Here is a 52,072-nt window from a genome sequence, read left to right on the forward strand (position 1 = left end):
CTGTGCGAGTCGGCTTGAGTCGCCGCGGGCTCGGCCGGGCGGGTGGAGCGAGCCCTCGACATCGCCGCGCAGCGCCACACCCTGGAGCAGCGTCACGATTGCGGCGGCGCAATCGACGTCCACGGTGGCGAAGGCCGACAGCCGATCGCGCACTGCACAGGTTGCGGTCGCATCTGGACGGAGGGTGGACGCATCGCCGCATGAACGGGAAAAGCCGCAGGAGCGCAACAGCGAGGGGCAAACATCAGAAAGGCTCGAAAATGCGAGGACTAAGGTCCCAATAGGGCAGCAAATACGAGGACCAAAGCCCTCAATTGCGCCGACCTCAGTTGAACACCCTTCCCGTGATCATTTGCGCATGCCAAGGTCATCTCACCCTGGCGCCAGCCCCCTCCCTCCATCGGCTGCGCCGGGGCCCAATGCACCATCCACGAAGGGTTTTCATGAACCACCGTCAGCGCATAGCCAGCGGCATCGTCACCACCCTCAGCGCGGCCGCCCTCACCCTCGGAACCACCTCCGTCGCCTTGGCCAGCGACGCCCCCTCTAAGACCGAAAGCACCGCGGCCGCAGTCGAGAAGGCCACCGGCACCGGCGACATCGCCCCGACCCCGGCGTCAGGCACCAGAATCCCCCAGCGCTCCACCGGGGACGCGAAGACTGTCACCGCAACGGGTGACGCCGTATCCATCGCACTTCCCAGCAGCAACAACGTCATCGGCACCAGGGCCGGCAAGAACACCACCGTCTACCCCGGGGCGGCCAAGGGCACCGACCTCGCGATCCAGCCCACCGCCGACGGCGGCATCCGCGCCCTGGCCGTCCTCAAGAACGCCACCGCCCCGCGCGAACAGCGCTACGACATCGGCCTGCCCGACGGTGCCCACTTGGTCAAGCTCAACACCGGCGCCGTCGCCGCAGTCGCCAAGAACGGCAAATTCCTCGGCGGTTTCACTGCACCCTGGGCCAAGGACGCTACCGGCAAGTCCATACCCACCAGCTTCCGCATCGACGGCAACACCCTCATCCAGTCGGTACAGACCACGGACTCCACAGCCTTTCCCGTCGTCGCCGACCCCAAGTGGGTGAACGACGCCGCCAAGGGCACCGCCATGGGACTTGTCAGCGGGTGCGTGGGGGGCGCCGTAGCCGGAGGAGGAGCTGGATGCATCCCCGGGGCTGTCGCAGGAGGTCTGGGTGGAGCCGTCGCCGGAGTCGTCGGCGGTCTGTTCGACTGACAGGCGATGCTGTCGCCCTTCCCGCGCCGACGACATGACTCGTGAGGAGCACTGCGATGACAGATGATTTGAAGAACCGTCACACCCGAGCCGAACGGACCGCCTCGCTTGCGGTGTTGGCCGGCATGGGGGTGTTCCTCGGCCTTACTGTGAGCGACCAGTCCTGGGCAGCTTGCATGTTGTGGGCACTGGTCGGGGGGATCGCCGTAGTGCCCGTAGTCCTGGGCGCCCAACGAGTCACCCGATACGTGAGCGGACGGCGAACACCCTGACACCTTCGAGCCGGTCCACTCCTGACAACCGCCAAGGCCGACGCCAGGAGTGGACCGGCGCAAGGCCACGGCCTGCCCGTCTGACACGGCCGCGGGCATGTCGAGTCAACTGGACTCAGCACACCTTCGGTGTGCTGAGTCGCTGACCTGCACTTATGTGCAGTTCCTCGTGAACGTGTAGGTCAGAGCCTTGCGATCCTCATGCAGGCTGCTCGATGTGTGGGGACGGGGGGTCAGGAAGGCTTGACCGTCGAGACCGGGGTGGCGGTCACCTTGTTGTCGCACTCGGCCCACCACCCGTCGTTCAGGGCGACCTGGTGCTTCCCGGAGTGCGGCAGCCCGATGACCATCGTCGGATACGCCGCCGGGGTCTTGCCCGACACGCAGTAGCCGTCGCCCTCCCCCTGGACCTGGACGAAGGTCAGCTTCACCCACGCCTTGCCGTGCGGCCGGACCGTCACGGTGGCCGCCCTGTCGGCGGGGGTGACCTTGAGCGGGGTGTTGCGGGCGAGAGAGCCGCCCGCGACCGTCGGATGGCCCTTCAGGACGCACGTCTTCTGGGAGACGTTGGTGAACTGCACAACCGCCGCCCCGGTCCCGGTCCCGACGGGCGGGTGGGCGGCCTGCCAGGCGCTGACCTGGAGGGCGGAGGCCGGGCAGGCGGGCGGCGGGGTGGAGGTGGTGGTGCTCGCCGCCATGGCGGTGCCGGGCAGGATTCCGGTCACGGCCGCCGCGGCGGCCGTGACCGCCGTCGTTGCCAGAGCCGCCCTGCGAATGCCGTTGCTGTGACGCATGCTGTCGTCCCCCTGAGTCGTCTCGTCCGCGGGTTTCGGTCGTCGGTTGTTGTCCCGCGGTACGTGTGGTCGTGGTGCGTGAGTGCAGATGGGGCGGGAGAGCGGCAGGGTTCCGTGCGGCGACTACTTGTGACGGAACGGTGACGACAGGCTGCACCCGTGCAGATGGCCGTCAGGGCAGACAGAAGCACCTCCAGCGCGCCACGGGTTCTACCACGCCCCGGCGCGCACTGAAGGTGCGCGGAGTCGCTGACCTGCGGCGATCAAACTCTGGTAACTCAAACGCGCGTTCGTCAAAGTCCGATGGCAAACGGTCAAGATCCAGTGGCACGGGACAGCCGTCCTGTGCCATCGAAGGTTGAGCGATGCTGCGTTGGACCTTGGCGCCCTATTTGGCTTCGTTCGGCTGCTCGGCGGAGCGGGAGCGTCGATGGGCTGCGACTCGTTCGCGGGTCGCGCATCGGCGGGAGCAGTAGCGACGCTCCGGACCGCTGCCCTGGGTGATGAAGGCGATCTGGCAGGTGGGGGATGCGCAGATCCTGCCGGGCGGACGTTGACGGTCCCAGACGAGAACGGTCAGGGCCATGCAGGACGAGGCGACGAGCCACTCGTCCCAGGGTGCGTTGTCCTCGCGGTCGAGGTGGGGGTGCCAGGGAGTGCTGCCGTTGTGTGAGGTCAGGCGGAGCGGTCCGGTGTGGTCCGTCAAGAGCTGGTTGAGGGCGGCTGCGGCGTCATCGGCGTGCTCGGCGGCGAAGACCAGCCGGAGCAGGGAGGCAGCTGCCTGCATCTCTGCGACATCGCGGGTGGTGAGGTCGATGGGGTCGGTCTCGCCGTATGCGCGGAGCACGTCGGCGACATCAGCTGGGTCGGGGCAGCCGTCAGCCAGGGCGTTGATCAGGGCGGCGGTGCGCCGGGCTGTGGTGAGCACGGAGTGCCGGGTGGACCAATCGTCGCTGTGGGATGACACCTGCGGAATGTAACGCATCTTGCGGATGATTGAGTTACCTTCGTAACGTCCTGCTGATGGGAAAGCGTTACTCGCTCCGCTTCTATCTCGTCGGAGCGGTGGCAGCCCGTGCCGGGGACGAGATGTCAGGACCGGCGCTGATGCTGGCAGCATTTGCCTTGACCGGATCGACCGTCGCCGCGTCGTCGCTGCTCGCGGGCATCACGATCTCTGCCGCGGTAGGGGGGCCGATTTTTGGGGCGCTCCTCGACAGAGCAGATCGGCCGGGACGCCTGCTGGCTGGGGCCCTCGTCCTTTATGCGGTGGGGCTGGGGACGGTTCTTGGGGGACTAGGGCGGTGGCCGTTCGCTGTCACGATCTTGATCGCAGCGGTGACAGGGCTGCTGGGCCCGGCCCTGTCGGGGGGATGGACGGCCCAACTTCCGCGTGTGGTGCTGGGTGACCACCTGCCCCGGGCGAATGCGCTCGATGCCATGACGTTCAATATGGCGAGTCTGGCCGGTCCGGCTCTCGCTGGCGGCGTGGCAGAGGCGCTGGGCGCCCCGATGGCCGTGGTGGTCTCTGTGGTGCTCATCGCCTTGGCGCTGCCCGCCGCGTGGATGCTGCCTGCCCGTCCCGGCCGAGTGCTGGGAGTGCAGGCAACTTCGGTGACCAGCGACCTTGTTGCCGGAGTACGGGTCATCCTCGGAAGACCGTCCTTGGCCCGAGCCACTCTCACCTCGACCGTCTCCTGCATCGCCCAGGGAATGCTGATGGCGTGCATCCCGCTCCTCGGCGAACGTGTTCTGGGCGGGGCCAGCCGCGGTGCGGTGCTGCTCTCCTGCGTGGCGATCGCAGCTTTGGTGGCCAACGCCGTACTCGCTGGGTTCCCGCGTTCAGTTGCCCCCGACACGATCATTTGGGCCAGTGCCCTTGTCCAGGCTGCCGCGCTGGCGTTGGCCGAGTGGGGTCAACCCGTCGTACTCATCGTGGCCGTACTCATCGTGGGGATAGGGGAAGGACCCCAACTGGCCGCCTTGTTCGCAGTCCGCCACCGGGAGGCCCCAGATCACCTGCGAGCCCAGATCTTCACCACCGGCGCCAGCCTGAAGATCACCGGATTCGCCCTGGGGGCAGCAGTTGCCGGACCAGTCGCGACTTGGTCTCTTCCAGGCACCTTGGCACTCGCAGCGAGCGTGGCGGCCCTCGCAGCACTGGTCTTCTTCGTGATCCCCTCGGCAACCGCCAACTCGTCCGAGGCCAGCACGATGTCGACTTGAGCGGTCTTCGCGAAATCCTCTACGTCAACCGCACCGGCATCGCCTGGCGCTACCTGCCCCACGACTTCCCCGCGCACACCACTGTCTTCTCCCACTTCAGCGCCTGGACCACCGACGGCACCATCGAGCAACTCGGCATCCGCCTGCATCACCTGGTCCAAGAACAGGAAGGACGCACTGCCGAGCCGACCGCATGTGCCATCGACGCCCAGAGCGTCAAAACCGCCCCCAGCGTCCCCACCAGCACCGAGGGAATCGACGCCGGGAAGAAGATCGTCGGCCGCAAGCGCAGCATCGTCGTCGACACCCTCGGCCAGTTGCTGCTGGTCATGGTCACCGGCGCCAGCGTCTCCGACAACGAGGCCGGCAAACAGCTCCTCACCCAACTCGCCGCCAACCACCCCACCGTCACCAAGGCATGGGTCGACACCGGCTACAAGAACCAGGCCGATGCGTGCGCAACTGCGCACGTGTCGTCTAACGTTGTGGTGTCCGGGCCGCCGACCCAGGGGACGCCGTCATGCGTTCAGTGCTCCACAACCGCACCTACCGCCGCCTGTTCACCGCTCAGGCCCTGGCCCTGACCGGCACGGGCCTGGCGACCGTGGCCCTCAGCCTGCTGGCGTACGACCTCGCGGGCGCGGACGCCTCCGCGGTTCTCGGCACCGCACTCGCGATCAAGATGGTGGCCTATGTGGGCCTCACCCCGCTGATCGGCGCCTTCACCGAACGCCTGCCGCGCCGCGCCCTGTTGGTGGCGATGGACCTCACCCGGGCGGGGATCGCGCTCGCCCTGCCGTTCGTGAACCACGTGGGGCAGGTCTACGTCCTGATCTTCCTGCTGCAGGCCGCCTCGGCCGCCTTCACGCCCACCTTCCAGGCGACCATTCCCGAAATCCTGCCCGCCGAGCGCGACTACCTCCGCGCCCTCACTCTCTCGCGACTCGCCTACGAAGTGGAGAGCCTGCTCAGCCCGGCGCTCGCCGCCGTACTGCTCGCGCTGATCACCTACAACTGGCTCTTCGCCGGTACCGCCCTCGGCTTCCTCGCCTCCGCGACGCTGGTCATGTCGGTCGTCCTGCCGACACCGCGCCCCGTGGAGCGCGTCGGCGGAGGCTACGCCAAAGCGACGTTCGGCATCCGCCTGTGCTGGGCCACGCCCCGGTTGCGTGCCCTGCTCGCGCTCGACCTCGCCGCGGCTGCCGCCGGCTCCCTGGTCATCGTCAACACCGTCGTACTCGTCCGCGACCACCTGCACCGCGGCGCGGGCGACGTATCACTGGCGCTGGGTGCGTTCGGGGCCGGTTCCGTGGCGACCGCCCTCGTCCTGCCACGGGCTCTGGAGCGGTTCGGGGACCGCGCGGTGATGCTGCCCGCCGGGTTCGGGCTCGGCGCCGTCCTCGCCGTATACGCCGCGGGACTCGCGTACGGAACGTATGGAAAGTACGCAATGGACGGGAGCCGCGGGACCCACGGTATCTACGGGGTCGGGCCCTGGGGCGGACTGCTGCTCGCCTGGGCCCTCCTCGGCATCGGCACCTCCATGGTGCTGACCCCCGCGGGCAGGCTGATCCGCCGCTCGGCCGCACCCGCCGACCTGCCCGCCGCGTTCGCCGCGAGGTTCGCCCTCACCCATGGCTGCTGGCTGTTCACCTATCCGCTCGCGGGCTGGCTGGGCTCCACCGCCAGCACGAGCACGGCCGCCGCGACGCTCGCCGGGGTCGCGCTCACCGCCGCGACCACGGCGCTCGTGCTGTGGCCCGCCCACGACCCGGCCCGCCTCATCCACTTCCACAGCACCCTGCCCGCGGGCGACCCCCACCTCGCCGACGCCCACGCCGGGCCGCACGGCTGGCAGCACGCGCACGACTACGTCATCGACGCCCGGCACCCGCGCTGGCCCGCCCCGGGTCATGCGGCGGGCGCACGCTAGGGCCCGTCGGCGCGCCCCACTTCAGCCACTTCCTCGCCGCTCGCCAGACGTGCCCGTACCGTCACCCGCGCGTCCTTGGGCGCCCGGACCGCCAGGAGACGGCCGCGCTTCTCCGCGTCGACCGTGCCGGTCACGGAGATCCGGGTGACCTCGCGGCTGCCCGCGGCGAGGAGGAACCGGTGCCCCGAGCGGGCCGTCCAGCGGGTACTGGCCACGACATGCTGGCCGAACCGGCTGCAGGCGGCCGTCGAACGGGCCCGCCCGACGACCTTCGCCGGCGCCGTCGCTGACCCTGCGGACGTACGGAACTGGAGCAGCACGCTGCCGGTGCCCCGCCAGGTCGCGGCGCGGGTGCAGGACCACACGGCCCGGCCGCCGTCCTCGGGCAGTTCCTGCTCGGCGAAGTCCCACTGATTGACCGCCCGCACCCCGCTCCCGCGCAGATCGGAGAGACGACACGCGCCGTGGGCCCAGCTCAGCAGCGCCGCGCCGCTGGTGGCCTCGCGCGGCTGGCGGGCCGGGGCGCCGGTGCCCGGCGGCGGCGTGTAGCTGAGGTGCGCCGGGGAGAGACCGCCCAGGTCGGTGACGAGGAAGGCATGCTTCTCCACGATCCTTTTCGACGAGCGCAGTTGGAGCACCGGCAGGGCGATGCAGGAGCCCGCGGCCGACGGTACGTCGACCGCCTCCAGGAGGCCGTCGCCGGAGACGGTGAGGGGGTGGCCGGGCGCGTCGGGGCGCAGCAGGTCGCGGGTCCGGGCCTCCGCGATCCATGGGGCGGTGAGGTAGCGGACCTCGCCGTTCCCACGGCTGACGGCGAGCGCCGCCGCGGTGGTCACGTCGGAGTCGTCGGCGCGCGAGAAGTCCAGGGACGCGGGCGTCGACGCGGTGAGCGGCTCGGTGTAGCGGACGACGCGGCGGCCGTCGTGGAACAGTACGACCGCGTTCCGGCCCACGACATCGGCGTACAGCAACTGTGTGGTCCTGGGCGGTGGTTCGGTGGTGGTGGCCGCGGCTGCGCCGACGCGGGTGCCGCGCGGCGGATCGGTCCAGGTGGCGAGCGCACGGGTGAGCAGGGCGCGGTCGTCCACGCGGGAGCCGCGCGCGGGCCACGCGGTGAAGTCCACCCGTGAGGTGTCGGCCCAGGTGCCGGAGGAGGTGCGGAGCAGTGCGTCGGCGCTGATCGCGGGGCGCCCGGCGGGGCGCCGGGACGGCTCGTTGCCGGGGGCGGAGCCGAGCGACGCCAGTGCCGCGCAGCTGATGGCGGCGATTCCCGTGGCGCACCAGAGAAGACGGAACCGGCGTCGGCGGCGCAGCAGATCGGTGGGACGGGTCTGGACGGAACAGGCGTCGAACTCCTGCGAGCGCAGCAGAGCCCCTGCCGCGTCGCCCGCCCGCTCCTCCAAACGGCAGGCGGCATCCAGCGCTTCCTGCGGCTCGGACACACCGGCGCTGAAGAGCAGGTGCACGACCTCGGTGCGGGGCAGTCCGTCGAGTCTGCACAGGACGAACGCCGCGCGGGCGGGCGCGGAAACCTCCGACAGGAGCTGCGCGAGCGCGATCTCCTCGGCGCCGCCGGCGCGGGGAAACAGACGCAGCCCCCAGACGAGGGGCAACGTGAGGCGCAGCGCCCCGGGCGGCGGCAGCCGGTTCGGCCACCCGCGCGGCCGACGCTCATGTGCGAGCGCCGCGCCCACCACTCGCGCCGTCACCCACGCCGCCCCGGTCCTGCCGGGCCCCCGCGCCCCGGCCCTCGCGCCGCCCGCCCTCGGCAGCGGAATCCCCGCCGACGCGTGCCGCGCCCGGAAGCCGGGCAGCGCGCGCTGCACTAGAGCATGGGCGATCAGGACGCGCCGGTGCCGACTGAGGGCACTGGGCAGGGTGAGGTAGGCGAGGCGTACGAGCCGGGTGTACTGGTCGACGATGACGGCCTCGGCATGTTCGAGAACCACCGGCTCGGCCCTCTTCACCCGGCGCGGCCGTTGCGATGTGCTCATCGGTCAAAGCGCCTTCCGAAGGCTGACGACGTTCCGTCCTGACCTCCGTCAAACGAGTGAATCCTGCGATGGTCACAGCCGGGGAACGGCGGGCGCCGTCACAGAGGCGTGACGGCGGGGCGAGCCTTCGCGCAGTGCCCCCTGTTGCCGTTCGGTGACACGTAAGACAGAGCTGTGACGTGGGCGAGGGCAACGAGTCCGTAAGGTCGCGGGTCGTATGAGGCGTGGGAATCAAGGGCGGCGTCGTCCGCTCGAACGAGCAAGTCGGCCAAATGAGTTGGGGGAGACAATGAAGACGAACACGCGTGTGAACAACGGACTGCTGGCGATGGGTGCCGCGCTGGCTGTGGTGGGTGTCGCGGTCGGTACGGTGCCCGCCGCGGCGGCCGGTACGCCCCAGTTCCTGGCCCCGGCCGAACTGCCGCCGCACGCCTCGTCGCAGTGGACCGCCGGTCCGGTGACGGCCGGGCAGCCCGACCCGCTGCCGATGTGCGTCGGCGAGGCCCTGCCGTCGATCTCGGTGCACCGCGCCTACCGCACCGACCTCGACACCAGCGCGCTGCAGGTGACCGTCGTCGAGCGCGACACGCAGCGGGCCAAGGACTTCGCCGCCCTGCTCCGCAAGGACCTCGACGGCTGCGCGAAGACGGTCATGAAGCAGAACCCCGACATCACCGCGGAGCAGAAGTACTACGGCAAGGTGAACGTCGAGGAGGGCGCCCACGTCTACGGCGTCCACACCAGCGCGACCTGGGGCGCATCCGACATCAACATGTTCTCGGTGGGCCGCGACGGCAGGACGGTGACGCTCGTGCAGTGGGGGCAGATGGGCGGCTTCGCCGACGCCCAGGTCGCCGACTTCAAGACCACCACCGCCACGGCCGTCAACAAGCTCTACTGACACCCGGCCCCGGCCGGATCCGCCGTGTGCGACGGCGCCGGTACCGACCTCGGCATTCCCGTGCAGGAATGGGACAATCGGCCGACGCGGCCGCACCCGTGCGCCCTCACCGGCGCGCCGGTGCCGTCGCGCGAGGATTTGGCCGGGGTGAGGCCGGGGGCGGGAGTCGTCCCCGGCGCCCGGTGGTGGGGAGGAACCGACGGTGCTGGAGTGGCGGTACATCGCCAAGGGGGCAAGGGCCGTCCCTGAGCCCATGGCCACACCGTTCGTCTGGACGACGGCCTGCTCGGGCTCCCTCGTGCTGGTCATCACGTTCGATCTGCTCGGCGCGCTCGACCGCACCGGCCTCGCCCTCGCGGCACTGTCCGTACTCGCCGCACTCCTCAGTACGCTCGGCCGCTTCGTCGCGGCGCCGGGAACTGCCCTCCTGTGCTGGGCGCTGCTGAACGTCTTCGCCACCCACCCCACCGGGGAGCTCTCCTGGGCCGGCCACCGGGACCCGGGTTGGGTGGCGTGCTTGCTGGCCGCCGCCCTCATCGGCACCGCGACAGCCCGGGTGCGGTACGCCCGGGCCGCGTACCGCCGCCTCACCCCGTTCGACGGGACGCGCTGACGCCCCGTCGGGCTCGCTTGCTCGCACGAGCCTCACCTCGTCGCGCCTCCGCCGACGCGGACCGGCCCACTCAGACCACCTTTGCATGACCATGCGCGATGATGCATACTCTTCCTATGTCTAAGGTCCTCACCTCCCTTCCCGCCGGCGAGCGCGTCGGCATCGCCTTCTCGGGCGGTCTCGACACCTCCGTCGCGGTCGCGTGGATGCGCGACAAGGGCGCCGTCCCGTGCACCTACACCGCCGACATCGGGCAGTACGACGAGCCCGATATCGCCTCGGTGCCCGGCCGCGCCAAGACCTACGGCGCCGAGATCGCGCGCCTGGTCGACTGCCGTGCGGCGCTCGTGGAGGAGGGCCTGGCCGCGCTCACCTGCGGCGCGTTCCACATCCGCTCGGGCGGTCGCGCGTACTTCAACACCACGCCGCTCGGCCGCGCCGTCACGGGCACGCTGCTCGTGCGGGCGATGCTGGAGGACGACGTCCAGATCTGGGGCGACGGCTCGACGTTCAAGGGCAACGACATCGAGCGGTTCTACCGGTACGGCCTGCTGGCCAACCCGAAGCTGCGGATCTACAAGCCCTGGCTGGACGCCGACTTCGTGACCGAGCTCGGCGGCCGCAAGGAGATGTCGGAGTGGCTGCTCGCCCACGAGCTGCCCTACCGGGACAGCACGGAGAAGGCCTACTCCACCGACGCCAACATCTGGGGCGCCACCCACGAGGCTAAGACCCTGGAGCACCTCGACACGGGTGTGGAGACGGTCGAGCCCATCATGGGCGTCCGCTTCTGGGACCCGTCGGTCGAGATCCCCACCGAAGACGTCACGATCGGCTTCGACCAGGGGCGCCCCGTGACGATCAACGGCAAGGAGTTCTCCTCCGCCGTCGACCTGGTGATGGAGGCCAACGCCATCGGCGGCCGCCACGGCATGGGCATGTCGGACCAGATCGAGAACCGGATCATCGAGGCCAAGAGCCGCGGCATCTACGAGGCGCCCGGCATGGCCCTGCTGCACGCCGCGTACGAGCGCCTGGTGAACGCGATCCACAACGAGGACACCCTCGCCCAGTACCACAACGAGGGACGCCGCCTCGGCCGGCTGATGTACGAGGGACGCTGGCTGGACCCGCAGGCCCTGATGGTCCGCGAATCGCTGCAGCGCTGGGTCGGCGCCGCCGTCACCGGCGAGGTCACCCTGCGGCTGCGGCGCGGCGAGGACTACTCGATCCTCGACACGACCGGGCCCGCGTTCAGCTACCACCCGGACAAGCTGTCCATGGAGCGCACCGAGGACTCGGCCTTCGGCCCGGTCGACCGGATCGGCCAGCTCACCATGCGCAACCTCGACATCGCCGACTCGCGCGCCAAGCTGGAGCAGTACGCGGGCCTCGGCCTGATCGGCACGTCCGACACCTCCATCGGCGCCGCCCAGGCGGCCGCGACCGGCCTGATCGGCACGATGCCGGAGGGCGGCGCGCAGGCCATCGCCTCCCGCGGCGAGGTGTCCGAGGACGACGAGATGCTGGACCGCGCCGCGATGGAGTTCGGCACGGACTGACCCGTCCTCGCCGGGGACGATCCCGACGCCGCGCCTCGGCGAGAGGCCGGTTCGACGCCTACGGCGCCGAACCGGCCTCTTCCGTATCTCTCCGCCACCGGCGGACCGGATCGCCGTGCGGCGCCTGCCTCGAACGGGTGAACCTGAGACCGGAGGGGTTTTACGCGACTGTAGAAGTATGGCTAGGGTGCCGCAGACGTACTGCGACGCCGCGCCACCCGCATCTCGCGCAGAAGGCGGCCTCGCAGGCCCAAGTTGACTGCGGGAGGCACCTTGCAGGAGCCGACACGGCCGACAGGCCGCCAGACGATGCCGCTCCCTCCTCGGCGGCCGACCACGGGACCGGCTCCGCCCCGGAACGCGGGCCCTGGCCGAAGCCCCGCGCACACCGCCGAAGGCACGGGCGCTCCCAGCGCGGCAGCGGCCCCGTCCGCGCCACCGGCCAAGCGCCGCGACGCGTTCTTCGACAACGCCAAGTACCTGGCGATCGTCCTCGTCGCCATGGGGCACGCGTGGGAACCGCTGCGCGGGGACAGCAGAGCCGCCGCCGCGCTCTACCTCACCGTCTACACCTTCCACATGCCGGCGTTCATCGTCATCTCCGGCTACTTCTCCCGCGGTTTCGACGCGAGCCCGAACCGAATCAGACGCCTGATCACCGGGATCGCCGTCCCCTACGTGATCTTCGAAGTCGCGTACACGTTCTTCAAGAGGTGGGCGGGCGGCGACCCGGACCACCCCATCAGCCTGCTCGATCCCTGGTACCTGACCTGGTTCCTGGCCGCACTCTTCATCTGGCGGCTCACGACCCCGGTCTGGAAGGCCGTGCGGTGGCCGCTGCCGATCGCGCTCGCCATCGCCGCCCTCGCCTCCGTCTCCCCGGACATCGGCGACGACCTCGACCTGCAGCGCGTACTGCAGTTCCTGCCCTTCTTCGTCCTCGGCCTCACCCTGAAGCCCGAGCACTTCCAGCTGGTACGCCGCCGTGAGGCGCGGATCCTGGCGCTCCCGGTCTTCGCCGCCGCGCTGGTCTTCGCCTACTGGGCGGCGCCCCGGATGAGCGCGGCATGGTTCTACCGTCGCGACAGCGCCCAGGAGCTGGCCGGTCCCGGCTGGTCGGGCGGTGTCATGACGCTCGCGATGTTCGGCTGCTCCCTGGCCCTGGTCGCCTGCTTCTTCGCGTGGGTGCCGGGGCGCAAGCTGTGGGTCACGGTGCTGGGCGCCGGCACGCTCTACGGCTACCTCCTGCACGGCTTCCTGGCCAAGGGCTCCCGCTTCTGGGGCTGGTACGGGGCCGACTGGCTCCACCGGCCGCTCGGTGAGGTCACCGTGACGCTCGTGGCCGGGGCAGTGATCACGCTGTTGTGCACACCGCCGGTGCAGCGGATGTTCCGGTTCGCGATGGAACCGAAGCTGGAGTGGGCGTTCCGGCAGGACGCCGCCACGCTCGCCAAGGGCCGCGGACACGGCGGAAGAGCCGCGTGAGCCGCCCGGCCCGGCCGCCCGCCGTTCACTTCGAGCACGTCGTCGAGACGCTGCCCGCGGGCCGCCAGGCGCTCACGATCCTCGACCCCGCCGACCGGCCGGTGGGCTGCCTGGAGTACCAGGTCTGCCACCCCTGCCGGACCGGATACATCGGCAACGTCGCCGTCGCCACGCACTGGCAGGGCCTGGGCCTCGGGCGCCACGCGCTGCACACGGCCCTGGCCGCGTGCACGGGCTACGCCTGGTCCACGTCACGCCAGTCCGCCGAGGGCAAGCGATTCTTCGCCGCCATAGAGGACGAGCTGGAGACCGCCTTCCCGCCCAGCGGGGTGCGTTGCCCGCACATGGAGGCCTGAAGGGAGTCCCGACACGGGTGGGGCGGACCCCTCACAAGGAGTCCGCCCCACCCGGCGACACGCGCTTCGACCGACCGGCCGAACCGGTGCTCCGTCGATTAGCGCTTACCGATGTCCTTGACCTTCTCCTTGGCCTGGCGGGCATCGCCCTGCATGCGCTCCGCACGGCCCTTGGCAGTGAGGCGTTCGTTGCCGACGGCACGTCCCGCGGCTTCCTTGGCGGCGCCGGTGGCCTGCTCGGTCTTGCCCTTGGCCTTCTCGTTGGCGGTCATGATCCGCTCACGCTCCCTTGGCGTCGACATCAACTGCTGTTGATTCGCCTGGCCGCTCAGCGGGATCGCAAACATCGTTCCGGAGATCGCATGGAGATCGCGTCACCAGACATGACCGGAGCGGAACGGGGCACTCCAGCGGGCGCAGGCGGCCGGTCACATGCCCTGCACAATGTGAAAGAAACACGACTTATGCGTGTTTGTGGGGAGCCATTGGGAGCACATGATCGCCAGGAGGTCGATAACGATGGTTCCCCTGATTCTGGTTCTTCTTCTGGCTCTGATCCTCTTCGGCGCGGGCTTCGCACTGAAGGCGCTCTGGTGGATCGCGGTCATCCTGCTCGTGGTGTGGCTGCTGGGCTTCGTGATCCGTCCGACGGCGAGCGGCGGCCGCAAGGGACGCTGGTACCGGTGGTGACACCCGCCGTTGGCTGAAGACGGCGCACGGCGGCGCACCCACCGACCCTCGTTCGCCGGCATCCGTTTAGTGATGTCCGTGTCGGACAGTCGGGGGGTGTCGCCGGAAAGGACGCACGGTGCGGCCCCGCACCGACCGACCGCAAGCGACTTGAGTACGGAGGTACCACCATGACCGAGAACATCTGGAACTACCCGGCCAATGCTGGTCACACTCCTGACGCCGACCTGACGGGCTACAAGGTCGAGGCCACGGACGGCCACATCGGCAAGGTGGACAAGCACTCGCAGGACGTGGACTCGCAGTACATCGTCGTGGACACCGGTGTGTGGATCTTCGGCAAGGAGGTCCTGCTGCCCGCGGGCACCATCATCGGGATCGACGCCGAGGCGAAGACGATCCGGGTGGCGCGCACCAAGGACGAGATCAAGAACGCCCCGGAGTTCGACAAGAACAAGCACCTCGGTGACGCGAACTACCACGACCAGATCGGCTCGTACTACCACTCGCACGGGCCGAACACCCCCGGCTCCCCGGGCACGCCCGGCGCGGGCCCGAGGCACCCCGGTCCTGCCACCTTCTGAGCGGGAACGGGTCGACGCCGCCCTCCGATGAGGAGAGGCGGAAGACAGATCGCAGAAGAGACCGGGGCCGGACCGCGAGCAAGCGGTCCGGCCCCGGCGCGTTCGGCCCCGGCCCTGAGGCGAGCGGAACCGTCACCCGAATGACCTGCCCCAAAGGTGACGCATACGCCTGCCGCATAACGGGACAGACGCCCGAATTGCTCTTCCCCGCTGAGCCCCAGGCCTCGGCCCTCGGCCCGACCGGCGACTGGCGGCAGGGTGCGTCGGCCGTCGTGGTGATCAGCGTGGACGTCGACGGGGAATCCGCCGTCCTGCCGCACGGCGCTCACTACCGCCGACACCTGTCCACCATGTCCCACCAGGCATATGGCCCGCGCGTGGGTGTGCCGAGAATCCTCGACCTGCTGGACCGCTACGCCCTTCCCGCCACGTTCTTCGTACCCGGGGCCACGGCACTCTCCTGGCCGCGAGTGGTGGAAGACGTGGCGGGGCGCGGGCACGAGATCGCCGTGCACGGCCACACCCACCGTTCCCCGGCCGGGCTTTCGCGGACCGCACAGCGACAGGCTGGAACAGTTCATCGAGTTCGCCCTCGCCCTGCCGGACGTGCGCTTCGCACGGGCCGACCAGCTCGCCGAGTCACTCCTGACGCCGCCCTCCGCGCCCGCCCCGCCCGAAGACCTCATCGCGCCGGAGTCACCGCGATGAACCCGGCGACGACAGGCCTGGCCGGAGTCAGCCCCATCGACGGCACGCGCGACCAGTGGCTGTACCGGGAGTTCCTGCGCGCGGACTGGCCCCTGGCCTCCTACGCCAACAGCTGGAGCTACGTCACCCAGGCATGCCGCGGCCAAGGATGCGGCCACAAGTACCTGGGCGCCGCCACGCTCATCGGGATCGGCCGGCACGGCCCCGGCTACGTCCTCGTCCGCCCGACCGGCGAGCAGGTCCCCTCCACGGTCGCCGCCCTCGCCCACCGCCTGGCAAGCCATTCCGCCGCCCCGGTCCACCTCAAACACGTCCGCCCCGACGACGCGGCCGTCCTCGTCGCCGACGCGGGCTTCCGGCCGATGGCGGACCACCCCTGGTCATCCGCGGTCCCACAGGACGATTCCACCTACCCCGACGTCGTCGTACGCACCACCGATCTGGTCGGGGACGCGCTCCTGCACCCCTCCAAGAGCAAGCTCCGCAGTCGCCTGAACCGCTTCCACAACACGGGCGCGGCACACCCGCCGGACCTGACCGTCCGCCTGTACCGCCGCCCCGAGGACGCACATGACTGGGCGAAAGCGGCTCGTTCCGTCGTCACCGCCTGGTCGGCCCAGCACCGCAAACCCGCGGCGGCGTACGCGAACATGATCGCCCTCGTCGGCTTCCCGCCGCGTTGAGGACACAGGCTCTCAGACGCCGTCCACCATCGCGGGACCCCAAGGCGCCGGCCCCGAGCCCTCCGCCCACGCGGTGAGCGACTCGCCGTCCACGCAGCGGATGCCGCACGAGTCCGCGTACTCCCGGGCGGGCTCGGTGAACTGACTGGTGGTCACCACGGCGGCCAGCTGCGCTCCGTGTACGGTCCAGCAGGTGCCGCCGAAGCGCTGGAGGTCCTGAGAGCCGACCTTGTTCGTCGGGCCGTACTGCTTGCACTGCACGACGACCCGTCGGCCGTCGGGCGCGATGGCCAGCACGTCGGCGCCGAGATCGCCCGCGCCACCGACGACCTCGATCTCACGGCAGCCGTCCCGTTCGCACAGCGCGGCGACGGCGGCCTCGAAGCCGTCGGGGTCGAGGGCCGTGAAGTCGGGGACGGGCGGGGGGAGTACGGCGGTGCGTCCGTCCTGCGCCTCGACGGCAGCGGCGGGGACGGTGGGGTCCAGGAGAGCGGATGCCTCGGTTCCGGCGGGCGTCAGGGGCGCGGGAGAGCCCTCGGCCCGCGCCGCCTCGGCCAGTTCGCGGTCGGCCTGGGCCATCCCTTCGCGGGCGGCGCGGCGCAGTTCCCGTGCCCTCGGCATCGCGCGCAGCAGGACGTACAGCACCGGAACGGCCAGCAACCCCAGGAGAGCGGCGGCGAGCGGATGCGCCCCCGCCCAGTGGGCGAAACGCACGAAGAGCAGGATGGCGGCGCAGAGCACGGCGCCGATGAGAGCCAGGATCACGACCGGCCCGGACAGGGCCCCCGTCACCCCGGCCCGGCCCGAACCGCCTTTGCTGTCCCGTATCAGCACGGGGCCTCCTCCGTGTCGTCATGAACCTGTTCGAGCGACAAGTGCCCCGAACGGCGCAATCCATGATCGACAAGGTGGCGCCCGCGCCCCGTCAGCGGCAACTCATAACAGCCTCACCGGCCCTTGAGAGGGAGAAGAGGGGGGACCGGCGCCGCGCAGTCCGTCCGGCCAGGCGGTGGCGTCGGGTCCCCCGATTCCGCACCGGCCGTGGTCAGCACCCGGACGTTCAGCGCGCACTCGACCTGCTTCACGGTGTGGAACACCACCAGGTCCTCGGGCCCGTGCTCCTGGCGGGGGCCGCCGCCGATCAACATGCCGATGAGCATCGCGCCGTACACCTTGTGCCCGTCGATCTCGGTGTCGACCGGCACGAACACCGGGGAGCCGGAGTCGCCCTCGTGCACGATGTCCACCCCTTCCTTCCCCGCGAGGACCAGTCCCCTCGTGCACCGGTGCGGTCCCTCCTCGCACGATTCACCATTGGTGAGCGAGTACACCTCGACATCGCAGACCAGCTTGGTGACCTTCCCGGTGAGGCACACCTTCTGGCCGACGACAGGCGCGTCCGAGGATCCGAGCACCCGGCGGGCGACCGGTGTGCCGGGCGGGCCGCCGTCCGTCCAGAGGGTCGGGGCGTACACCTGGGGCTTGATGCGCGTACCGCTGAGCAGCGCCGCGTCGACTTCGTTGTCGTAGAAGGCCCGCACGAACGTGCCGAACCGGAATTCTCCCGAGGTGGCGTCCACGCCGATCCGGCCGTTGGTGCAGTGGCCCGCGGAGGTCATGGCGCGCTTTCCGTCCTCCACCCTGCGTACGGCGAACCCCGACGAGCAGGCGAACGTATCCCCGCTCAGGGTCACTTGGTACTCGGCGCCGCCGCGGTGCGGCTGCGGGTCGTTGAATCTGCTCGCCGGCGCGGCGGACGCCGGGGAGCACCACGACAGGGCCAACAGGACCGCCATCAGGCAGTAGGTGAACGGACGTCCAGACATCCTGGCTCCTAGAGCTCGAAGTCGATCCGGCCGAGCAGGCCGACGATCAGGCCGAAGTAGTCGGCGTGCACCAGACGGCGGGCCGCAGGCACCGCGGTGCCGTTCACGGTGACGGTGTCCGTGGCCGTGTCCTTGTCGGTGCGGTAGAGCTCGTACTCCTGCACGAGGAGCCGGTAGGAGGTGAGAAGCTGGCCTGCCGGGGCGGCGATGCCACCGGCCCAGGCGAAGGAGCCACCGTCGGCCGTGCAGGTCAGCTCCACCGGCTGGCCCACCTCCTTCCAGTCCATCTCGTCCTCCTGCAGGCTCGCCCGGCTCTGCACGCTCACGACGACCCGGCGGCTGGCCGCCGCGGCGACCGCGCCCGCGCCGCTGAGCTCACCGAGTTCGTTGTAGGTCGCGGGTCCCGAAAGACGGACGGTCAGCTTGTTGCCCTCACGACGGCCGACGACCGTACGCGGCGGGACGAGCTGTGCGAACTCCGCCCGCTCCACCTTCGACAGGTGCAGCGGATCGACCGAGTACGGCTGGTAGCGGGCCAGGGCGAGCCGCACGTACGGGAAGTACGCCGTGCCGGTGGCCGACGCGTTCGCGAAGTCCACGTCGATGTCGACGAACCACAGCCGTCGCTCGGAGTGGTACGTCGGAGCGAAGGCGACCGCGTCGACCGCGACCGGCGCCGTGTCGGGCGACTCCGCGAGGCGCAGGCCCGTGAGGCTCCGCGCCGCGTTCGGGAAGTGCGCGGCGGAAGGGCTTGGCAGGACCGTGGTGTCGGACCAGACGGGGTCCACGCCCCAGCGGGTGAAGAAGGTGTCGGCGGAGGCGTCCGGGACGCTCGTGCCGCCCGGGTCGAGGAGCACGGCGAGCATCTCGTCGTCCCCCGAGGAGAACCAGGGACGCTTCAGGTAGACGCGGAGTCCTGCGGGCCGGCGCCGCCGGGTGACGGTGTCGTTCTCGCTGTCGACCGAGCGCTGCCAGCGGAACGTCGGCACGACGTACGCCACCGCCGGCGGCTCGGGCCTGCGCGAACTGGGAACGGCCAGGGGAGCGGCGGCCGGACCGACGCGGGTGACGTTGACCCGCTCCTCGGTGAGGCTCGGGTGGAAGTACTCGCGGAACCGGGTGACGGCGGTCGGGGTGTAGCGGACGTCGCGATGCCTGGTGTCGCCGAACTCGTGCGTGCGGCCGACGGCCTCCTCGTCCGCGGTGTAGGCCAGGGTGATGTCCTCGAGGTGCGTGTGCCCCTCGATGCGCTGGGGCGCGGGCCGGGTGACGTCGTCCAGCCACTCGCTCCAGTGCGCGTCCAACTCGACGTGACCGCTGCTCGCGGCATGACTGCTCAGCGTTCCCGTCAGCTGTGCCGCGGTCTGCTCGGCCGTGCGGAAGGAGACGAGGCCGGCGAGCTCGGGGCGGTGGACGGGCTTCTCCACCGCGTGGACCAGCGTCAGTTCGGTCCACGGGGTGAGCATCCAGTTCTCGCCGTCGGCGCTCGCCCGTGTGACGAAGTCCTTGTCCTGCGCGGAAAGACCGGCCCAGAACGGCGAAGCGGTCAGCAGGCTCCACTGCCGCAGCAGCGGCAGCTTGCGCGCGTCGACGTAGCAGCTCAGCCGGACCGTGGCGATCTCACCCTTGGTGAGGAACACCTCGAGCACCCGCTCAAGGAGTCCATCGTGCCAGTGCGGTTCCCCGTCGCCCTCCCTGACGCGCAGCTTGAACGGCTTGGCCTGCGGCCACGGGCCCGGGAACGGGATCTTGCGGTTCTCCGTGTCACCGGGCAGACCGCGCAGCATGACGCCCTCGGCCATGACGTCCGGGAGGTAGGGCAGGATCAGCTGGTCGGCGCTGTGCACCACGAACTCGCCCTGCTTCAACTCGCCCCCGCGCCGGGGGAGGGGAAGCGTGGTGACCGGCAGCGGATCGTGCACGTCGTGCTTGGCGATGTGGATGTCGCCCGACCGCAGCAGGTCGTGCTCGCGGTACGGCCACTCCGGGTCCCGCACCTTGGTGTCCAGGAAGGACCCGCACTCCCGGGACGCGACGGTGACGTACTCCTCGCGGAGCCGACCGGGCTTGTCCGCGCCGAACACGGCGTCGAACACACCGTGTTCCTCGGCCATCTGCAGGGCGGTCTTCGGCGGTGCCACGTGCCGCTCCGAGACCGGCTTGTACCGCCGGTCCAGATCGTCCACCTCCGAATGCGCCTCGTGGTCGGGGACGTTCGAGTGCCGCGCGGCGTACTCGTCGGTGGAGATCTCCCTGCCGTCGTCGGTGACCGTGCTGCGGATGACCAGGCGCTCGGTGGACTCGCCCTCGTTGAAGGGCAGGAGCGGCAGCACCACGGGTTGCGGGACCGGCTCCCAGCGGCCGTAGGTGAGGGCGTCGGAGTGGACGGCGTCCGGTGTGGTCGCCGTGTGGTCGAGGCCGTTGCCGGCCAGGTCGACGACCCTGGCACGCATGCGGTACGTGTGGCCGAAGCGCAGGGCGGGCAGCGAGCCGGGCTCAGCGGCGAACGTGGTGGACAGCGGCACGTCCGGCGACACCGACGGATCGGGCGCCTCCAACTGGTCCTCCAGACCGATGGTCCGGCCGGGGCGCGGAGCGGCGAGGCTCCAGCCGTGCCAGCCGAACACGGCCTGATGCCCGTAGAGCTGGCGGTCGTCGGCCGCGTCGACGGTGACCGTACTGGCCCGTACGAGACCCTCGTCCGGGCGGACCTGGATCTCGACGGGCTGTTGCCCGGGGCGGCGAACGGTGTAGCGGCCCCGGCGCCGCAGCAGCGAGCGCCACTGCGCGACCCGGCCGCTGGCCGCGTCGACGAGTCCGATGTCCACGCGGTACCCGCGCACCAGGTCCATCGCCGTCAGGACGGCCGCTTCGGCGGCGACCCGGCGTCCGACGTCGGCGCCGATGAGTTCGGCCAGGTGCCGGTCGCGGTCGGTGTGCAAGAGGGTGAGCCCGGCGCCGCGGGCCGCCGGTGTGCCGGTGCCCGAGACCAGTTGGGCCACGGATTGCGGCCCCGACGGCAGGTCGCCGCGCTGCATACCGGCGATCGAGCGGGCGTAGTCCAGGTGCTTGAGGGCCGCGCCGTCCACGTCGAGTTCGGTGAGGTGCCAGGTCTCGGGGTCGCCGAGGTTCAGCATGCGCTCGCTGATCACGGCACCGGCCTCGACGGCCGCCTGGAACACGCTGCCCGGGGTGAAACGGATCTTCGTCCAGGGGCGCGCGCCCGGAGCGTTCAGCGTGCCCGCGTCGGCGACGCGGTCGTCGAAGCGCACGCGGACCTTCGCTCCGTCGGCGACCCCGGCCGGCATCGCGAAACCCAGGTCGAGCACGAGGCCGAACCGGCGTTGGAGCTCCGGATAGTCGCCGAGCAGCCCGCACGCCTCGTGGAAGTCGATCCGGTGCGTCGGCTCCTCGGCGAGCGAGGCCGGTTGTTTGCCCCGGTCGTAGAAGCGGGCGGCTTCGGCGAGTGGCAGGACCCGCTTGTTGTCGCCGGTGTACACGTCGCTGGTGCGGTCCATGTATCGGGGCTCGTGGCCGTCGTCGGCGGCGCGGGCCCCGTGCGGGTCGAAGGCGTCCTCCACAAGCGTGTACCCGTGCTTGAGGTCCCGGCCGAGATCCAGCACCCGGTCCGAGATCATGTCGGTCATCCGGAACAGCGCGGGCAGTTCCCAGCCGCGGTGATCCGTCGGCGGCTCCTCGCACAGCAACCGCTCCTCACGCGCCCATTCGGTGCGCAGCCTGCTCTGCGTGGTGTACACCGCGACCGCCTCGTACACCCCGGTGACCTCGTCGTGCACCAGTTTCCCGGGATACGAACGCAGCGTGCGGCGTTCCTCGGCGGCGAGCGCCAGGGGACTCTGCGGCGGCCGGACGTAGGTGTCGTCGTGGAACAGGGTCCGCCACAGAACGGGATCGGCGGCGGGGTAGCGGCCGGTCGGCCGCAGTTCCTTGACGATGGCGCCCGCCGGGCCGTCGAACTCCAGCCAGAGCGCGGGCAGCAGGGCGGCGAGCCGCTCCGGCCACTTCGCGAAGTACGCGGACTGCCCGAGCGTACTGATCCCGGTCAGGGTGGGGCTGACGAGCACGGACACGCGCACGGTGCCGGCGTCGGCGACGCCGTCGGGGAGAACGGTCCATCGGATGCTGTCCATGTCAGCGCACCTCCGCGAACGCCGTGCAGTAGTCGAAGACCGGGTCGACGCGGAGACCGGTCACCGGGTCGTCGTACGGGGACATGAGATCCACGAACGTGGGCGGGCCGAGGGCAGGTTCGGCCGCGCCGGACGCGAGCGCGGCGGTGCGGGCGCCGCTGCCCGCGAACTTCCGCTCGCAGCTGATCGTCACCGACGTCTCGAAGAAGCCGATCTCGATGCTGATCGTCAGGGTGGCCCGGCCGATCGCGTAGCCGTCCTTGTAGCCGAGCTCCATGTAGAGCTCGATGGATGCGGAGACGATGCCGAGGACGTCGACCTCGCCGCGCGCCCGGAGATAGCCGACGAGGGTCACGCTGTTCTGGGCCAGGTCGAGCCGGAAGTAGATCCCGGCCATCACCGAAAGGCTGCCGCTGGCCACCCCGAAGTTCATGGACACGGCGGCCCCGAACTCGATGGCGGCGTCCAGTACGGCGATCTCCTGGGGATTCAGGACGATCCCGAAGTAGCCGCCGCCGCCCAGCATCGACACCGTGAGGCGGAAGGGCGCCTCACGGCGGCAGAACGCGAAACCGGCCTGGAGCGGGGTGTCCCCGATGAAGGGGACCGACAGAACGGCGTTGAGCGAGAGGTTCTCCAGGCTGAAGACGCCGATGGCCGCGCTCGGCAACTGCATGGAGTAGTTGGCGTGGATCCCGGATGCGTCGACCGTGATCGCCGGTGGATCACTGAACCCGTCGAGCGGGATGATGTTGCGCAGGGTCTGTACGAAGTCCAGGTTGCCGACGAAGTCGACGCCGCCGAACTTGACCTCGACATCGGGTTTCTGGCCGGCGCGCATGCTGAACCGGATCTGGTCGAAGTGCAGCACGATCGCGTCGAAGCCGGGGACCATGCGCAGGTCGAACTTGCCCAGGGTGCATGTGACGTCGGCGGCCTGTGGCACGTCCGGGCGCAGCGAGCCGCGCAGGTCGGTGACGAGCGTCAGCTTGCCCGTCGGCCAGAACACGGCGTCCTCCGCCCTGGTCGGCGTCGGCTCGTTGGGAGTCCAGGCCTTGATGTCGGGCTGCCACTGCAGACGCGAGTTCACGACGTCCGGCAGCTTGGCACCGGCAGCGGCGAGTTCGACCGCCTTCTTCAGCGCGAGGGCCTGGCCGACCGCGCTGTCCCAGGTGGCGGCCTGCTCGGCGATCCGGGTGAGCAGCTGTCGCACACCGGTGACCACGCCCGCGGGCAGGCCGACACGCAGCGCGGTGAGAGCGTCGGTGAACCCGTAGAAGGCGTTCTCCACCTCCTCGATGGTGGTGGGGTCCGGCGAGTCCGCCAGCTGGCTGATGATGTACTCCACCAGGGTCTGTGCGAAGGCCGCCGCGGCGTCGGTCACGCGGATGATCAGATCCACGGTCTCCGGGAACTGTTCCTCGACGGACGTCAGCAGATCACGCAGTCCGAGGAGGTCGCCGAGGAAGCCGGTGACCGCGTCGACCGTCGCCGTGAAGAAGTTCGGCGCCTTGAGGTTGTCGAGGCCGATCTCGCTCAGGATGTCGGTGAGCGGGAACATCCCGAACAGCTTGGCGCCGGCCAGTTCGCCGAAGTAGTCCAGGGGGTTGAACCTGCCCTGCGCGAGCTTGGCCCACTTGTCCAGCGGGTCGGCGCCCGCCTGCCCGTCCGCCGCCGCGGACGGCGGGCCCGTGCGGGTGGCCGCGACCGGTCCGGTGAGACGGGAGAGCCCGGCGACCGGGAAGTTGGGCTGGGCGAGCGCGCCGGACGTCTGGCCTTCGTCGCGGAACGTGAGACCGACGGGCTCGGCCAGTTCGACGAACACCTGGCCCTTGTTCGCCTCGGAGAAGGCGTTGCGTACGTACGGCTCGGGATAGAACACCGACTGCGTTCCGTCGGCTCCGAAACCGCCGCCGAACTGGGAGAGCGCCGGGACCACCGCTCGCGCCCAGCGGACCGTCGGCACGAACCGGGGGTGGTCGGTGGGGTCGAGCGCGAGGATGGCATCGGTGGTCGCGGCGCCCCAGACCAACTGCCCGGTGGACAGCGTCGTGTCACCGGGCTTGCGGCTCGGCGCGTAGGCGAGGGACTGGCCGCGCACATCCGCGACGACCCGCCGGACGCCCGGATCACCGGCGTCGGGCGGTTGCGGAGACGGATCGGGGCACAGGCTCCGGTAGTGGTCGATGATGGTCCGCACATCGGCCTTGTTCTCGTGCACCAGCTTGCCGACGAAGGCCATCGGGGTGCGGAAGTCCAGCAGGCGGCCGGCGAGGTCGACCATGCTCACCTGGAACTGGAAGGGATCCTCGGCGGCGGACACCGGGAAGAAGGCGAGCTTCTCGTTGGGCTCGCCGCCGGCGGAGGACAGACCGGGGATCGTCTGCGGCTCCCGCAGATCGGGCGTGACCAGGGTGAGCAGCCGGACGCTGGTGAACGGGAACAGCCGGTGCAGCCGCTTCTGGTCGTCGTTCTCCTCGGGCCCTCCGTAGCCGCGCACCGGTTCGCGGACCATGATGAAGAACCGCTGGTTGAGGTAGGCGGCACGGTCCGGACGCGTGTGGTCGAACTTCCGCTCGGTGACCTTGACGAGGTCCGCAAGATGCCCGAACGGCCACAGCCTGCCCCGATACATGACGCGTACGTAGTGATCCCGGCCCAGCGCGGCGCGGTGCCGCCACTGGGTGACGTCGAAGCCTTCCGGGGGCCTCTCCCACTGGCCGAAGGAGTCGAGCCAGCCGCCCATGGTGGACAGTACGAGGTGCTCGACGCTGAGCGGGGTGGGTTTGAAGTCGCCCGCCAGGTTGTGGTTGGAGCTCAGATGCACCACCGACGAACGGTCCTTGCGGTCCATCGCCATGGTGAACTCGTTGCCCCCGGCGGGCAGTGCTCGCGGCACGGCCGGATCGAAGCCGGGATCCCGGGTCCACACCGCGCGGGCGTGGCCGGCCGGCATCCTGGTGTGCCAGAGCTCGACCCGGTCGCCCGGGTCGGGGAGTTCGACGGCGTGCGTCCATGTCGCCGTGGGCGGCGGTGACAGCAACAGGCGGTACGGCAGTTCGATGCCGGTGCGCGGGTCGGCGGCATCCGCCAAGGGGTTCTCCGGGCCGGGGCCCGCGGCGGCCGTCGGTGCGGGCACGGCGAAGAGTTCGTCGGCGGCGAGGCCGTCCGGACCGTGCCGCGCGGCCAGTTCCGCCGCTGTCCGGGCCAGTCGCAGCGCCTGGAACACGTCGAGGGACCGGTCGGTCACGGCGTGCGCGGAGCGGGCCGCCGGTGCGGGCTCCCTGGCGGCGTCCACGACTCGCAGCGGAAGTGTCCGCATGGCGGTGAGCAGGCCTGCTTCGGTGTACTCGACGACGGTCCCGGCGGCGACGGTGAACACCAGAAGGCTGCGGCCGGCGATGCGTGAGGCGACGGGTGGCGGCTTGTGCGGTTCGCTGCCGGAGGGGGCCGCTTCCGGCAGGCCGGGGCTCAGTTCGAAGAAGGCCTGTTCGGCGACGTGCTGAGGGCCGAACGCGACCACCAGGTAGGCCGGTTGGTCAGGGTCCTTGCGGACCAACTGGCGTGGGCCGAGGAGTGGGCGCTCCAGACGCAGCCCGAGGAAGGTGAAACGCAGGTCCAACAAGTCGGTCGCCCGCAGTAGCCGGTACGGCTGAGGCGATGGGGAGGCGGCCATCTGACTCTCCCGTCAAGGGAATCCTTTGGAGCACGGATCCATCCCTCGATCGGCAGGGACGCGGCTCAGGCCCGAGAAGCGGCCGAAGTGCGCCTGCACGAGGTGGATGGGCTGTCCTGTATCGCGTGGCGCCGGTCTCAGAAGCGCCATCTCGGAAATGCCGACCTCGTGGGTGCCCGGCCCCGGAGAGGCCTGGCGTTGCACCGGCCTCAGCGGAACGAGGCGTCGGAGGTGTCGCGGAGGGAGACGGCCGGGCGGTTCGTGCGGTGGGTGCCGGAGGCACCAGGTATCGGCAGGGCCCCAAGTATCAGCAGATCCCTACTGCTTGTGGCGACCGCGTTTCCCACGCCTCTGCCCCCTGCCCGCTGTCCGCACAACGGCTCTCACCTAGGCTCCCGGACCCACGCGACACCCGTACGGAAGCATCCCCCTATCACTCGAACGAGTGAATGTGGTCGTGGGGCCGTCAAGGCGAGGGCGCGGCAGCGCGGAATAGTCGCTGTGGGGCGCGAGTTGGGGAAGATGACCGAACCACTCCGCCAACGGAAGAGATCCGCAATGCCTCTCAGTGTCGACGAGCGCGAGCAGTTTCTGGCCGAACCGCACATCGGGGCCCTGGCCGTGGACGCGGGCGAGGGCCGGGCCCCGCTCACGCTGCCGATCTGGTACCAGTACGTCCCGGGCGGCGAGCTGTGGGTGATGACCGGACGCGATTCCAAGAAGGGAAAGCTCATCGCCGCCGCGGGACGCTTCTCGCTGATGGTCGACCGTCTGGAGCCGACCATCCGCTACGTCTCCGTGGAGGGCCCCGTCGTCCGTACCGAGGAGGGGACCGTCGAGCACCTGAGGGAGATGTCGGCGCGCTACCTTCCGGCCGAGAAGGTCGAGTCGTACGTGGAATTCGCCTCCAAGGAGCACGGCGAGCAGGTCGCCTACTACCTGCGGCCCGAACGCTGGTACTCGTCGGACCTCGGCTCCGTTTGAGGCACCCCAGGGCCGGTCTTCGAACGGTCGGCCGCGGTCAGGGTGTCACGGCTTGCGGGCGAGGCCGCCGTGTTCGCCGATGGGCTCAGGAGTGGGGGAGGCGGGGCCCGGGCGCCAGAAGGGCACCGAGACGACTCCGGGGTCAAGGAGTTCCAGGCCGTCGAAGAACGCAGTGATCTGGTCGACGGGGCGCAGGAAGTACGGGACCGCGCCGGAGGCGTTGTAGGCGTCCTGGGCCTCCTCGTAGGCGGCGTCGACCCCACGCGACCCGTCGTTGACGGAGAGGTAGCTGCCGGACGGCAACCCCTCCATCAGCCGGGTGACGATGGCGCGTGCCTGGTCGTAGTCGGCGATGTGGCCCAGGATGTTGCTGAGGATGAGCGCGGTGGGCCGGCTGAGGTCCAGCGTCTTGGCGGCGGCAGCCAGGATGCGGTCGGGGTCGGACAGGTCGGCGTCGACGTAGGCGGTCGCCCCCTCCGGGGTGGAGGTGAGCAGGGCGCGGGCGTGGGTGAGGACCATCGGGTCGTGGTCGACGTAGACGATCCTGGCCTGCGGGGCGAGCCGCTGGGCGACCTCGTGGGTGTTGTCCACGGTCGGCAGGCCCGTCCCGATGTCCAGGAACTGCCGGATGCCCGCCTCGGTGACCAGATGGGTGATGTTGCGCTGGAGGAAGGCGCGACTGCTGCGGGCGACGGTGACGATGCCGGGGAACACGGCGCTGTACGCGTCACCGGCGGCCTCGTCGACGGGGTAGTTGTCCTTCCCGCCCAGCCAGTAGTTCCAGATCCGGGCCGAGTGGGGCACCGACGTGTCGATCTTGTGGCGCGCCGCTGAACCGGGCGTCGCGGCAGGGTCGGTCATGGGTACCGTCCGTCTTTCAACCGTGGCGTGAACTGTTCCGTGGACAACCTACGTCGCAACCGGCGCGGGACGCACACCAGTTCGCGCTTTCGAGGCGTACAGGTCGCTCCGGGACGTCGAGAGGCCCCCACCCGGCGTGCGGGTGGGGGCGATGCTTCCCTGACATGGTGCTACTTCTACCCCTGCACCTCTACCTGTACGTCTGACTTCGGCCCGCACTTTCTCTGCCTCGCCCCTGCTTCGCTCCCGGCTCAGCGGATGTTGACGTCGATGCACGCGTAGAAGGCATTGGAGGTGTCGCCGATGTTCCACACCGCGAGGACCTTGTGCCTGCCGGTGGCGCTGCCGAGATTGACCTGGTGGGTGACGGTCGCGGGCGGCTGCTGGTTTCCGCCGTCGATGGTGGCGACCTTCGTGCCGTCGACGAAGTACTCGTAGTTCGCGGTGCGGTGGCGTGCGGTGAACGTCCAGGTGAAGGTCTGCGTCCTGCTGACGTCGCTGACGCGCCAGCCCTTGCTGTCGTTGTCCAGGTCCGCGAACCTGGCGTTGCCGCCACTGCAACTGCGCAGCCCCTTCGGGCCCTCGACGCTCTGTGGCTCCCACTTGATCTCGCCGCACGACACCGTGCCCGAGGCGCATTGCGCCTGACGGCTCGGCGGTGCGTTGACGTATCCGTGCGCGCTGGCCGACCCGGTCGGCAGGGTGAGGGCGAGTATCGGTGCCAGACCTGCGCCGATCGCGGCGGCGACCTTCCGCTTCTTGTCCATGCGTACTCCTTCACTGCATTGCTTCATGGGGGTGTGCAGCGTGAAGTGCTCTTGTGTGGGCGAGGGGTGGGGATGAACGTGGGGCCAGATGTTCATGACTGTCGATTAGTCCGGACCATAGACTTTGGCGGGGCGCGGTCAAGGTCGGTTTCACGCCATGTGGTCCGGTGGGCCGGGGGCCTCAACGGGTCGTGTAGGCGCCCCCGTTGACATGCAGCACCTGCCCAGTGATGTGTCGTGCGCCGGGGGAGGCGAGGAACGCGATCGTTTCCGCGATGTCCGCGGGCGTCCCGGCGCGGCCCGTCGCGGTCGCGGCCACGAGCTGCTCGCGCCTCTCGTCCGGGAGGCGGCCCCGGAAGAACTCGGTGTCCGCGATGTAGCCGGGTGCGACGACGTTGCAGGTGATGTCGCGCGGCCCGAGCGTACGTGCCAGATCGAGGTTCCAGGTGGAGAGCCCGGCCTTCGAGGCGCCGTACGCCCCGTAGGAACCGGACCCTCGGTTCGCGGCGATCGACCCGATATGGACGACCGCTCCGCCGGCCGCGAGCCGACTGTCCACGGCCCTGGTGGTCAGCGCGGCGCTGACGAGGTTCGCGTCGAGGTTGGCGCGGAAGGCCTGCGCGTATGCGACCAGGTCGGCTTCCTCGCCGAGTTCGAGATCCTGTGCCGAAGCGTCGTCGAAGTCGGTGTTTCCGCCGGCGTTGTTGACGAGGACGTCGATCTGGCGCGGCAGCTCCGCGAGAAGGGAGGTGAGCGCCTCGGGCCGGGTGTGATCGCACACCAGGCCCCGTACGCCGGTCTCCGCGGCGAGGCGGTCGAGCGGTTCGGACCGGCGGCCGGTGACGAACACGGTGTCGCCGCGCTCGGCGAAGTGCCGGGCGGCCGCGCGGCCGATGCCTGTGCCGCCGCCGGTGATCAGGACGGTGCGTGCCATAAGCTGAACTCCGCATTCTCATTGAGGCCTAAATTTAGAGCTAAACGTACCACTGGTGCGAGCGCGAGGGGAGAGAGATCGTGGAAGCAGGAGCGGACGCCGGAGCGGGAGTTGGAGCGGAGATAGAGGCGGAGGCGGAGGTAAGGGCAGAGGTGGAGTCGGAAGGTGCCGCCACGTACACCGCACGGGACATCGCCGCCGCTTGGGAGCGCGAGCGCCCCGGCACCCCGGCCACGTCGATCGGCATCGTCACGCCGATCTGGCAGCTGGCCAAACTCTTCGGCGACGACCGGCGCCGGGTCCTCGCCCGCGCGGGTGTGGACACCGCGACCCTCGACCTGCTCAGCGTGCTGCGCCGCAGTGGTACGCCCTACACCTTGACCACCCGCGAACTGGGCCGCCGCTCCATGGTCACGGCGGGCGCCGTCTCCCAGCGCGTGGCCCGCGCCGAACGCGAGGGCCTGGTCGTCCGCCGTCCCGGAGAGGGCCGCCCCCGTACGGTCGAGGTGACCCTCACCGAAGCCGGCCACGCACTTGTGGAGGCGACGGTGGATCAAGTGCTCGGCAGGGAGGCCGACTTGATCAGCGGCCTCACCTCCGAGCAACAGGAGCAATTGACCGCGCTGCTCGGCGTACTCCTGTCAGACGTCCAGCGAAGCCTCGGCGACGAGCGGATCACGCAGGTGGGCCTTGAGTGACGGGGCCTGGGGCCTGGGGCCCGCGGCTCGCGGCTCCTGTGCACGGTGCTGAGCTGCGCTATTGCTGGGGAAACGATCGTTTCTCCTGGTCAGCTGGGCGCGTTGGACGTTCTGCTGAGAGGAGCGGGCGACCATGGTCCGTACAGCGCATTGCGTGCAGCAGGTGTCGGCGGTTTGGGTGACCAGGTCAAGAGGAGTGAAGCGAATGGCATCCATACTCGACGGCTGCACGCCCTGGCCCGAGGCGCTCGTCGACCGCTACTGGGCGGCCGGACACTGGCGTGGCCAAACGCTGGACAACCTGCTGCGCGGCTGGGCCCTGCAGCACGGCCCGCGCACCGCCCTCGTCCACGGCAGCACCCGCATCACGTACGCGGCCCTGAACCGGCGCGTGGACCGCATGGCCGCCGGCTTCCGACTGCGCGGGATCCGCCCCGGACAACGCGTCGTCGTCCAGCTGCCGAACGTCCCCGAGTTCGTCATGACCGTGTTCGCGCTGATGCGCGTCGGCGCGATCCCCGCGTTCTGCCCGGTCTCGCACCGCGCGCCCGTGGTGTCCCACCTCGTACGGGTCACCGAGGCCGTCGGCTACGTCGGCCCGTCGACGTACGCGGGGTTCGACCACACGGCGATGGTCGCGGACATCGCGGCCCAAGGGGTGTTTCTGCGGCGGGTGTTCACCTACGTCCCGCCGGACGCCTCATCCCCGTACGGCGAGTACGGCGGCCTCACCGTCGACTCGGTGGGCTGCCACTACTTCCCGCTGAGTTCCGTTGACGCCCCGCCCGAGCGGGGGCACGCGCGGGGCGCCGAGCAGGTGGCGTTGCTGCTGCTCTCCGATGACCTCGATACACGTGAACTTGGTACAGCTGACCTCGATGCAGTGCTGAAGATCATTCCGCGTACCCACAACGACTACGCCTACCAGGCGCGGGCCGCCGCCGAGCCGGTGTCGCTCACCGGGGACGACGTCCACCTCATCCCGTTGCCCGCCGAGTCCAACTTCGCCTTCGGCTGCCCCGGCATCCTGGGCACGCTCTCCGTCGGCGGGACCGTCGTCCTGGTCGAGAGCTCGGAGCCCCACGAGTGCCTCTCGGCCATAGAGCGTGAGCGGGTCACCGTCACCTCGGTGACGCCCTCCATGGCCCAGAGCTGGGTGGACGCGCTGCCCACGGCCCGGGCCGACGTGAGCAGCCTGCGCCTCATGCAGATCGGCGGCGCACCCGTGCACCGGGCGACCGCCGAACGAGCGGTCCCGGAATCGGTTCCCGACTTGGGGTGCCGTCTGCAGCAGGTCTTCGCGATGGCCGAGGGAGTGCTGATACTCACCAGGCCCGCCGATCCGGACGAGACCGTGCTCGCCACGCAGGGCCGCCCTCTCTCGCCGGACGACGAGATCCGCCTCGTCGACGCCGACGGCAAGGATGTGCCCGCCGGAGACCCCGGCGAACTCCTCGCCCGCGGCCCTTACACGTCGCCGGGCTACTACCGCGCACCCGACCACAACGCACGGTCCTACACCCCCGAGGGATACTTCCGCACCGGCTACCTTGCGCGGCACACGCCGGACGGCAGCGTAGTGGTGACCGGCCGTCTCTGAGGGGCGGCGAGCGGACCTCCTCCACACCGCGGCGATAGCGATGTCCTGCCCCCAACAGCCGCAGCAGGGACCGGCCGAAATTGGCTTGCCCCACGAACAGGGCTCGCCATAAAGTCGGATCACTTCTCTGAGACGTTCCCCGGAAGCATGCCGCAGAGCGGGAGCGTCCCACCTCGTTGAGGTGCCGGAGGGGCGGCCACTGACTTTGTCGACCCTTCCTTTCGGAGGCTCCTTTCATGAACGTCGGTATCGGCCTGCCCATCGGCGACCCCCATGCCCTGCTCACCTGGGCGCAGCGCGCCGACGCCGGACCCTTCAGCACGCTCGGCCTGCTGGACCGGCTCGTCCACGACAACCCCGAACCCCTGGTCGCGCTCGCCGTCCTCGCGGGCGCCACCTCCCGCATCCGTGTCCAGACCGAGGTGCTGCTCGCCCCGCTGCGCGATACCAGCCTCCTCGCCAAGCAGGTGGCCACCTTGGACCGGATGACCGGTGGCCGCCTGGTCCTCGGCCTTGGCATCGGCGGCAGGGACGACGACCACCAGGTCACCGGGGTCGACAAGCGCACCCGAGGCCGGCGCCTCGACGAGCAGATGGCGGTGATGCGCCGCCTCTGGTCCGGCGAGCCGTACGGCGACGGCGTCGGCCCGATCGGCCCCGCGCCCGCCCGGCCCGGCGGCCCCGAGGTGCTCTTCGGTGGCTTCAAGCCCGCCGCGCTCGAACGCGTCGCTCGCTGGGGGGACGGATTCCTCGCCGCCGCGGCGCCCTCGTGGGCAGGCGGCCTGTTCGACACCGTCCGCACCTTCTGGAAGGAGTACGGCCGCGACGGCGAACCGCGCATCGTCGCGCAGGTCAACGTCGCCCTCGGCCCTCAAGACGTCATTGACGATGCCCGGGCCCGCATGCACGCGTACTACACCTTCACCGGCATGGCCGACCGGATGGTCGCCGGAATGCTCACCACGCCCGACGAGATCCGCGATGCGATCGCCCGCTTCACCGACCTGGGCGCCGACGAGGTCATGCTCTACTGCTACGGCCTCGACCCGAATCAGGTGGACCGCCTCGCGGACGTCCTGTGATGGCTTGAGCGAGGGGGAGGGGCGGCACCCGTTGGTCGTCGAGGTTCACCTCCCGCCGCCCCCCGCCATGCGCTCCTCGGCCGCCCGGCTCTCCATCACGCGCTACGAGTGACCCAGGCGGCCACCGCTGCGGCGGCCTCCGCGGGACTGCGGCCGGTGGTGGTGAAATCCCGGCCCACCACGCCCCGGAGTTCTTCCGCATCCTTGATCGCGTCCTCGATCTCCTCGTGGCCCCAGCCGCGGGCGGCGAGGCGGGCACGTCTGTCCGCGTCGGCGCAATCGAGGCGAGCCCAGGAGACTCGTGGCGGGTCCACGGTGTCCGCGGCCGCACTGGCCCATTCATCGGGTGTCAACGGAGACAGGACCAACACGGGTCCACCGGACCGCAGCATCATGGTCGCGATCTTCACCCAGAGCTTGTTGTAGGCGGGCCATACAGGGCTCGCCGAGGGGGAGGTGATGTCGATGCCCAGCAGGTTCCCGTCCGGGTCCGGAAGTTCGTCGAAGTCGACGGTGCCGAACGGGTACGCCTGCAGAGGCCGCAGAAGTGTGGACTTTCCCGCACCGGGAGCCCCGGTGACGACGTGCAGTTTCGACAAACCCAGCCTTCCGTGATCCCCGATGACCCGCCAGCAGGTCTTCCTCAACCTATCGTCGGCCCAGTTTCACGCGGGGTCGGGTACCGGGACCCGCCTGAGGGGCGCGTCCAGGGCGCCGGGGTCGCCGGTGTGCGCGAAGCGGAGCCAGGCGGTGCGCAGGGCGAAGCCCAGGCGGTCCGTCTCCTCCCAGGGGGTACGGCCCAGCATCGGTGAGTCCTGCCAGGCAGCCCGGGAGCCGAGGAGCAGGGGCAGTTCGAGGCAGTGCGTGGCGCCGAACGGTGATCCGGTCGGGCGCCAGTCCAGGCGGTAGGCGTGCACCCGGGCGCCCGCCCGCGCGAGGCGTGCCCCGAAGCGGCCGAGCGGTTCCTGGTAGACCCGGCGGGTCGCGTCCGCCGGGTCGTCACCCTCGTCGGGGAACGCGGACATGTCATCGGCGTTCCATCCGTACAGGACGTCGAGGCCGCGTACGTTGTCGTCGAGGTTCGCGCCCAGGGCGGTGAGGGGACCCGCGCCCTCCACAGGCAGGAACGCGGGTTCCATCGGACTGCCTGGCCTGCGGAGATTGGCCACGGCCGTCTCGCGCTGCGCGGCCAGGACCGCGGGGACGGCAGCCGTGCGCGGGTCTTCCTCGAGCGCGTCGGCGAAGACGCGTCCCAGTTCGAGGGCCTGCTCGCGGGGGCGGGCGCTGAGGATGAGCGGGGCGCTCTGCAGGATGGCCCGGCGGAACAGCCCCTTGGCTTCGGGGAGTTCCATCAGAAGGCGGACGGAGATGGCGCCGGCGGACTGGCCGAGCACCGTGATGTTCCCCGGGTCGCCGCCGTACGCGGCGATGTTCCGGTGGACCCAGCGCAGCGCCTCCACTTGGTCGTAGAGGCCGAGGTTGCCCTCGGCGACCCCGTCGAGGCAGAGGTAACCCAGTGCGCCCAAGCGGTAGTTGACGCCGACGACGACCACATCGCCCTGGACTGCGAGGGCGCCACCGTCGTACCAGTCCATGAGGCCGGCGCCGCTGCTGAAGCCGCCACCGTGGAACCAGACGAGCACGGGCCTGGCCGAGGCGTCCTTCGCCGGAGTGACGATCGACAGGTTCAGGCAGTCCTCGCCCTGCGGCCGGGCGTCGCGGGGCGGGCCCATCACCGCGTCGAGGCGGGAGGGCAGCTGGGGGCAGATCTCGCCGCTCGACGGGCGGCTGTCGCGGGCCGGAACAGGCCGGGGGCGACCGAAGCGCTCGGCCGTGGCGTAGCGGATCGGGCCGGTACGGAGCGGGTTGGTGCGGTCCGGTCCGGTGACCAGGGTGGCGCTGACCGGTCCGGTGCGCACCAGGTGGGGGTTGTCCGGTCCGGTGCGCACCGGGTTGGCGTTGACCGTTCCGGTACGGGCCAGGTTGGAGTCGACCGTTCGGGTACGGGCCGAGTCGGTGCCGGGAGAAGCCGCGCGCACCGGCTCCCCGGCTGCCGCCTCCCCGCCCGCCGCCTCCCCCGTCCGGTTCATGCTCGGATCCGTCATGCCTCTGCTCCCTCCGAAACGAGCACGGTCGCCCCTGGCGCAGTCTCCAGCACCACGCGGAACAAAGCCACCACCCCTACTGGCCTGACCCCGCACATCGCCACGAGTTACCCAGTTCACGCCGGTCGACGAGGCCGAACGGAATGGTCGCGAACCACAGCCCGGCGGCCGCCGTGACGTTCAGAACGAGGAACTGCCGGCCCGGCGCGCGGGCCAGGCTGGACGGAAAGGATCAGGTGTCAGCGCGGTACGCCGAGGCCGTCGAGGACGATGCCCACGGCCCGGTCGAGTGCCTCGCCTTCGCTGAGGTCCGTGGCGTATGCGAGGGCGCGCAGGAGGAGGGAGACGTCGTCACCGGTGACGTCGGGGCGCGCGGCCCCGATGGCCTGGGCGCAGCGGGGTGCGCCGTCGAGGGCCGCACGGAAGGCGTCGGCCGTCTCGGTGACCGGCCGGTACAGGCCCTGGCTGTCGTCGTCGTGCGGGGGCAGCAGGCGTGGGTCATGCCGCAGACCAGGTCGGGGGCCTGGGTGGCGAGTGGGTGAGACGCCGTGACCACGGTAGTGCTGGTCCTACTAGCCAGAACCAGAAGCCGGTAGCCAGAGACCTTCAGCCGGTCTCACGTGGGCCGTGCGGTGGCACATCGGAGCCCGTTCGGGTGGAGAGCGGGTGCTGCCCTGTTACTCGGCGCTGCCGCCGCGGCAAGTGACATCGCGACAGTAGCTGCATATTCCAGGAGGAATATACTCATGCGCGTTCGCTCGACCATCCTCGCCGCCGCTCTCACCGTGTCCGTCCTGGCCGTCGGGGCAGGCGCGGCCGTCGCCAACGAGGACGACCACTACCCGCACCACGAGGTGGGCTACAACCACAAGGGGTTCGCCAGTAAGTACGACAGCGTCGGCGGCCCGCTCGGCATCGTCTGGGCCGAGGCCGCGGGTTACAGCCACGAGGGCATGGGCTACGCGTCCGGCGGCCGTCACTGACGCACACGCTCGGCACCCGCACGACGACGCGGTGGTGAGGAGGGCTTCGGCCTTCGTCACCACCGCGTTTTTGCCGCGTGCGGCCAGGTGCCAGGGGCACCCCTTCCCGCAGGACCCCTGCTCCCGCCGAGCGAGTACCTCGCACCCGACCAAAGCGGTGCGGACAATGTCGGGTGACCGGGGCCGGTGCCACCGCACGATGGGCGCATGGACGACACGACCTTGGTATCCCGATTCCTCCGCGACGGCTTCGTGAAGTTGGAGGACGCCGTCGCGCCGCGCGTGGCCGCGGACTGCGCGCGGCTGCTGTGGCGAGAGACGGGCTGCGACCCGGACGACCCGTCGACCTGGACGCAGCCCGTGCACTGGGTGGGCGGCATGGCACAGGGCCCCTTCGCCGCCGCCCCCAACTCCCCCTCCCTGCACCGCGCGTACGACCTGCTCGTCGGCCCGGGACGCTGGGAGCCGCGCTACTCACTGGGTACGTTCCCGCTGCGCTTCCCGCATGAGGAGGAGCCGGACGACGCGGGCTGGCACATCGAGGGGAGCTATCTGCCGGAGGGCGAGAGCTGGTACTTCACGAACCTGCGCTCCCAGGGCCGGGCGCTGCTCATGCTGTTCCTGTTCAGCGAGGTCGGCGAGGAGGACGCCCCGACCCGGATCCGGGTCGGCTCACACCTCGACGTACCGAAGGTGCTCGAGAAGTACGGGGAGGACGGCGCGAACGGGCTGACCCTCGCCCCCGACCTGGTGACGGCGTCCGACCACCGACCGGTCGCTCTCGCCACCGGCTCCCCGGGCGACGTCTTCCTGTGCCATCCGTTCCTGGTGCACTCGGCGCAACCGCACCATGGCGTGCGCCCGCGCTTCATGGCCCAGCCGCCGCTGATGCCGGCCGCGCCCTACGAAGTGGAGCGGGCCGACGGCGCGTACTCACCCGTGGAGATCGCGATCCGCCGGGGCCTGGGACAGGACACCCCCGGCCCGGACGGGAACGGCACCGACCATCGGCTCCAGGAGTGAACGGGCCCCGCAGCGCATGCGAACACGGCGCGTTGCGCCTGTGCGCTTTCGACGCGCCCTTACGGGCGGCGCGGGAATTCCTACCGTGGTGAGGGTGGCCGGTCCACGGCCACGGTCACGTGCACATCAGCCGAAACGACGGAGGGATGCGTCATGGGTGCATCCGGTGGCGACATGGCGGTTGCGCAGCGCTCGGACAGCACGCCGCTGACGGCGGAGGAAGAAGCGCTGGCATCGGAATGGGCGAAGAGGGAGGCGGGCCCGGCGACCGAGGAGGCATAGGAGATGCCGACCGGTGGGCGGGGCGATGGCGCCGTGATGCCCTGGCCGACGGGCGGGACGGTACGGGCGTCATGCCCACCGCCCGACGACCGTGTCAGGACGGACACCGCGAGCATCGCCATCCCGAGCGTCGACCCCGCCAGCATCGGCACCCCGAGCGTCGATCCCGCGAGCATCGACACCATAAGCGTCGAAAGGGCGGCCCTGAGCCGGGGCAAGCGGCCGTGCTGGCGGCAGCAGGCCCACATCGAGGGCGTCATGTCCCTCTGGGCATGTGACCTGACCGACGTGGCCAACGGCGTACGAACACCCGGTGCGACGGGTGTCGGCAAGGGGCGGACACGGGCGGAGGCCCGGCTCCGTGCGCTGTGCGAGGCTCTGGAACGGCACCTGTCCGGTCCCGCGGCCATCGGCGCCACCGCCGTCCACTTCGCCGGAGCCGAGAAACTGGCCGACGGCCCGTTGGCACGCGAGGCGAGCGCACCGCTGCTGAGGAAGATGCACGGCAGCAAACTCCTCTGCCACACCTACCGGGCGCTGCACCCCGGACACAAGGACGCCGCCGTACCGCTCTACCTGGGCGCGCCCTGGTACGCGGGCGACGAGGGGCGCAACCACCGGATCCGGCTCGGTGACCGCACCGATTACCGAGCCCTGTCCAGGTACTCCGTCAGCTCCGGCTACGGACTCGCCCCGACCGAGGACCAGGCCACCGTCCACGCCCTGCTGGAGACCGTCGAACGCGACGCGTGCTCGCTCCTGACCATCCGCACCCTCCTCCTCGGGCGAGCGCCGACCGGCCTGGACCCGCGCACCTTGCCCGGCGACCTCGCCACCCTCCACACCGAAGCGCAGCGTGAAGCGGGCGCCCCCGTCCACCTCATCGACGCGACGAACGACCTGAACGTCCCCACCGTTCTCGCCTACGCCGCGCCTCGCGAGGGGCATGCCCACCTCCGTGGCCAGGCCTCGTCCCTGACCGCGTACGACGCCGTGGCGGGCGCGCTCGCCGAACTCCTCGAGTGCGCCGTCGCCCGCCGTCACACCCCACCTGCACCAGCCTGCCTCGACGCGCTGAAGCCCTACCCGGCACTGCACCGCTGCGCCCGCTTCGACCTGACGGACGTCCTCGCGCAGATGACCGCCACGGCGTACCGCGATCAACCGCCGCAGGCCAACGCCGGACCCATGGCCGGGGCCAACGCCGGAGCCCAGCTCGACGAGCTGCTCGCCCGCCTGTCGGCACGCGGATTCACCGCTTACCGGCGCCACTTGGCGGCCCTGCCCGGCGAGGTCAGTGCGGTGCACACTGTGGTACCCGGCCTGGAACGTTTCTTCGCCGTGGTCAAAGGAGCACTCATACTTCCTGGACAACGCGGCCAGACCTGCTGAGAACGCCAACGGCCGCGAGGGACGCCGTGCCCTACTGCTGCCGGACGTACCGCCAGAGCACCTCGTCGCTCTCCCGGAGAACGAATCCGCACTGCTGGAGCAGGCGGTCGGCTGTCTTCTGCGGGAAGAGCCGGAAACGCAGGCTCTGGTGGGCGAGAACCTTCTCCTGCCGCTTGATGAAGTAGTCCTTGGTGTACCGGCCCTCATCGTCGACGACGACATGCTGGGCGTACAGGAGCCCCCCGGGCAGCGGCCTTTCGTGGGGCCGGTGCGGCCCTTGGACGCTGAGCAGCAGTGAGCCGCCCGGCTTGATGGAAGCGGCGGCATTCGCCATCCCGACGAGGTTGTCCTCCTCCTCCAACAGATGGCTGCTCAGCCATGACTCGTTCCCGTCCTGGACGATGTACCAGACGCCGCCGACCGAATAGGCGGCGTCGAACGCGGAGGGAAAGGACATGTCCAGGACGTCATCGCGGAGAAGCCGCACCTGGCCGTCCAGGCGCTCGCGGGCCTGCGCCAGCATGCTGTCGGTGTGGTCGATGCCCGTGATCCGCAGATCGGAAGGCCCCAGTTCCAGCAGCCGCTCGCAGACCAGGCCGGTGCCCACTCCGAGTTCCAGCAGGTCCCGGCCGTCGCCGACGCGATCCAGGAGCGTCCGCGCGTAACGGTCGTAGTCGTAGTAGCCCGAGGTCATGACGAGGTCGTAGTACCGCGACAAGTCAGCGTAGGAATCCGGCATTTGCGGGACCGTAGTGGTGCCGGGTGGAGCAGGGCAAGGTGCGGATTCAGGCCGCATCCGGCGCGGGCGGCGACACGCGCGGCACCCCCGCACCCAGTGGCACTCACAGGCCTCCATGCACCAAGATGGGCGAGAAAGCTTTCCGGTAATGCCGCGCCGGTGTCTGTGGTGGGAGACCGGCAGGCGGAGAGGGGCTGAGGCCGTGGTCAGTGAGAACAGGGGATGGATGTTCCTGACGAACCACGCACGGGTGCTGCTGGCCATCGCGCACGATCCGGCCGTGCAGTTGCGGCAGATAGCCGCTTCCTGCCGGATCACCGAGCGGACGGCCCAGGCCATCGTGGCCGACCTGGAAGAGGCCGGCTACCTGCACCGCCAACGGGTGGGGCGGCGCAACCGATACACGCTCCACCTGGACAAACCCTTCCGGCATCCGGCCTATGCCGGACTTCCCGCACGCGCCCTACTGAACATCTTCGCCGACCAGCCCGCGGACACCGGGCCGCCTGCGGACTGAGACGGAAAGCTACGGACATGGAACAAGAGACCGAGGCCCGGCTAGTGATCCGCCATGTCCCGGCGGCCCGGTCCGTGGTGCTCATATGCCTGTCCGGAGAGCTGGACCTCGACACCACCGCCGTACTGCGCGAGGCGATCGTGCAGGTCGCCTCGCGCCCCCGCGGTGGCCGCCGGCTGATGCTGGACCTGTCCGCCCTCACCCACTGCGACAACGCGGGCCTGTTCACCCTGCTCGGCATCTGCCAAGCGCTCGACGCGGTCGGCGTCACGGTCGCCATCGCCTGGACCGGAACCGTCGCCGACACGGCCATCGAACGAGCCGGACTACGGGAGCGATTGCCCCTGCGCGTCTTCTGACCGGAAATTGAATAGAACGCAAATTCAAACTTGGTAATCCGTTCGGGGCGCGCGCCTGATCGTGCGTCAATCCTGAACGGGGTATACAGAAGTGCAGGGGTATACAGAAGTACGAGGGGTATGCAGAGGCGCCAAGGAAGAACGGGAACCTACGGCTGTGATGTATGTGACCGGCACGCACTACAGGCAGCGCGTCATGCCGTACTACCGGGCGTTCGGGTCCCGCCTGGGGTACACCGCACTGCTCGGACGCACGCGCCACTTCGGCTGGTACGAGGCCGGTGACGCACCCTGGAGATTCGCGGCGGCCATGCGGCGCATGGAGGTTGTCGCAGCCAGGAAGCTCGCCCTGCCTCCCGCCTCGTCCGTGCTCGATGCCGGATGCGGTGTCGGGGACACCGCGCGCACCGTCGCGAGGGTGAGCGGCGTTCATGTCACCGGGATCGACGGAATCGAGTCGGATATCGTCATCGCCCGGCGACGGTCGGCCGATGAGGCCAAGGGTGGCGGTGGCGGCGGCGGTGATGAGGAACGACGCGGTCGCACGAGGTTCCTCCGAGCCGACTACCATGCGCTGCCGTTCGCGAATTCCTCCTTCGACGGCGTTTACACGATGGAGTCCTTCGTCCATTCACCGGACCTCTCACAAGGCCTCGCCGAGTTCTTCCGCGTCCTGCGGCCCGGCGGGAAACTGGTGATGTTCGAATATTCGAGCACTCCCAGAGCCGAACTCACACCCGCTGCCCGCTCCGCCCTTCTCCGAGTCTGTGATCGTTCGAGCATGCCGGGAATGCTGACGATGACTCATGGCGAACTGGGGCGCCTGCTCGGTGAGACCGGTTTCACCCTGGAATCGGTCGATGACGTCTCCGCCAGGATCCTGCCCATGCTGCGGTCCTTCTCGACGCTCGGCTGGCTGCCGTACACCGTCGCACGCGGGTTCAGGTGTGGGGACCGCCTGGTCAATGCGATGAGCGGAGTGGAGATGTACCGGCACCAGAACACTTGGCGCTACACCATCAACGTCGCCACCAAGCAGGTGCCTCGGGACGGGCATACGCGATCATGACCCCATGAACTCTCGCTTCCTCGGTATACCCGAGCTGGCCGACGCCCCATCCGCCCCATCGGTGGCCGTCGTGATCGACGTCATGCGTGCTTTCACGGTGGCAGCCTGGGCCTTCGCTCAGGGGGCGGAGAAAATCGTTCTCGCCGAGTCGCTGGACGAAGCACTGTCGCTCAAAGCTCGCCACCCGGACTGGGTGGCGCTCAAGGACGGCCCGCCCGCGCCCGGCTTCGACGCCGTCAACTCCCCGGGCCGACTGCGGTCCCTGGACCTCGGCGGACGCACCGTCGTGCAGAAGACCACGGCGGGAACGGTCGGCGCCCTTGCGGTCAAGGAGGCATCGCTGGTCCTTTGCGCCGGTTTCGTGGTGGCGGAGGCGACGGCTCGGCTCTTGCGGATACGTGAGTGCGGCAGCGTCACGTTCGTGGTCACCGGCGAGGACGGGCGCGCCGACGAGGACCTGGCATGCGCGCAGTACATCGCTCGTAGGGCCACGGGGGCGGGGACGGACGCGGCCGCGTACCTCCGCCGTGCCGGAGAGTCTCGCGCGGCCGCGGAGCTGACGGAGGGGGTGCGCCAAGGAGTCCACCCCGACGACGTCGCACTCTGCCTCGAACTCGACCGGTTCCCCTTCGCCATGGTGGCGAGCGAGGAGGACGAGCTCATGGTCCTACGTCCGTGCGCCGTACCCTCTCCCTTTCCCTCTTCGTCTCCCTCCACCTCTCCCTCGCCGATCGACGAGGCTACGGACTGATCACTGGCGTTGTCGGCGTCTCACGGGCCGTTCCGGTCGTAGCGGGGACGGCTGGCGGGCCTTGGGGGTCATGCCGTCGAGGAGCCGATGCCAGGTGGGGGAGAGCACCTCGTACGGCAAGTGCATGCCGCGGGTGCATCCCACGCGAGCGTCGACGTGGCGAGGAGGCCGCGCTGATCGAGGCACTCTCATCTCCCTGCCGCGGCACCGATCTCGGTCATCCGATGCTTTCGACGATGCGGAAGTCGCGCTCGACGCCGTCGGAGAGGGCGACCAGCGCCTCCTGGTAGGCCGCACTCTCACGGGCCGCGACGGCCTGCTCGAAGCTGTCGAACTCGATCAGGATCGTGCGCTCGGCGATTCCGGCGTCGTATGCGGCGACCCGACCATCACGGGCGAGGAGCCGCCCGCCCCCGAGCCGGACGGCCGGACCGGCCAGCTTGTTGTAAGCAGCGAGCTTCTCGGGGTCTGAAATGGTGCGGTAGACGCTGACCCAGTAGGCCTTGGGCATGGAACCTCCAGTGTGGGGATGAGTGCATCTGACTTGCAGGTCGATCCCGGACTGCTTCGATTTTCGAATCACTATGATGCTTCGAGAAGCGAAGCGCAAGAGTGAGAAGGAGTGAGTATGGGAGCCAGAGCGCCACGTCCGGGTGTGCCGGTGCGGGGGTCCGAATCGGGTCGTCCAGTGATGGCCGCGCTCGACCTGCTCGGACGGCGTTGGACGATGCGGATCCTGTGGGAACTGAGCCAAGCTCCGGCCGGCTTCCGTGAGTTGCAGCGCCGATGCGAGCGCATGTCCTCCAGCGTGCTCAGTACCCGGCTCGAGGAGCTGTCCAACGCCCGCCTGCTCGCCCTGGACGGTGATGGCTACCGCCTCACCCAGCTCGGCCGGGATCTTGTCGAGGCACTGAACCCGCTGGACGCCTGGAGTCGACGGTGGGCCGAGGAAATGGGTCCGGCGACGGCAGGAGGGCTGGAGTGATCACCGCGTAGCGCGACGTCAAGGAGTTCATGCTGCACGCCGGAGTCGGCCATGGGGCTTACCGCTGGAGGGCCGAACACTCCCGGTCACGGCGTACTGGCGAACCAACTTGACGCTGCGTCAGCTTGCCCGGCGTTCGGGGCCTCGAAGTCGTCAGCCGACCGCATCGTCGACCACCTCGGCCCTCTGCCCGCACTCCATCCCCCGCATAAGGTTCCGACCCCAATCCCCGCTGCCCCGCGCACACTCCTGGCCTCCTGGTTTGGCGTCGACCGGTCCACTGTCACCCGTGTGATCGGTGAAGTGAGGCCGCTGTTGGCAGAGCGAGGCTGCACCGTGGCACCGGACATCCGGCTGCGGACGATGGCCGATGTCATCCAGTACCTCGGTGCAAGTGGATGGGCAGCGATCATTGATGCCACGGAGATCCGGGTCCGTCGGCCCATGCCAGGGCCGCCGGACGCGACCGGTATATCTCGGGCAAGAGTAAGCAGAACGCGATGAAGGTCCTCGTCGTGACTGGCGGGGAGGGGCGCCTACTGTTCGCGGGTGCGCTGAGACCGGGAAGTTGCCCGGATATCACCCAGGCCCGCGACGCTGGCCTGGTCCAATTGCTCGCCGAGCAACTCGACCTTCAGATTCCTGCCGACGCCGGCTACCAGGGCCTGGGTGCTCAAACTGCTCAAACTGGCGGTCAGGTCATCACGCCGCCGCACCGCAAGTTCAAGGAGAACACTCCAGCGTGGTGGGAGGAGATGTTCACCCAGCGCCGCAAGGCACACTCCTCACGCCGCATCCGCGTCGAGCACGGCATCGCCCACCTGAAGAACTGGCGGGCTCTGGCTCGCCACCACGGCCGTCGCCCACTCCTCGAAGACACCGTGCCAGCGATCGCCGGACTTGTCTCACACCAGCGGGCAACCCATCCTCTGGCAGCTACAACGGGATGAACTCAACCGCCCTGCACCATGATCAGCGTCCCGCCGACAACCATGCACGAGCTCGTCAGGGAGGCCGGGGCTGACAACTGGCCGAAGTTTGTTTCGGACTGTCAACCCCGGGCTTGTTGTCGGGACGGGGTGCGTTCCGATCTGGCGTGCGAGGCACCGGTCACGTACTCACCGTGACGAACGACGAGCGGCCCCACCCTGGCAGGAGGCAGCGGATCGGCAGGCTTTCTGCTGGTCGACGCAGCCGTGCTGTTTGCACGCTCATGGCCGTCCCTATCGTGCGCGGGGTTCGCAGCCGACTCGATTCGACGTCAGGGGCGGGTTGCTGCCGTGGGGCAGAGGGAGGGGTGGGTGGTGGCGGTGAGATGGCTGGTGAAGACGAGACGATCGTTCTGGTGGCCGGTGACGCGGATGGTGTGGGTGTCGGGGTGCGTGCTGGGTTGAGGTGTGGTGGTGATGTAGCAGGGGTCGGTGAGTTCGACGTAGCGGTGGAATTGAGTTTGCGTCTGGATAGGGACGGCGTTGGCAGGGAGGCGGGGCTGGCTGCTTTGGCGGGCGGCCTCAATGAGAACCATGCCGGGGATGTGGTCGCCGTCGTGGTCGAAGAGAACAGGGTGGTTGGGGTTGGCGTTGAGGCGCCAGGTGTAGGGCTGGTCGGTGGGGGCGAGGACGAGGTCGCGGGGGTTGTTGCGTCCGTGAGCGTGGGGGTTTTGGTGGTGGTTGGGGGTGTGGTGGAGGGAGGCGAGCGTGGGAGTGGGGACGGGGGCGGCGCGGACGCGCTGGTAGGCGGAGGGGGAGATGCAGGTGAAGTACCCGTAGCCAGTGGCGAGAGTCTGCTGGTTGCTGCTGATGTTGAGGTGAATGGTGAAGGTACGGCGGCGAGGGGTGGGCGTGAGGGTGGCGTGGAGAGTGAGGTTGGTGGGGGTGGACTGGATGGTGAGGTGTTCGGGGTGGCTGGTGACGGTCATGTCTTGCATGACGAAGTGGTGGTCGAGCGGTACGTGATGTTCGGTGTGGGCGAGATAAATGCCGGCCTGGCGAAGCGTTTCGCAGGCCTGGAGGTGATCGTGGCTGCGGCCGTCGGCTGTGGTGAAGAAGGTGTGGGCGCGGGGCCACTGGCCGGTGAGGGTGTAGGTCTCCTCGCCAGTCCTTTCATGACCGGTGAGAAAGACTTCAGCGTGGGCGGCACGGTGGACGTACTGACGGGGCACGGTGCCGGTGAACACAGATAGCAGGGCCGGTATCCGGTCGGCGCGGTCGCTCGGGCTGCTGTGAGTGTCCTGCGTGTCCTGTGCGTTTGGCCGCGGGGGTGCGCATTGAATGGTGAGGGCGCAGTGCACGCCATGGCTCGGGGTGTCCGCCGACTGCGGTGTGTTCTGGGCTTCTCCGAGTCTGGGCCGCTCCGACGCAGGCTGTGCGTTCTGCGTGACTGGCACCCTTTGGGTGCCCTGCGACGTCTGTATGTCCGGCGGGATCGACGGTTTCGGTGCGGCCAGCGAGTTTTGTGGGCACTCTGCGTACCGCGCTTCGTACGTGCGCTGGATGGCCTGCGTGTTCGAATCCTTTTGGGCGTCTTGCGACCGTGTCAGGACCAGACTGCTCATGAACCTCTCCCCCTGGAGGTGAATGAAAGTGTGTTCATAACATACATACCCACCGGTTTTCTTTTCAAGTGTCGGTGGTGATTACATGCGGAGGGGGTGGAAGGATAACGTTCCATTTCGAATGGGTGATTTCGTGACGCTGGGTAATTGAGTTCCTCGCGGGTTGGGTTGCGGCCTTAGGCGAAGAGGAAGTGAAGCGTCCGTTTAAAGAAACCGGGCGGACGGTTCCTTCTTATGCCTTTCGCTGTCGCCCTGGGTGGAGTGAGGAGCTGTGGTCAGTCGTGTAGTGGGCGTGTACGCGCGCGTTCCGCGAGTGCCCGGTGAATACGGAATGACGGTTCCGGTTCGGCTGCGGTCGGATGTTGTGGCACGTTGTTGCGTGGACCAGTCTTTATCAAGCGTCGAAATGGCGTGGCGGTGTCGGGGAAGTGGGGGTTGTCGTGGTGGATCGGATGGGTTGGGCGGGCGAGGGATCGGCCGTCCGCGGGCCGGGTTCGAACGGTGTGGCGGTCGGCGAGGTCGGCGCCACCGGGGCGGCGGGTCGTGAGGAAGGACGCAAGCGGGGCCTGAAGCACCTGAACCTAGTAGCGGTGAACATTGACGGGGTGTTGCTCAACGACAGTTTCGGGCCGGTGATTCGGCGACTGGTGGAGTCGCGGGGTGGGGTCTACGGGGCGGAGCTGGAGCAGGCGTTGCTTTCGCAGCCGCAGATGGTGGCAGCACAGACTGCGGCAGATGTGCTGGGTGGGAGTGCCGAGGCTGTACTCACAGCATATTTCGAGGAGCGGGACCGGTATGTGCTTGAGCACCCGGTACGGGTTCTGGAGGGCGCGGAGACGCTTTTGCAAAGGCTGCGCTCATTGGAGATGCGTATAGTTTGTTACGGGGGACTGGGGCGGACGCACTTCGATTGTCACTTGAGTGCTTTGGCTGAATATTTCGACGAGCCGGTTTATGTGTGCACCAATGATTTCCGTCCCGGTATCAGGGAGATCGCGGAGTTGTTTGAGATTCGCTTTGACCAGATGCTCGTCATTGACGATGTGGCGCGGGTGGCGGAGACGGCCCGCGAACTGGGGAGCGCTTTCATCGGGCACCCCAGTGATTACGAGCAGGGTTTCCAGCGGCCGTTGATGGAGCGGGCCGGGGTCCGGCATGTGGTGCGTTCGCTCGGGGAAATCTCTGAGGAGCTGTTGCGGACGGTTGACGCGGAGGCGGCCGCCGGAGACAACTGGCCTCTGGCCCCGCAAGTTTGAAGGGGCACTTCCCCTCGCACTGCCCCTCTGTCTCGGAGCCGGAGGGGCGTGGTGGCCGGGTGTGAGCGAGGGCTGCCCTGCCTCCACGATGAAGGGGCTACAGGACGGCCGCCAGGTAGCCGAGTGTTGACACCGCCCGTTGGCAGAGCGAGGGCTGTCTCAGCGCTGTGACAGAGACGCTGGCCTGAGGGGCGCGAGCGCAGTCTGCCTGCGGACGCGAGTGTCTTCTCTCCTCACTCGTGGAAGCAGGGGCTCAGCGCTTAGGGGCGGTTGGAGCCTCTGCCGACCGGAAAGGGAGGGCGTCGATTCAGCCGGGACTGCGACTTCCGCCCCCAAAGCGGCGGCATCGGTTCCCAGCTGGCTGTGGTGCGGGCGGCCTGCCCCCGCCGAGACGCTGTCGCCCCCCGCGAGAGCGACGGTGAGCTGCTGACTCCGGACCGGCAGGTGGGGTCGGGCGGGGTGTGGCCGTGTGTTGTAGGAGCTGCTCTCGGAGTCGTTGCCTGGTGCGGCTGCCTGGGGTTTGGCGGCCGACGGGTTCCGGTCTGGTGTTTCGGATCGGCTCCGATCGGGGCGCACCCTCGTTGCGAGGGTGTCAGGAGTGATGGGTGGGGACTTATCGGGCGAGCAGCTGGCGGGGAATGGGTTTGGCAAGATCCTTCGCGGGGTCTTTCGGGGGTGTTGTGGGTAAGGTACGTCCACGGCGGTTTCCTTCTGTGGTCCGCTGCATACCCGAAACGGGTACGGAGTGCAGGGGAGGTCCTACGTGGCGCAGCAGGAGCGTGCTGTTCGAACACGCCGCGCGGTGCTGGAAGCAGCTGCGGTGGTCTTTGCCGAGCATGGCTATGCGGCAGCCACGGTGTCGGACATCCTCAAGGTCGCCGGGGTGACCAAGGGGGCTTTGTACTTCCATTTTGATTCCAAGGAGGCTTTGGCGCGGGGGGTGTTGCAGGCGCAGACTGCTTATGCCGTGCCGCCGCAGGATCTCAAGGTCCAAGAGTGGGTGGATACAGGGCTCTTGCTGGCGCATCGGTTGCCGCAGGATCCGGTGGTGCAGGCAGGGGCGGTGCTCTCTTCGGACCCCCGGGGCCGGGAACATTACGGGAGTGCCTGGCCAGCTTGGGTCGACTTGTCTGCGCAGATGCTCATCGAGGCCAAGGAGCGTGGTGAGATCCTCTCCCATGTGGTGCCGCGACAGACTGCGGAGCTGGTAGTCGGCGCTTTTCACGGGATTCAGCTGTTTTCTCAGCTGGAGCACGGGCTGGCGGATGTGGAGCGGCGCATCGCGGCGCTCTACGACCATGTGATGCCGTCGATCACGGTGCCGGCTGTACTGACCCGTCTGGACCTGGCCCCGGACAGGGGCGCACGTCTATTTGCAGAGGCGGTATGTATCCCGCAGCCCGACCTGGTGGACAGCACCGGCTGACACGCCTTACTCATCCTCCATGCGTGAACGCCCCTCTGCTCGGGTGTAGTCGTGAGATGAGGGCGGGTGTCTTTTTGCTGGGACCACGGCCGGGTCGCCAGGTGGTGGTGTGGCCGTCTCCGGGCATAGCGGCGCCGGTGATGTGGAAGGCGCGGTCGCTGCAGGCCCGGGCGGCTGCCTCCGCGACTTCCTCGGGTTCGGCCATGCTGTTGCGCGGAAAGAAGGCTTTGCTTTCGTCGACTTCCTGGTCAGGGCAGCGTGCGAACCGGCACTTCGTCATCTCTGAGCAGGCTGCAGGCCAGGCCGGGGGCGATAGCGTTGATGCGGATGTTGCGCGGCGCATATTCGAGTATGGCGCCTTCGTCGCACCGACCCCGGCGTGTCTGGCGGCGACGTAAGCGGCTGCGACAGAGGTGACTACCAGGCCGGTGACGATCGCCCGCCACCGTTTTCGATCATTGCGCTGATATCGGGGCGCAGGCGGTTCCCACCCTGCGTGCGTTGGCGTCGAGGACCAGCTCGTAGGTGGCGTCGTCCATATGGCGCAGAGGGGTCCTCTCCACGGCAGTGCCGGCGTTGTTGCACGCCACGTCTAGGCGGCCGTGAGTGTCCACTGCGTGGGCGACGGCCCGGCGCGTTTCGGTGGCGACTTGGACGTCGCCGACGCAGTAGAGCCTGTACGCCCTCGACACGCAGTTCTTTGGCCAGGAGCGCCAAGCGGTCGTCACGCCGGGAGGCCAGGACCACGTGCGCACTAGCGAGGGAGGGACCCTGGCCGCCCCCTCCCCGCGCCGTTCCCACTGCTCGCTCCGGCGACGAGGGAGGCCTTGCCCGCGAACGAACCCTGATTACACACGTCAACTCCCGTGCCCTCCGTTTGCTTTGAGCGGCGCATGCCGACGGTAAGCCGCTTCCGCTCACACTGGGGTTAACACCTTGGCAGGCTAGCGTGCGCGTGCGCTAACAGGGGCTGCTTCCCGCTCCATGAGAAATGTCCCGCCCGGTCGGTCCTGTCCCCGGGTCTGCGCCCCTTGCCTTCCTGGTTCTTGGCCGCAGGCCTCTGGCCCCGGCCTGTGCGCTTCACCTTTCGGCGCAAGCGTGCGGTGGCTTCGGAGGGTGTGGCGTGTGGGCCGCGTGTGAGGGGGCTGACGGGTGAGGCACGTGGCTCTGACGTCAGTTCGCGTCACAACGAGGCGTTGGAGGTCCGGGTGTCGGCATGGGGTGGGCGGGATTGGTGATGGTGGGGAGGAGCAGCTGCCAGAAATGGGTGAGAGGGACGGAGGTGAGCCAGGTGGGGCTGGTGCGGCTGAGTATTTCGAGGCCGGTGGTGGTGGCGACGATGGTGGTGGTGAGGGCCTCGGGGGAGATGTGGGGGGCGAGGGTGTGTTCGTCGGCGGCGCGGGTGGCGAGGTGATGAACGCAGGTGTGCCATTGGTGGCGCAGGTCGAGCGGGGTCTCAGGGCTTGAGTCGCAGGTGAGGCGGAACCCGGCGCGGACCACGGTGTCGTGGTGCAAGAGGTAGATCATGTGGTGGGAAAGGTTGATGAGGTTTTGCAGGGTGCTGGTGTGATCGGGCGGCGTGGTGTGGGCAGCTTTGTGCAGGGTGTGGGCGGCGGCTTGTTCGACGGCGTGGGCGAGGGCGGCCTTGTTCTCAAAGTGGAAGTGCAGGGCGCCGCGGCTCACGCCGGCGCCTGAACTGATCTCGTCCAGGCTGGCCTTGAGGTAGCCGTGGCGTTCGAATCTCTCGGCGGCCGAGAGGAGGAGTGCGTTGCGTGTGCGGGTGGCCCGTTCCTGCTGGCTCACTGGTGGCTCCCGTCGAGGTGAGGTTCGGTCGACTTATAAAACCAACTTGCTGGTTTGATATCCAGTGGTTGGTGGGACCTGGTTGACGAGGGTGGCTGAGTGCCGTGCATTCCGTTTGTCCAGAGCGGGAGACGGGCGTAGGGCGATTTGGTCGGTGATCCTGGTGCCTGCTCAGTGGGTGGCGCGGCATTTTGGCCGGAAGGTGGAGGTTCCGCTCCGGCTATGGCCCGGCCGGGGTGGGGGTGTCGATACCCGGAGGTGTTCGGTTCGGTGGCGTCTTCACTCCCAAAAAAAACCGCGCACGTGGTTTGTAGCAGGGCTTTGGGGCCTCACTCTCCTGTGGCGCGGCGTGGTTCTCGGGCTGGGCTGCGGAGGGTCACGTCCGGTTGGGGGCGTATCGGAGGGGGTGGGTGCAGCCTCTCTGCGTCTGACCCGTTCCCTGACCGGGTCTGAGTTCGTCGCCTGTCGCCTGAGAGCGGGGTAGTCGCCCCCCCGCCCCGGGTCCGGTTCCTGCTGTTCTGGCTCCGGGTTTCGCCGCCTGGACCGGTTGCCACCCCGTCGGCTCCTCGATGAGGTCCGGGCCCGGTTTCTGTCGGATTGTGGGGTGCCTGTCCTGCGGGGATGTTCCAGTCTCCTAGCTCGTAGCGGTTCTGTGTCCCTTCCAGGGCCCCGGTTCGGTGGCGCGCTTTTGCCGCCGCAGGTAGCTCGTCGGTCCTCTGCGGTTGCCCCTCGGCCCGGCGGTGTCGACGTCTTGCCCCAGTCGTCTCAGGGCCTCGCTCCTCCGGAGTTCCCTGTGGTGCTGCGGGCTGGTGCTCTCCCTTGCCTCCGCTCCCTGGTGCTTGTACTGGGGTGGAGGGGTGGTGGGGTGGTGGTGGAAACCAGCTACGCGGTTTTCTATTGACAGGGGGTGGGGGATCGTTTTGAATCGGGTGGCGGTAAGGGGGCTGGTTTGCCTCTTCCGGTAGGGGGAGCGGGGGGAGGGTGTGGTGGCGGGTTTGGGTGTGGTGTGGCCTGGTTGGGGTCGGTTTGTGCTGCCGGTCCGGGCGCCGCCCGTGTGCGTGTAGCGTCCGCGCGGGGTTTGCTGTCCGTGTTGCTTGTGCGGTCTGTGCGGCCTGTGTTGCTTGTGCGGCCTGTTGCTTGTGCGGCCTGTGTTGTTTGTGCCGTTCGTGTTGTCGGTGTGGTTTGCGCTGTCTGTGCTGGTGTGGTGCGCGTGCCGTGTGGCCGTTCGTGTGGCCGGTTCCGCTGTGTGCTGCCTGTACTGCTCGTGCTGGCTGCGCTAGTTGCGCTGGCTGTTCTGCCCTCAGCGCCCGTGCTGCCCGCAGTACCCGTGCTGGCTGTGCTGCCCGTCGGTGCCTCTTCTGCCCGTAGTACTGGTACTGCCTATCCGTTCTGCCCGTCGTTCTGCCTGTGCTGGCTGCACGGTTGCACTGCTGATGTCGCCTGTGCTGTCCGCGCGTGCGTGCTGTGGGTGCTGCCTGTGTCGCCCGCGCCGCCCGCAGTGCCTGTATCGCCCGTGCCGCCCGTAGTGCCTGTGTCGTCTGTGCTGCCTGTGCTGTGCGTGGTGGTGGGGGAGTGTTTTCCGGGTGGTGGTGTGGGTGTCATGGGGGGTGGGGGTTTGGCGGTGTCTTCTGTGGCTGGTCGGTCGGGGTTGGGGGGTGGGGGTTGCTCGTCTGGGCCGGCCGGCTGGTGGGCTGGTGTGGTCGGGGTGGGTGTGGGTGGGTGTGGGTTGTGGTGTGTGTGGTTGTGGTTCTCGTCGACGTACGGAGGAAGCCCATGAAGGTTCAGGTTCTGGGTCCGTTGAGCGCCGAGGTCAATGGGGGATCGATTGTTCCGTCGGCGGGTAAGCCGCGGCAGATTCTGTCTCTCTTTGCCCTCTATCCGGGGCGGGTGATGCCGGTGCCGACGCTGATGGAGGAGTTGTGGGGGACGGAGCCGCCGCAGAGTGCGCTGACGACTTTGCAGACGTACATTTTGCAGTTGCGGCGGCATGTGGGGGCGGCGTTGGGTGGGGAGGGCCGGGGGTCGGCGAAGGAGGTGCTGGCGACGCGGCATGGGGGGTATCTGATGCAGATACCGGGGGAGAGTGTGGATGTGCATCAGTATGAGCGGCTTGCGGGTGAGGGGCGGGCGGCTTTTGAGGGCGGGGATGATGCGGGGGCTGCGGAGCGGTTTCGGCGGGCTCTGGCGTTGTGGCGTGGGCCGGCGCTGGT

Annotated in this window: 48 protein-coding genes and 3 pseudogenes; 31 read left to right on the forward strand and 20 right to left on the reverse strand. The window is 69.3% G+C overall.

The window, feature by feature from the left end:
* The first annotated feature begins 443 nt into the window (after nucleotides 1-443).
* The gene (locus ACFVYR_RS29975) at nucleotides 444-1,238 is read left to right on the forward strand and encodes a hypothetical protein (protein ID WP_384256494.1); all 795 of its coding nucleotides are present in this window, start codon (nucleotides 444-446) and stop codon (nucleotides 1,236-1,238) included.
* Between the two features lie 505 nt (nucleotides 1,239-1,743).
* On the opposite strand, the gene ACFVYR_RS29980 is transcribed toward ACFVYR_RS29975, so the two are convergent.
* Nucleotides 1,744-2,304, reverse strand: coding sequence for a DUF4232 domain-containing protein (locus ACFVYR_RS29980; protein ID WP_384256497.1), 561 nt, complete (start codon nucleotides 2,302-2,304; stop codon nucleotides 1,744-1,746).
* Between the two features lie 388 nt (nucleotides 2,305-2,692).
* Nucleotides 2,693-3,289: a CGNR zinc finger domain-containing protein gene (locus ACFVYR_RS29985; RefSeq protein WP_384256499.1), complete on the reverse strand. Its 597-nt coding sequence runs from the start codon at nucleotides 3,287-3,289 to the stop codon at nucleotides 2,693-2,695.
* 38 nt (nucleotides 3,290-3,327) lie between these two features.
* Between ACFVYR_RS29985 and ACFVYR_RS29990 the strand changes: the two genes are divergently transcribed.
* The 3 genes and pseudogenes from ACFVYR_RS29990 (at nucleotide 3,328) to ACFVYR_RS30000 (ending at nucleotide 6,463) form a co-directional block, all read left to right on the forward strand.
* The gene (locus ACFVYR_RS29990; RefSeq protein ID WP_384256501.1) at nucleotides 3,328-4,530 is read left to right on the forward strand and encodes an MFS transporter; all 1,203 of its coding nucleotides are present in this window, start codon (nucleotides 3,328-3,330) and stop codon (nucleotides 4,528-4,530) included.
* A gap of 5 nt (nucleotides 4,531-4,535) precedes the next feature.
* Nucleotides 4,536-4,979 (forward strand): annotated as a pseudogene (locus tag ACFVYR_RS29995) (transposase); the annotation flags it as partial.
* Between the two features lie 71 nt (nucleotides 4,980-5,050).
* Nucleotides 5,051-6,463 (forward strand): MFS transporter, encoded by a 1,413-nt coding sequence (locus ACFVYR_RS30000; RefSeq protein WP_384256503.1) that lies wholly within the window; start codon nucleotides 5,051-5,053, stop codon nucleotides 6,461-6,463.
* On the opposite strand, the gene ACFVYR_RS30005 is transcribed toward ACFVYR_RS30000, so the two are convergent.
* Nucleotides 6,460-8,457, reverse strand: coding sequence for a hypothetical protein (locus tag ACFVYR_RS30005; RefSeq protein ID WP_384256505.1), 1,998 nt, complete (start codon nucleotides 8,455-8,457; stop codon nucleotides 6,460-6,462). The two genes, ACFVYR_RS30000 and ACFVYR_RS30005, sit on opposite strands and share 4 nt — an antisense overlap.
* A gap of 289 nt (nucleotides 8,458-8,746) precedes the next feature.
* Between ACFVYR_RS30005 and ACFVYR_RS30010 the strand changes: the two genes are divergently transcribed.
* The 5 genes from ACFVYR_RS30010 (at nucleotide 8,747) to ACFVYR_RS30030 (ending at nucleotide 13,374) form a co-directional block, all read left to right on the forward strand.
* Complete coding sequence (locus ACFVYR_RS30010) at nucleotides 8,747-9,358, forward strand: hypothetical protein (RefSeq protein ID WP_384256508.1); 612 nt, start codon at nucleotides 8,747-8,749, stop codon at nucleotides 9,356-9,358.
* 253 nt (nucleotides 9,359-9,611) lie between these two features.
* Entirely contained in the window at nucleotides 9,612-9,971 is a 360-nt protein-coding gene (locus tag ACFVYR_RS30015) for a hypothetical protein (RefSeq protein ID WP_384256510.1), read from the forward strand.
* 116 nt (nucleotides 9,972-10,087) lie between these two features.
* Entirely contained in the window at nucleotides 10,088-11,533 is a 1,446-nt protein-coding gene (argG, locus tag ACFVYR_RS30020) for an argininosuccinate synthase (protein ID WP_384256512.1), read from the forward strand.
* Between the two features lie 273 nt (nucleotides 11,534-11,806).
* A complete protein-coding gene (locus ACFVYR_RS30025) occupies nucleotides 11,807-13,018 on the forward strand; it encodes an acyltransferase family protein (RefSeq protein ID WP_384256515.1) in 1,212 nt (403 codons plus the stop codon).
* Nucleotides 13,015-13,374 carry a GNAT family N-acetyltransferase gene (locus ACFVYR_RS30030; protein ID WP_384256517.1) on the forward strand — a complete coding sequence of 120 codons (360 nt, stop codon included), beginning with the start codon at nucleotides 13,015-13,017 and terminating at the stop codon, nucleotides 13,372-13,374. The genes ACFVYR_RS30025 and ACFVYR_RS30030 overlap by 4 nt, the downstream gene beginning before the upstream one ends.
* Before the next feature lie 98 nt (nucleotides 13,375-13,472).
* Here ACFVYR_RS30030 and ACFVYR_RS30035 read toward each other — a convergent pair whose 3' ends face one another.
* The gene (locus ACFVYR_RS30035; RefSeq protein WP_384256519.1) at nucleotides 13,473-13,646 is read right to left on the reverse strand and encodes a CsbD family protein; all 174 of its coding nucleotides are present in this window, start codon (nucleotides 13,644-13,646) and stop codon (nucleotides 13,473-13,475) included.
* A 247-nt stretch (nucleotides 13,647-13,893) separates the two neighbouring features.
* Here ACFVYR_RS30035 and ACFVYR_RS30040 point away from each other — a divergent pair, with 247 nt between their 5' ends.
* From ACFVYR_RS30040 to ACFVYR_RS30055, 4 genes and pseudogenes are all read left to right on the forward strand, one after another.
* A complete protein-coding gene (locus ACFVYR_RS30040) occupies nucleotides 13,894-14,064 on the forward strand; it encodes a DUF5670 family protein (RefSeq protein ID WP_384256522.1) in 171 nt (56 codons plus the stop codon).
* 170 nt (nucleotides 14,065-14,234) lie between these two features.
* Nucleotides 14,235-14,648 (forward strand): PRC-barrel domain-containing protein, encoded by a 414-nt coding sequence (locus tag ACFVYR_RS30045; protein WP_384256524.1) that lies wholly within the window; start codon nucleotides 14,235-14,237, stop codon nucleotides 14,646-14,648.
* 350 nt (nucleotides 14,649-14,998) lie between these two features.
* Nucleotides 14,999-15,199, forward strand: a pseudogene (locus ACFVYR_RS30050) (polysaccharide deacetylase family protein); the annotation flags it as partial.
* A gap of 153 nt (nucleotides 15,200-15,352) precedes the next feature.
* On the forward strand, nucleotides 15,353-16,039 hold the full coding sequence (locus ACFVYR_RS30055; RefSeq protein ID WP_384256605.1) for a hypothetical protein: 687 nt from the start codon (nucleotides 15,353-15,355) through the stop codon (nucleotides 16,037-16,039).
* 12 nt (nucleotides 16,040-16,051) lie between these two features.
* On the opposite strand, the gene ACFVYR_RS30060 is transcribed toward ACFVYR_RS30055, so the two are convergent.
* The 4 genes from ACFVYR_RS30060 to ACFVYR_RS30075 form a co-directional block, all read right to left on the reverse strand.
* Nucleotides 16,052-16,873 (reverse strand): restriction endonuclease, encoded by an 822-nt coding sequence (locus ACFVYR_RS30060; protein ID WP_384256527.1) that lies wholly within the window; start codon nucleotides 16,871-16,873, stop codon nucleotides 16,052-16,054.
* 113 nt (nucleotides 16,874-16,986) lie between these two features.
* Nucleotides 16,987-17,865, reverse strand: coding sequence for a hypothetical protein (locus ACFVYR_RS30065; RefSeq protein ID WP_384256529.1), 879 nt, complete (start codon nucleotides 17,863-17,865; stop codon nucleotides 16,987-16,989).
* Nucleotides 17,866-17,873: 8 nt separating this feature from the next.
* Entirely contained in the window at nucleotides 17,874-22,016 is a 4,143-nt protein-coding gene (locus ACFVYR_RS30070; RefSeq protein WP_384256531.1) for a hypothetical protein, read from the reverse strand.
* A gap of 1 nt (nucleotide 22,017) precedes the next feature.
* On the reverse strand, nucleotides 22,018-25,692 hold the full coding sequence (locus ACFVYR_RS30075; protein WP_384256534.1) for a hypothetical protein: 3,675 nt from the start codon (nucleotides 25,690-25,692) through the stop codon (nucleotides 22,018-22,020).
* A 558-nt stretch (nucleotides 25,693-26,250) separates the two neighbouring features.
* Here ACFVYR_RS30075 and ACFVYR_RS30080 point away from each other — a divergent pair.
* A complete protein-coding gene (locus ACFVYR_RS30080) occupies nucleotides 26,251-26,676 on the forward strand; it encodes a pyridoxamine 5'-phosphate oxidase family protein (protein WP_384256536.1) in 426 nt (141 codons plus the stop codon).
* A 45-nt stretch (nucleotides 26,677-26,721) separates the two neighbouring features.
* Here the strand turns inward: ACFVYR_RS30080 and ACFVYR_RS30085 are convergent, their stop codons facing one another.
* From ACFVYR_RS30085 to ACFVYR_RS30095, 3 genes are all read right to left on the reverse strand, one after another.
* Nucleotides 26,722-27,537 (reverse strand): SAM-dependent methyltransferase, encoded by an 816-nt coding sequence (locus ACFVYR_RS30085; RefSeq protein ID WP_384256539.1) that lies wholly within the window; start codon nucleotides 27,535-27,537, stop codon nucleotides 26,722-26,724.
* Between the two features lie 251 nt (nucleotides 27,538-27,788).
* The gene (locus ACFVYR_RS30090; protein WP_384256541.1) at nucleotides 27,789-28,304 is read right to left on the reverse strand and encodes a lytic polysaccharide monooxygenase auxiliary activity family 9 protein; all 516 of its coding nucleotides are present in this window, start codon (nucleotides 28,302-28,304) and stop codon (nucleotides 27,789-27,791) included.
* 181 nt (nucleotides 28,305-28,485) lie between these two features.
* The gene (locus ACFVYR_RS30095) at nucleotides 28,486-29,238 is read right to left on the reverse strand and encodes an SDR family NAD(P)-dependent oxidoreductase (protein WP_384256544.1); all 753 of its coding nucleotides are present in this window, start codon (nucleotides 29,236-29,238) and stop codon (nucleotides 28,486-28,488) included.
* Between the two features lie 152 nt (nucleotides 29,239-29,390).
* Here ACFVYR_RS30095 and ACFVYR_RS30100 point away from each other — a divergent pair, with 152 nt between their 5' ends.
* The 3 genes from ACFVYR_RS30100 to ACFVYR_RS30110 all read left to right on the forward strand — a co-directional run bounded on the left by ACFVYR_RS30100 (nucleotide 29,391) and on the right by ACFVYR_RS30110 (nucleotide 32,618).
* Entirely contained in the window at nucleotides 29,391-29,936 is a 546-nt protein-coding gene (locus ACFVYR_RS30100) for a MarR family winged helix-turn-helix transcriptional regulator (protein ID WP_384256598.1), read from the forward strand.
* A gap of 205 nt (nucleotides 29,937-30,141) precedes the next feature.
* Nucleotides 30,142-31,536, forward strand: a complete 1,395-nt coding sequence (locus ACFVYR_RS30105) for an AMP-binding protein (protein WP_384256546.1) — start codon at nucleotides 30,142-30,144, stop codon at nucleotides 31,534-31,536.
* Between the two features lie 236 nt (nucleotides 31,537-31,772).
* Nucleotides 31,773-32,618: an LLM class flavin-dependent oxidoreductase gene (locus ACFVYR_RS30110; protein WP_384256549.1), complete on the forward strand. Its 846-nt coding sequence runs from the start codon at nucleotides 31,773-31,775 to the stop codon at nucleotides 32,616-32,618.
* A gap of 95 nt (nucleotides 32,619-32,713) precedes the next feature.
* Here the strand turns inward: ACFVYR_RS30110 and ACFVYR_RS30115 are convergent, their stop codons facing one another.
* From ACFVYR_RS30115 to ACFVYR_RS30125, 3 genes are all read right to left on the reverse strand, one after another.
* Nucleotides 32,714-33,217 (reverse strand): hypothetical protein, encoded by a 504-nt coding sequence (locus ACFVYR_RS30115; protein ID WP_384256551.1) that lies wholly within the window; start codon nucleotides 33,215-33,217, stop codon nucleotides 32,714-32,716.
* Nucleotides 33,218-33,283: 66 nt separating this feature from the next.
* The gene (locus ACFVYR_RS30120; RefSeq protein WP_384256553.1) at nucleotides 33,284-34,723 is read right to left on the reverse strand and encodes a carboxylesterase family protein; all 1,440 of its coding nucleotides are present in this window, start codon (nucleotides 34,721-34,723) and stop codon (nucleotides 33,284-33,286) included.
* Nucleotides 34,724-34,962: 239 nt separating this feature from the next.
* A complete protein-coding gene (locus ACFVYR_RS30125) occupies nucleotides 34,963-35,232 on the reverse strand; it encodes a hypothetical protein (RefSeq protein WP_384256601.1) in 270 nt (89 codons plus the stop codon).
* A gap of 237 nt (nucleotides 35,233-35,469) precedes the next feature.
* On the opposite strand from ACFVYR_RS30125, the gene ACFVYR_RS30130 reads away from it, so the two are divergent.
* Together ACFVYR_RS30130 and ACFVYR_RS30135 are read left to right on the forward strand one after the other, a co-directional pair.
* Nucleotides 35,470-35,706, forward strand: coding sequence for a hypothetical protein (locus ACFVYR_RS30130; RefSeq protein ID WP_384256556.1), 237 nt, complete (start codon nucleotides 35,470-35,472; stop codon nucleotides 35,704-35,706).
* A 207-nt stretch (nucleotides 35,707-35,913) separates the two neighbouring features.
* Nucleotides 35,914-36,729 (forward strand): phytanoyl-CoA dioxygenase family protein, encoded by an 816-nt coding sequence (locus ACFVYR_RS30135; protein WP_384256557.1) that lies wholly within the window; start codon nucleotides 35,914-35,916, stop codon nucleotides 36,727-36,729.
* Nucleotides 36,730-36,809: 80 nt separating this feature from the next.
* Here the strand turns inward: ACFVYR_RS30135 and ACFVYR_RS30140 are convergent, their stop codons facing one another.
* A complete protein-coding gene (locus tag ACFVYR_RS30140; protein ID WP_384256559.1) occupies nucleotides 36,810-37,271 on the reverse strand; it encodes a hypothetical protein in 462 nt (153 codons plus the stop codon).
* On the opposite strand from ACFVYR_RS30140, the gene ACFVYR_RS30145 reads away from it, so the two are divergent.
* Nucleotides 37,270-38,403, forward strand: coding sequence for a YcaO-like family protein (locus ACFVYR_RS30145; RefSeq protein ID WP_384256562.1), 1,134 nt, complete (start codon nucleotides 37,270-37,272; stop codon nucleotides 38,401-38,403). The genes ACFVYR_RS30140 and ACFVYR_RS30145 overlap by 2 nt on opposite strands.
* 31 nt (nucleotides 38,404-38,434) lie before the next feature.
* Here the strand turns inward: ACFVYR_RS30145 and ACFVYR_RS30150 are convergent, their stop codons facing one another.
* Nucleotides 38,435-39,142 carry a class I SAM-dependent DNA methyltransferase gene (locus ACFVYR_RS30150; RefSeq protein ID WP_384256564.1) on the reverse strand — a complete coding sequence of 236 codons (708 nt, stop codon included), beginning with the start codon at nucleotides 39,140-39,142 and terminating at the stop codon, nucleotides 38,435-38,437.
* Nucleotides 39,143-39,344: 202 nt separating this feature from the next.
* On the opposite strand from ACFVYR_RS30150, the gene ACFVYR_RS30155 reads away from it, so the two are divergent.
* From ACFVYR_RS30155 to ACFVYR_RS30170, 4 genes are all read left to right on the forward strand, one after another.
* Nucleotides 39,345-39,659, forward strand: a complete 315-nt coding sequence (locus tag ACFVYR_RS30155; RefSeq protein ID WP_384256567.1) for a helix-turn-helix transcriptional regulator — start codon at nucleotides 39,345-39,347, stop codon at nucleotides 39,657-39,659.
* A 17-nt stretch (nucleotides 39,660-39,676) separates the two neighbouring features.
* Nucleotides 39,677-40,018 (forward strand): STAS domain-containing protein, encoded by a 342-nt coding sequence (locus ACFVYR_RS30160; protein ID WP_384256569.1) that lies wholly within the window; start codon nucleotides 39,677-39,679, stop codon nucleotides 40,016-40,018.
* Nucleotides 40,019-40,184: 166 nt separating this feature from the next.
* Nucleotides 40,185-41,087 (forward strand): class I SAM-dependent methyltransferase, encoded by a 903-nt coding sequence (locus ACFVYR_RS30165; RefSeq protein WP_384256572.1) that lies wholly within the window; start codon nucleotides 40,185-40,187, stop codon nucleotides 41,085-41,087.
* Nucleotides 41,088-41,091: 4 nt separating this feature from the next.
* Nucleotides 41,092-41,838 (forward strand): 2-phosphosulfolactate phosphatase, encoded by a 747-nt coding sequence (locus ACFVYR_RS30170; protein ID WP_384256574.1) that lies wholly within the window; start codon nucleotides 41,092-41,094, stop codon nucleotides 41,836-41,838.
* A gap of 217 nt (nucleotides 41,839-42,055) precedes the next feature.
* On the opposite strand, the gene ACFVYR_RS30175 is transcribed toward ACFVYR_RS30170, so the two are convergent.
* Nucleotides 42,056-42,349 carry a DUF1330 domain-containing protein gene (locus ACFVYR_RS30175; protein ID WP_384256576.1) on the reverse strand — a complete coding sequence of 98 codons (294 nt, stop codon included), beginning with the start codon at nucleotides 42,347-42,349 and terminating at the stop codon, nucleotides 42,056-42,058.
* A 117-nt stretch (nucleotides 42,350-42,466) separates the two neighbouring features.
* Between ACFVYR_RS30175 and ACFVYR_RS30180 the strand changes: the two genes are divergently transcribed.
* The 4 genes and pseudogenes from ACFVYR_RS30180 to ACFVYR_RS30195 all read left to right on the forward strand — a co-directional run bounded on the left by ACFVYR_RS30180 (nucleotide 42,467) and on the right by ACFVYR_RS30195 (nucleotide 43,773).
* A complete protein-coding gene (locus ACFVYR_RS30180; RefSeq protein WP_384256578.1) occupies nucleotides 42,467-42,823 on the forward strand; it encodes a winged helix-turn-helix transcriptional regulator in 357 nt (118 codons plus the stop codon).
* 37 nt (nucleotides 42,824-42,860) lie between these two features.
* Nucleotides 42,861-43,027 (forward strand): annotated as a pseudogene (locus ACFVYR_RS30185) (transposase family protein); the annotation flags it as partial.
* Between the two features lie 45 nt (nucleotides 43,028-43,072).
* A complete protein-coding gene (locus tag ACFVYR_RS30190; RefSeq protein ID WP_384256602.1) occupies nucleotides 43,073-43,327 on the forward strand; it encodes a hypothetical protein in 255 nt (84 codons plus the stop codon).
* Nucleotides 43,324-43,773 (forward strand): transposase family protein, encoded by a 450-nt coding sequence (locus ACFVYR_RS30195; RefSeq protein WP_384256580.1) that lies wholly within the window; start codon nucleotides 43,324-43,326, stop codon nucleotides 43,771-43,773. The genes ACFVYR_RS30190 and ACFVYR_RS30195 overlap by 4 nt, the downstream gene beginning before the upstream one ends.
* Before the next feature lie 311 nt (nucleotides 43,774-44,084).
* Here the strand turns inward: ACFVYR_RS30195 and ACFVYR_RS30200 are convergent, their stop codons facing one another.
* On the reverse strand, nucleotides 44,085-45,377 hold the full coding sequence (locus ACFVYR_RS30200; protein ID WP_384256583.1) for a ScbA/BarX family gamma-butyrolactone biosynthesis protein: 1,293 nt from the start codon (nucleotides 45,375-45,377) through the stop codon (nucleotides 44,085-44,087).
* 440 nt (nucleotides 45,378-45,817) lie between these two features.
* Here ACFVYR_RS30200 and ACFVYR_RS30205 point away from each other — a divergent pair, with 440 nt between their 5' ends.
* Nucleotides 45,818-46,633: an HAD family hydrolase gene (locus ACFVYR_RS30205; protein WP_384256585.1), complete on the forward strand. Its 816-nt coding sequence runs from the start codon at nucleotides 45,818-45,820 to the stop codon at nucleotides 46,631-46,633.
* Nucleotides 46,634-47,396: 763 nt separating this feature from the next.
* Complete coding sequence (locus ACFVYR_RS30210; RefSeq protein ID WP_384256587.1) at nucleotides 47,397-48,059, forward strand: ScbR family autoregulator-binding transcription factor; 663 nt, start codon at nucleotides 47,397-47,399, stop codon at nucleotides 48,057-48,059.
* 455 nt (nucleotides 48,060-48,514) lie between these two features.
* On the opposite strand, the gene ACFVYR_RS30215 is transcribed toward ACFVYR_RS30210, so the two are convergent.
* Together ACFVYR_RS30215 and ACFVYR_RS30220 are read right to left on the reverse strand one after the other, a co-directional pair.
* On the reverse strand, nucleotides 48,515-48,787 hold the full coding sequence (locus ACFVYR_RS30215; RefSeq protein WP_384256589.1) for an SDR family oxidoreductase: 273 nt from the start codon (nucleotides 48,785-48,787) through the stop codon (nucleotides 48,515-48,517).
* Nucleotides 48,788-49,232: 445 nt separating this feature from the next.
* Nucleotides 49,233-49,862: a ScbR family autoregulator-binding transcription factor gene (locus tag ACFVYR_RS30220; RefSeq protein WP_384256591.1), complete on the reverse strand. Its 630-nt coding sequence runs from the start codon at nucleotides 49,860-49,862 to the stop codon at nucleotides 49,233-49,235.
* Between the two features lie 1,773 nt (nucleotides 49,863-51,635).
* Between ACFVYR_RS30220 and ACFVYR_RS30225 the strand changes: the two genes are divergently transcribed.
* Nucleotides 51,636-52,072, forward strand: a 437-nt coding sequence (locus tag ACFVYR_RS30225; protein ID WP_389613180.1) for a winged helix-turn-helix domain-containing protein, incomplete at its 3' end; no start/stop codon positions are given.

It is taken from the genome of Streptomyces sp. NPDC058284, assembly GCF_042881135.1.
In the GTDB taxonomy this organism is placed as follows: domain Bacteria; phylum Actinomycetota; class Actinomycetes; order Streptomycetales; family Streptomycetaceae; genus Streptomyces.

Coding starts and splice junctions, on each gene's coding strand:
- ACFVYR_RS29975 (WP_384256494.1), top strand. CDS start 444: ATGAACCACCGTCAGCGCATAGCCAGCGGCATCGTCACCACCCTCAGC.
- ACFVYR_RS30150 (WP_384256564.1), bottom strand. CDS start 39,142: ATGCCGGATTCCTACGCTGACTTGTCGCGGTACTACGACCTCGTCATG.
- ACFVYR_RS30130 (WP_384256556.1), top strand. CDS start 35,470: ATGCGCGTTCGCTCGACCATCCTCGCCGCCGCTCTCACCGTGTCCGTC.
- ACFVYR_RS30120 (WP_384256553.1), bottom strand. CDS start 34,723: ATGACGGATCCGAGCATGAACCGGACGGGGGAGGCGGCGGGCGGGGAG.
- ACFVYR_RS30175 (WP_384256576.1), bottom strand. CDS start 42,349: ATGCCCAAGGCCTACTGGGTCAGCGTCTACCGCACCATTTCAGACCCC.
- ACFVYR_RS30035 (WP_384256519.1), bottom strand. CDS start 13,646: ATGACCGCCAACGAGAAGGCCAAGGGCAAGACCGAGCAGGCCACCGGC.
- ACFVYR_RS30085 (WP_384256539.1), bottom strand. CDS start 27,537: ATGACCGACCCTGCCGCGACGCCCGGTTCAGCGGCGCGCCACAAGATC.
- ACFVYR_RS30070 (WP_384256531.1), bottom strand. CDS start 22,016: ATGGACAGCATCCGATGGACCGTTCTCCCCGACGGCGTCGCCGACGCC.
- argG (WP_384256512.1), top strand. CDS start 10,088: ATGTCTAAGGTCCTCACCTCCCTTCCCGCCGGCGAGCGCGTCGGCATC.
- ACFVYR_RS30140 (WP_384256559.1), bottom strand. CDS start 37,271: ATGACGCCCTCGATGTGGGCCTGCTGCCGCCAGCACGGCCGCTTGCCC.
- ACFVYR_RS30040 (WP_384256522.1), top strand. CDS start 13,894: ATGGTTCCCCTGATTCTGGTTCTTCTTCTGGCTCTGATCCTCTTCGGC.
- ACFVYR_RS30200 (WP_384256583.1), bottom strand. CDS start 45,377: ATGAGCAGTCTGGTCCTGACACGGTCGCAAGACGCCCAAAAGGATTCG.
- ACFVYR_RS30045 (WP_384256524.1), top strand. CDS start 14,235: ATGACCGAGAACATCTGGAACTACCCGGCCAATGCTGGTCACACTCCT.
- ACFVYR_RS30095 (WP_384256544.1), bottom strand. CDS start 29,238: ATGGCACGCACCGTCCTGATCACCGGCGGCGGCACAGGCATCGGCCGC.
- ACFVYR_RS29985 (WP_384256499.1), bottom strand. CDS start 3,289: ATGCGTTACATTCCGCAGGTGTCATCCCACAGCGACGATTGGTCCACC.
- ACFVYR_RS30000 (WP_384256503.1), top strand. CDS start 5,051: ATGCGTTCAGTGCTCCACAACCGCACCTACCGCCGCCTGTTCACCGCT.
- ACFVYR_RS30180 (WP_384256578.1), top strand. CDS start 42,467: ATGGGAGCCAGAGCGCCACGTCCGGGTGTGCCGGTGCGGGGGTCCGAA.
- ACFVYR_RS30160 (WP_384256569.1), top strand. CDS start 39,677: ATGGAACAAGAGACCGAGGCCCGGCTAGTGATCCGCCATGTCCCGGCG.
- ACFVYR_RS30145 (WP_384256562.1), top strand. CDS start 37,270: ATGTCCCTCTGGGCATGTGACCTGACCGACGTGGCCAACGGCGTACGA.
- ACFVYR_RS30090 (WP_384256541.1), bottom strand. CDS start 28,304: ATGGACAAGAAGCGGAAGGTCGCCGCCGCGATCGGCGCAGGTCTGGCA.
- ACFVYR_RS30015 (WP_384256510.1), top strand. CDS start 9,612: ATGGCCACACCGTTCGTCTGGACGACGGCCTGCTCGGGCTCCCTCGTG.
- ACFVYR_RS30005 (WP_384256505.1), bottom strand. CDS start 8,457: ATGAGCACATCGCAACGGCCGCGCCGGGTGAAGAGGGCCGAGCCGGTG.
- ACFVYR_RS29980 (WP_384256497.1), bottom strand. CDS start 2,304: ATGCGTCACAGCAACGGCATTCGCAGGGCGGCTCTGGCAACGACGGCG.
- ACFVYR_RS30080 (WP_384256536.1), top strand. CDS start 26,251: ATGCCTCTCAGTGTCGACGAGCGCGAGCAGTTTCTGGCCGAACCGCAC.
- ACFVYR_RS30010 (WP_384256508.1), top strand. CDS start 8,747: ATGAAGACGAACACGCGTGTGAACAACGGACTGCTGGCGATGGGTGCC.
- ACFVYR_RS30110 (WP_384256549.1), top strand. CDS start 31,773: ATGAACGTCGGTATCGGCCTGCCCATCGGCGACCCCCATGCCCTGCTC.
- ACFVYR_RS30135 (WP_384256557.1), top strand. CDS start 35,914: ATGGACGACACGACCTTGGTATCCCGATTCCTCCGCGACGGCTTCGTG.
- ACFVYR_RS30170 (WP_384256574.1), top strand. CDS start 41,092: ATGAACTCTCGCTTCCTCGGTATACCCGAGCTGGCCGACGCCCCATCC.
- ACFVYR_RS30195 (WP_384256580.1), top strand. CDS start 43,324: ATGAAGGTCCTCGTCGTGACTGGCGGGGAGGGGCGCCTACTGTTCGCG.
- ACFVYR_RS30105 (WP_384256546.1), top strand. CDS start 30,142: ATGGCATCCATACTCGACGGCTGCACGCCCTGGCCCGAGGCGCTCGTC.
- ACFVYR_RS30065 (WP_384256529.1), bottom strand. CDS start 17,865: ATGTCTGGACGTCCGTTCACCTACTGCCTGATGGCGGTCCTGTTGGCC.
- ACFVYR_RS30075 (WP_384256534.1), bottom strand. CDS start 25,692: ATGGCCGCCTCCCCATCGCCTCAGCCGTACCGGCTACTGCGGGCGACC.
- ACFVYR_RS29990 (WP_384256501.1), top strand. CDS start 3,328: ATGGGAAAGCGTTACTCGCTCCGCTTCTATCTCGTCGGAGCGGTGGCA.
- ACFVYR_RS30055 (WP_384256605.1), top strand. CDS start 15,353: ATGAACCCGGCGACGACAGGCCTGGCCGGAGTCAGCCCCATCGACGGC.